Source organism: Brasilonema angustatum (genome assembly GCF_059505445.1).
Window position 1 is genome coordinate 1 of the sequence record NZ_JCACKO010000023.1, and the last position, 57,671, is coordinate 57,671.

The window sequence follows — 57,671 nt, forward strand, 5'->3', positions numbered from 1 at the left end:
GGCCCCGTGCCGAACGGTTCCGCTAGCCCCTAAGGGGGCCGGAGCTAACGCTAACGCCAGTCGCCTCTGTCGGGAAACCCTTCTGCAGCGCTGGTCTCACCAGACACCTAGTAGGTCAGGAAATTCTCGTGCGTAGTGCTGGCTCCTCGTGGCGACTGACGCCTCTATTGTTCTGAGGTAAGTGTCCTACATAACCTAACCATCTGTCGCATTATTTTTTTAAATCAGTATTACCCATTATGGCAGCAGGGGAAGCTTAACCGAGCAGTTCTTCAACTCCGGAGAAAAAAAGGAAATCTTATACCGGAAACCCACTAAGCATTTAGTTAATAAACAGTTAGCTCTAAATTCTGAACTTTACTGCTCAATCCGGAAAATTTACAAAAAAGTTTGTCTTTTAGACATTTCATTTATGTACTGTTAGCAATTTAATACTTATTACAAGGAGGGTTTTATTCAGAATTTTGTCTTTTTAAGACTGAGGGGTTAAACCCCACACCCTTTTATTCCACTTATTAAGATATACATTTATGTTGTTGGCTCCTAAAAATGCCTACAAGTACTGATAAGTCAAGCATTTATTAGACAAATAAGTTGTTATTTAGCACCTTTTGTTGATATTTTTTTAAAAATCTGAGTTACATTTATACCATAAATTAGACTTTTTATTTAATTAAAATATTTAATTATATTTAATACTATAAATTAATTGTCAATTTTACTGTTCTAACAAAAATACTTGAATATTTTGTATCTTCTCTAACATTCCTATATCAGCCAGATTGATAAAATTAACAAAAATTGTCGAAACAGGAAGGTAGTTTGAACCTTGGATTATCTTTTCAACGTAAGGTCAGCGATTTTCCCGAAAAGAAGTTGCTTTTACACCCAAAACATAACTATCAGTTTTGAGCAGCACAGCAATTTGCAAAGAGCCGCACCACCTGTTACTGTGTCAACTTTATTACAAAGGCAGGTGAAACACTGAAACCTGCATTCTATCGGGATCTATATTGAGGCAGACTAAAACTGTAGGGAAGATATCGAATAAATGCGGGAAGGGAGTAACTCGCTTACAATTATCTTGCTCTACCCAGTACTACCTAAATTCGTAAGAACCCCACGAAAATTACCTTTGTTTGAAAGATACATCATCCATTAGCCGTAGGCACTAGCTAGTTGTTGAACTGAAACAATCCCTTCAAAGCAGGCATTCTCCTTGAAACCATGCCTTCTTTGTCGGAACTAATTTTCTACTGTGTCGGTTCAAGCCTCTAGAGGAAAGGTGCGCTTACGAAATGGTTGGCAGTTTATCCTGCGTATATGCTCTATATGATACCTACGATTAAGTGACAGAAATTTTCGGTTTTTTCCTAAGGGAATTCTACATATAGAGTGCAAGCTCGGATTTATTGCTTGAAAACACGGATGAATTACCAACCATGACTACCATCAACACTCATACTTAACGCATAATAGATGATCTAAGGGAAACACATTACCCTAATGTGGGTGTATACTACTTACTTTCCATTGACTGACAATTTTGTAAACGTGCTATTCAACTGTTTGTAATATGAGTAACGACGTAGATCTGATCAAACGTCTCGGCCCCAGTGCAATGGATCAGATCATGCTATATCTAGCTTTTAGCGCTATGCGCACAAGTGGGCATAGGCATGGGGCATTTTTAGATGCAGCAGCAACGGCTGCAAAGTGTGCAATTTACATGACCTATCTGGAACAGGGACAAAACCTGCGAATGACAGGGCATTTACACCACCTTGAGCCGAAGCGAGTCAAAATCATTGTTGAGGAAGTTAGACAAGCGCTAACTGAGGGTAAATTACTGAAGATGCTCGGTTCTCAAGAACCGGGCTATCTGATTCAGTTACCTTATGTATGGATGGAAAAACATCCTTGGCGACCAGGGCGATCGCGGGTTCCAGGGACAAATCTGACATCAGAAGAGAAAAAACACATTGAGCAAAAACTGCCGTCTAATCTGCCAGATGCTCAGTTAATCACCTCTTTTGAATTTTTGGAGTTAATCGAATTCCTGCACAAGCGCTCTCAGGAAGATTTGCCTCCAGAACATCGTATGGAACTGAGTGAAGCATTGGCGGAACACATCAAGCGCCGTCTGCTCTATTCTGGTACGGTGACACGCATTGATTCACCTTGGGGAATGCCTTTCTATGCTCTGACTCGTCCTTTTTATGCTCCAGTTGATGAGCAAGAGCGGACTTACATCATGGTCGAAGATACTGCTCGGTATTTTCGGATGATGAGAGATTGGGCAGAACGCAGACCAAACACCATGCGTGTTTTGGAAGAACTGGATATCCCACCAGAGCGATTTGAGAGAGCGATGGAAGAATTGGATGAAATTATACGTGCCTGGGCAGATAAATATCACCAAGACGGAGGAGTTCCGATGATTCTACAAATGGTGTTTGGCAAGAAAGAAGACTAAAAGCCTGTTAACAGTTAACAGTTAGCAGTATTAAAGTTGATTGATAGCTGATAACTGACTGATAACTGATAACTGTTAGTAGAGCTTATTTGCTACTGGGATTTGCCGGGGTTTGAGATGGTTGAGATGGGATTGGATTAGACTCAAAAGTTGGTCTGAAATCCGTAGGTTGCCGATTTGACGGGATAAAAGAAGGCAAAAAGCCGCTAACTTTGTCGCTGGCGTCGATACAAGTCTCCATTGCTTGAGTCGGGGTAAAATCTACTTCAGTACGCAAACCGACTACACATTGAGCAAAACGTACAGGTAACAAGCTACGACCACAATAATTTAAAACTTCCTGACCAACACCCTCACGAGTGTAGCGGCTGATACCAACAACACAACTCCCTAACTCTTCAGGACGCCGTGCTTGCCGACAAGTTGCTAGGGCTTCAGATGCTGCAATTTGTGTTTGTCGTCCAATTCCAGTCACACAGGCAGACAAGTCCCCAGGACGTACTGCTTCAGCACAAGCTTGTGACGCTACTTGTGCAGCTACACCCACACTCAAAAGTCGTCCAGCACATAAACGAAAATCATTTGTGTATGTGGTAGTGACAGCCAACGCTGATGAAGTCATTGCAAAGCATCCAGCCACAGCAAACATTGGTGTGGCTAGCACTACAGTAACTCTAAAAATAACTGCTTTTAAGGCGTCTGCGCTTCTTTCAAGACGCTGTGCAGTATGTCCAGATCTTTGCCCAAGCGTGTGGGTATCTTTGCTTTTTCTCTTGCCTAACATTATTTTTCGTTCTCCAAACACCCAAAGGTATGCTACCTCATGATAAAAGCCCACTTTGATGCTTGCAATACAGAGCAGGGAAGATGAGGGAGGGAGAGAGTGAGGGAACCAGATACAATTTCCTATCTTTCCTCCTTCCATTCTCATTGCCTTGATTTCGCAATCTTATTTAGGACTGCTATATAATTGTATGTCTGGGTAAAGTTAAGCAAGATTAAATTTAGGAAACTCATGTCCCGATACAGAGGACCACGCCTTAGGGTTGTACGTCGCTTAGGCGACTTACCAGGATTAACTCGTAAAAGCGCTAGACGCGCCTACCCGCCAGGTCAACATGGTCAGAACCGCAAAAAACGTTCTGAATACGCCATCCGGTTGGAGGAAAAGCAAAAGCTCCGTTTTAACTACGGTGTGACTGAAAAGCAATTGCTACGCTACGTACGCAAAGCGAGACGCGTTACCGGTTCTACCGGACAAGTGCTGCTGCAATTGCTGGAAATGCGCTTGGATAATACTATTTTCCGCATGGGTATGGCTCCCACTATTCCGGCGGCTCGCCAACTGGTGAATCACGGTCATGTTACAGTTAATGGTCGCGTTGTCAATATTGCCAGTTACCAATGCCGTGCCGGAGAGCAAATTGCCGTCAGAAACCGGGAAGCATCACGGAAGTTGGTGGAAGCTAACCTACAATACCCTGGTTTGGCAAACTTACCCAACCATCTGGAGTTTGACAAAAACAAGTTGCTTGGCAAAGTCAACAGCGTTATTGAACGCGAGTGGGTGGCGCTACAAATTAACGAACTGCTTGTGGTGGAATACTACTCACGTCAAGCTTAAGTCAAGAGTCAACACTCAACAGTCAACAGTCCAAAGTCAAGAGTTAAAAACTCTATGAGTTTGGACTACCGACTGGTGGACTAACCACCAATTTGTGACATGGTACGGGTGTAGATACCAGTCGCCGTACCTGAATAACGTTGCTTAAAGTTAATTTCTGGCTTAATTGCCAACAAGTCCCTAACCTGAGCCCGCAATTCGGCAGTGCTGATACCTCCACGCAGAGCAGTTTTTAAGTCAATTTGATCAGCTTCATTTAATAAACAGGGACGTAACCAACCATCGGCGGAAAGACGCATCCGGTTGCAGCGATCGCAAAAACACTCCGACATCTGACTGATAAATCCCAGTGTCCCTTTCGCTCCCGGAATTTGAAACACATCAGCAGGACCATTACCACGAACTTGGGATTCTGTCAATCCCCAACGTTGGCGGATGCATTGGCGTAACTCTTCTGAAGATATCCAACTGCGATCGCCAAACAACTGCGAATTACCAATTGGCATAAACTCAATAAATCGCACGTGCCATTGTTTATCAATCGTCAACGCCGCAAGATCCAGAACTTCGTGGTCGTTGACACCAGGAATGACCACCACATTTAGCTTCAACGGGTCAAATCCTAGGCGATAAGCTGCATGAATCCCCTGCCAAACTTGTTCCCAGCGTGGACGACCGCGATTATTTATAATTTGGTCAAAGGTGTCGGAATCAAGGGAATCTAGGCTAATATTGACTCTTCGCAAACCAGCATCGTACAGGTTTTGCGCCATTGGAGCGAGTAAAAAGCCGTTTGTTGTCATTGAGAGGTCTTGAGTTTGGGGGAGAGAGGCGATCGCTCTCACCAATTCCACCACACGGGGACGCAGTAAAGGTTCTCCCCCAGTCAAACGAAACCTAGTAAATCCAACGGGGATAAACACTTCTTGAATAAGGGTCAGCAGTTCCTTATCAGTCAACAACTGCTGCTTGAGGATGTAATCAAGCTCCGCTCCCTCTGGCATACAGTATTGACAGCGGAAGTTACAGCGGTCTATTAAACTTATGCGGAGGTAATCTACCTGGTTCATGGTTTTATAGAATTATTTTATCGTCTACTTTCACAAGATGATGTTTTTGTCAAGCTATACAAGCTTGCTTTACGAATTTTATTTATATTCTTTTAAGGTAGCGTGTACTAAATATATTTGCGAAATAGCAATCTCAAATCATTAATTGGATAGAGGAGATTTTCGGCTCAACATTGGGATACGATTATCTATGCCGATAGGAATTCCTCTAGAGTCGCCTTCGTCAGGTTTTGCAGACCGTCCCAAACTAGGAGGTATAAAAGGTTTCCTGTCACCTTGCAGCTTAAGTTGACCTGCTTGTTGGGAACTGATGAATTTGGGTGTGATGCTTTGCTGTGGTTTTACCTGTGCTTGTGCTTGTACTGGTGTCCAATCACGACTAGTAATAGTTGTGACACCAAGAAGTCCAGCCAACAAGAGGACGAAAGATTTTTTATTCATTGCTGTTAACACTCCAAATTGAAATATTTGATACCAAGTTGCGACTCAAAACCTCACCCTCGCTTTTAGCTGCGCTAAAATCTTTCCCTCTCCTTACTAAGGAGAGGGATGCCCGACAGGGCAGGGTGAGGTAAGACCAGTGCGCATAAGGAGGATCTCCCTCCGTAGGCATCTGGCGTGCGTGTCCGGAGGACATACCCAGAGGCTGATACGTATGCGTGTAATATGAACTACCATTACTTGCTCTCATCCTTTGCTTAAGAACCAAAAAACCTCATCTCCACTCACCTTGCAAGGTAAAAGCCGCCCAATAGTAAGGGTTTCGCCAATCTTTTTGCCTCCACAGTTTAAGTTGTGCCTCACGCAGAGCAATTGTGGGAGATGTCTTTTGCTGCAACATCGCTGTGTAAAATAGGGGCATTAATTTTGATGTTGCAGTGTCATTAACTTGCCACAAAGACACCACAGCACGTTTTGCTCCTGCATACATTAATCCTCTTGTCAAGCCCACTAATCCTTCACCTTGGACATCTTTACCTAAACCTGTTTCGCAAGCACTCAGCACAACTAAATCTGCACCTAAGTCCAAGTTAAAAATGTCACCCAGGCGTAGAGTACCTGGAATATTAGGTTTGCCTTGTTTGTCTATTTGAGAAAGTATAATTCCCGATTTTTCTGGGTTGATAGGGTCAGCAAAGCCGTGGGTTGCAAAGAGTATGAATCGATATTGTTTGAGTTGTTTGCTAGTTGCGAAGTTGTAGTTAGCATCAAAATCAAAAGCGTACACACTTTCCAAAGGCGAGACAAGTTTTAAGATTTGTTCGGCTTCTGTGCGCGTACCCGGTAGCCGTCCCCATCCTGTACGTTTAAGATTTCTCGCGGTTTGTTTGAGGCTGGACTGTTCGAGATTGATTTCAGGACCGAGGGAAGGGGGTTTACCTGTGAATCGCTCGTCATCAGCTGCAAATATGGGGTCAGCAAGGACGGCTAGGGTTTTGGGTGCGACTTGGTGTTTGTTTAAGTCGTTTCGGTGGATGGCGATCGCCGTGACGGAAGGTAGATTTACAATCTCGTGGTTGACTAGCAGAGGCTGATATAGAACCTCTCCCCCAGCCCCTCCCCTACTAGGGGAGGGGGGTTTATCTTGCTCCCTCTTCCCTGGTAGGGAAGAGGGTTGGGGAGTTAGGTCAGTTAATGCTGCAAAGGGAATTTCTTGCAATCCACCATCCGCAACAATCACCAAGCGCTTTTTCCCCAACTTCTGTGCAACGGGTGCAAGGATAAGCTTGCTGAGTTCAGTTGCAGCTTGGGTGATTTCTTGAAAATCTTTGGCTTTTTGTTCAGCGGGTAACTTCTGGCAGTTTAAACCTGGGTTTTGACATTTTCTCAATAGTTCCTGGAATGTGGCTGCTGATTTTTCTATCACTTCGCGTCCAGGGAGTTCATAAGTATTGAGAGAATTGGGAGTCACCGCCCAAAGATAACTGCGTTCTTTACCCAAGGAATATTGTAATAGCAGGGTGTCTTTATCGAGTTGTTGCTGAATTTGGGGTAACTTGAGGATGTCCCGTTCGGGGTCGGGATACTTCAGTTCAGCATATTTAGGGCTAGTCGTGCGGATTTTGGTTTCTAGTTCTTTTTGTTGAGTCAGGAGGTCTTCGACTTCTTTTTTGAGCTTTGCTTCTGCTGGTTGAGTTTCTGGTTTTTTAGGTAGGTCTTGTAGTCGTTTTGCTCTAGCATCAATTAACTGCTGCAAGCGCTTTTCTTCTGCCAAGAGTTTTGGATCAGCGCCTTTGCGGATATTAGCATGAGCTTCAGTTAAAAGTTCGATCAAACCACGAGCGCGGGAGCGTTCGCTGATGTGCAGTGCAAGAGCATCATATCCTTTTGATGGATTCTTTTTGTGCAACTGCATCAACAGGTCGATGTAGAATTTGTAATAATTTTGCACTGAGGCGAAGTAGGAAGTTCGTAAGTCTTGGTTGTCAATTTTCGTGCGTAAATCTTCGATAATTTTGATTGTTGCTTCGATTTGTTTGCGGGATTGTTCTAAGTTGCCTCGGTAGCGTTCTAGGTAAGCTAGGTTAAAATGGGTTTTAGCTTCTCCATCCCTGTCGCCCACCGCGCGAACCAGTGGAAGTCCTTGGTTGCAGAATTCAAGTGCTTTTTGTTTTTCTCCTAAATCGTCGTAAACTAGCCCGATATTATTGAGTGTTGCGGCTTCTTTACTCCTGTCGCCCACCGCGCGAACCAGATGGGCATTATGAACTGCATGGTGGAGTCATTGTTAAAATGCCGCAACCATTAGGAGGACATGAAGAAATCACAGGTTTTTTATCGATACAACTAGGTGTCCAATGTTATCAATTAGGTCTTCCTTACCTCATCCCCAAAACAGCATTGGTAAAACCACTAGAAAGTGAATCAGCTTATTCACCAAATGTAGTGTTAATAAACCGTGAAAATCTGATCAACGAAGAATTATGGAAACACGAATCGACTGTTACTCAAGCTGCATCTATTCCTTTAGTGGTTGAAGTCGTTAGTACTAACTGGCGTGATGATTATCTCAAAAAATATGCTGATTATGAAGAAATGGGAATTCCTGAATATTGGATTGTTGATTATGCAGCTAATGGTGGCAGAGAATTTATTGGCAAGCCTAAGCAACCGACTATCTTGATTTGCTCTTTGGACGAGGGTGAGTATCAAATTAGCAAGTTTCGAGGCGATGAGCGCATACACTCACCAACATTCCCACAATTGAATTTGACAGTTCAACAAATTTTTGAAGCTGGGAAATGATCAAGCAAGAACTCACCAACTCACGAGTCGTTTTAGTTGAAACTTTGGCACGGTCTTCTTGTGCAACTTAACCAAAACAGCAATTAAAATTGACATATCCCTATTCTGGTTGCTAAAGTGTCTGACTCTCTGCCGTTGCGCGAAAAGTATCTCGCCCTCATCGACGAAATTATCCAAACCACCCTCAAGGGCAAGATTAGCTCTCAAGAGCAGGTTTATCAAATGTTGATCAAAGGTGTGACTGCTGATACGGGGGAAGTTTTTGAACTGGCTTTGAGCGATCGCCTCAATTCCACTCAGCAACAGGTAGACACGGAAAAAGATGAACTCAAGCAAGCCAAAGCAACCCGCAGTCTCAGGGCAATCAAAACCATTCAAAGTCAATGGCAACGCGCTCAACAACAAAATAAAACTACAGAAGCCATTGTCTCAGCATTTAGAGAAGTGACGACTGCGGAAGTGGGAAGTCGTCTGGCTGCATTCTTACGTACTCTTGACTTCAACCGCAAGAATGCACTGAATTTGCAACAAATGCAGCAAGTGTCAAAGTCTTTACAACAATTTGCCCAAGCTGATTCGGATTTTCAGGAAATTTCAGATGGTATAAACCGTGGCATTGTTGGTTGGCAGCGACTGCAAGACCACTTAGTCAGTTGGATGTACGAGCAAAGCCGGGAATCACTGGGATTTGGTGGTGTACCAGGAGAACGTGGTCCTTGGGCAACTTGGGCAAAGCAAGTGAATAGTGAGTTTCCCAAAACACTTTTTAGCTACTTGGCTTTAGAGAAGTCTGCAATTGAATTTGCACAACAGCATAGCAGTGTCAGCCTGAGCAATTGGGTGGAGATGGCAGTTATTTTGCAGTACTTGCAACGGGGATTAATCAACTGGTTTGACCAACAGCCTTACAATGTCAAAGCAGGCTCTAAGTTGTCGATTTCGACTTTCTTGACATTTGCAGTGATTTGGAGTCAACTGGCAAGTGGCTTTGGTAGTACTGCATCAATATACAGCGCTGGTTGTTCTCAAGTCATGGTGCAAATTCTGCGAACCTTTGCACAGCGTTCATACTTTCCTTTGTACGGCGGAATTTTTGCTTCTTTTTCTGGGAAGTACTTACGAGATGCGCTGAATTATTTGGATGAACCGTTGCGTCAAGTAGAAGGAACTCAAGAAAAAGCACGGATTTTGACACTTTTAGGCTCTTCTCAACGAGCATTCGGGCAATATAAGCGTTCTGTGCAATTTCATCAACAAGCTTTGGAGATAGCACGCAGTGCAGGCGATCGCGCTTGTGAAATTGCCAATCTCAACCACCTCAGCCGTACCCACGTTGCCCAAAAAATGTATGCTGAAGCAATTGACTTTAGCCAACGCGCCTTAATACTGAGTCGGCAAACAGGCGATCGCACTGGCGAAGCAAATGCCCTTGTAAACTTGGGATACAGCGAAGTTATGCAAGCCCAGCAACTGGAACAATTAGAACCAGAAGTTTATGAGACAGCAATTAACTACTTGCAACAAGGTTTAACACTCTCAGAACGACTGGGCGATGTTCAAAGTAAGGCTCTGTGTTTTAGTAGTTTGGGTGTAGCTTATTTAATTATCGAACAACCTCAAACAGCGATTAAATATTTTGAAGACGGCTTTCAAGCAGCACAAATTTCTGGTGATTTGTATCTTCAAGGTTTGAACTTATCGAATTTAGGCGAAGCTTATTATTATTTACCCGACCAAGAAAAAGCAATTTATGCTGGTTGTTTGGGAATGTATTTATTAAACCAAATCGCTTCAAATGAATGGCAAAAATCTGCAGTTTGGCTGACAATTTTACAAGGACAAATAGGGGAAGAATCATTCCGAAATTTATTGCAGAAAAATCGTTCTAAAATAATTGCTGTCATTGGTGTAGATGGGTATGATTACATCCCACAACTGTTGGAAGAATATAGGAATCCTAAAAACTGATTTTTGAAGAAGACGGAAGTCACAAGTCAGAACAAAGAAAAATTCTTGCTCCCTACTCCCTACTCCCTGACTACTTCTTCACCAGCATATTCGCACACAAAATACCAGACGCTGCTACAGCAGGTACACCAATTCCTGGCGTAGTGCTATCACCAACGCGATATAATCCTCGTATTGGTGTGTGTGGTCCTGGAAACATGCCCTGTCCCGCTTGAATAGCCGGACCATAAGTTCCCTGATATCTTCGTAGATAATAAGCATGGGTTAAAGGTGTGCCAATAAGTTCTAACACAACACGCTCCCTAATATCTGGAATAATTTGCTCTAAAGCACGATATAAAGTTTGCGCTTTCTCTCGCTTTTTGTGTTCATATTTGTCGTTCCGTTCCCATCCCGCATATGGTTCTAGGGTGTAAGCGTGAACCACATAATGTCCCTCTGGGGCAAGTGTTGCATCCCACACACTAGGAATTGATATCATGCAAGTATTTCCCGGTACTGTGATATCCTTATTACTGTCGTGAACGACAACATGATGTCCGATCAAATTTTCTAAACCATCTGCACGAATACCTAAATGTAAATGCATAAAACTATCAACTACTGGTGTATTCAATGCAGCTTTGCGAAAAGACGAGGGCAAATCATCGGGACGTAATAACTTAGTGTAAGTGTCCCATATACTGGCATTAGAAATAACAATGGGTGCTTTGAGGATTTCACCTTTTGTCAACTGGACACCAATGACTTTGCTATTCTCAACTAAAATTTGCTCTACATGATGTCCCAAAAGTAATTGACCGCCCCAACGTTCTAACCCTCGCACCAAAGCCTTGACAATAGCCGCACTCCCACCCACAGGATACTCAACCCCAGCGCGGGAACGTTCACCTAACATAAAAGCTACCTCTGGAGCAATCGTGCCATGTGCTTTTAAACCAGATAGTAAAAAGCATTCTAGGTCGATAAGCCGCCGTACCCACGGCTCTTGTACTGTTGCATCCATCACATTACCCACAGATGCTTGTACAAGAGACAAATGAGGTAGCATCTTTAACAAAGAGGGTAAGTAACGTCCGAGCAACACAGGAATCACTTGCCAATCTCCTCGTAAAGCTAGTGTAGGAATACCTTTCATCGCGTCGTACAATGGCAATAAGCGTTCCTCAAAGCGCTTGAATTCCTTCGCTCCTTGGGGCGTAATTTTCGCAATTTCTTCACGGTAATGGAACTGATTGCTATAAACAGGTAAACTCGCTTCAGGAAAATGGTAGAGTCCAAGGGGGTCGTAAGGTACAGATTCTAAAGATTCGCCCAAAACGTCAAGAACTTGTTTGACGGGATTCAAACTTCCGGCACTTGTCAGACCACAATAGAATGAGGGACCGGAATCAAATTCAAATCCCCGTCGTCTGAAGGTATGGGCAGCACCCCCAGGTATTGTATGGCTTTCACAGACAATTACCCGCTTACCGTAACGAGCAAGTAATGCAGCAGTAGTTAACCCGCCAATACCACTACCGATAACAATGACATCACTATCCTGCATTTTTCTTATTTGTCAGCTGCTTTGTAAAGTCCAGGGTCAAGAGTTCAAAATTTAGAGTAACTTATTTTAACTAATGACTAATGACTAATGACTGAACCTTTGATTGAACTAAAAGGCGTTTCTAAATCCTTTGGTAGCAATAAGGTTTTAGATAACGTAGATTTGACAATTTACCGAGGCGAAGCACTAGGAATTATAGGTCCTAGTGGTACTGGAAAATCAACAATTTTACGGGTAATTGCTGGATTAATTGCTCTTGATTCTGGAGACGTTTTTATTAAAGGGGTGCACCGAGAAGGATTGATTGAAGATGGGACAGATCCAGTTGGTATTGGTATGGTGTTTCAGCAAGCAGCGTTGTTCGATTCTTTAACGGTGGAGGAAAATGTGGGTTTTTCACTTTATCAATACTCAAAACTGCGGCATTCTCGGATTCGAGAACTTGTTCATGAAAAATTGGAGATGGTGGGGTTATCAGAAGTAGGCGATCACTATCCAGCTGAACTCTCTGGAGGTATGCGAAAACGAGTCAGCTTTGCTCGTGCGATTATGTCTAACCCCGATAATCCCAAATCGGCTCCAGAAGTTTTACTGTACGATGAACCAACAGCCGGACTTGATCCCATTGCTTCCACTGTGATAGAAGATTTGATTCGGCAGTTGCAATGTATACAGGGAATTTGTAATACTTACGCTATTGTTACTCATCAACAAAGCACTATTCGTCGCACGGCTGACAAAGTGGTGTTTCTCTACCAAGGTAAAGTGCAATGGCAGGGTAGTGTCAGTGAAATAGACACTACAGATGATCCTTTGATTCGACAATTTATTAGTGGAAATGTTTCTGGACCAATTCACGTTGCTGGTTAGGGTAATTTTGGATTTGGGATTTTAGATCGAAAAAAACCTACAACCTCAAATCTAAAATCTAAAATCCATAGGTGAGGAAAAATAAAATGCGAGGTTTATTGACAAGCCGCTTCGCCTCTGGGCGAACTTTTCGAGAAGGTTCTGTTGGGTTGTTGCTTTTATTGGGACTGGGAGTGTTTGGGTTAATTATATTATGGCTAAGTAAATTCACTTTTGGTCGTAATTCATACAAAGCTATTGTGGAATTTGCAAATGCGGGCGGTATGCAAAAAGGAGCACCTGTTCGGTACAGAGGTGTAAAAGTAGGCACTATTTCTGCCATTCGACCAGGAGCAAATAACGTTGAGGTCGAAATTGAAATTACCAAACCCAAGCTGATTATTCCTAGCAATGTCGCAGTTGATGCTAATCAGTCTGGATTGATTGGCGAAAGCGTTCTTGACATCACACCAAAAACAGAGCTACCTCCTGGAGCTGTAGTAGGCAAACCCTTAGAAAAAAATTGTAACCCTCAAATTATTGTCTGTAATAATTCTCGATTAAAAGGTCAAATTGGAATCAGTACAGATGAACTGATTCGTTCAAGCACTCAGTTAGCAACTGTATACAGTGACCAGAAATTCTACGGTAATGTGAATAGAGCTGTAGAAAATACTGCTCTTGCTGCTGCAAATATTGCTGAGTTAAGTCGTAACTTCACAGTTTTAAGCAAAAACCTTCAACAACAACTAAACTCCTTTTCGGCGACGACTAATACAGTTCAAAAAGCAACAACTCAACTGAGTGCATCCAGTACCAAAACTCTAAGTCAATTCGGTAATACTGCAGACCAATTTAGTTCCACTGCTAAAGAACTTCGTTTAACAAACACTCAAGTTAGTAAGCTGATTAATAATCTTGATAATCTAGTTACTAGCAACCGCTCTTCACTTGTTGCAGCCTTAAACAATATCACCGAAACTAGCAATCAGTTACGTAAAACAGTTAGCAGTTTTTCACCTGCTGTTAATCGTGTAACTCAAGGAGAATTAATCAAAAATTTAGAAACTTTGTCTGCAAATGCTGCACAAGCTTCTGCTAATTTGCGCCAAATCTCCAACAGCCTTAACAACCCTAATAACGTGGTGGTTCTGCAACAAACTTTAGATTCTGCACGAGTCACATTTGAAAACACCCAAAAGATCACATCTGATTTAGATGAATTGACTGGAGATCCAGCTTTTCGGAAAAATTTACGACAACTTGTTAATGGTTTAAGTAGCTTGGTTTCCTCCACGCAGCAGATACAAGAGCACACGCAAATTGCCAGTACTCTAGACTCAGTCAAAGCTGTTGTTAACAATTCTAATGTGGCAATTTCCGTACCCGAGACAAACCAAGAGCAGACGTCATTTAGTCTGCCATTGACAGCTACCAAAAGTGCTGAGAAAACGTTTCAACCTACCACTATTACTGTGGCGAATCCCACACCAAGTAATCGTCCACAGCAGATGATGTTCGATCTCTCACCTGGTGCGACCAAAAGTGCTGAGAAAACGTTTCAACCTACTACCATTACTGTGGCGAATCCCACCCCAAGTACTCGTCAACAGCAGATGATGTTCAATCTCTCACCTGGTGCAACTAAAAGTGCTGAGAAAACGTTTCAACCTACTACCATTACTGTGACTTCTTCCACTCCAAACACTGAACAACAATCATCTGATACTAAAAGTGCTAGTAAGCAGCCTCAACGTACTAGTGATCAGGTGACTCCCTCTTTAGCTCAAGAAAACCTTTTGAGGAAACTGAGGGAACATCGTGAGCAGGGGAAATTAGGTGAGTAGAGAATACGACAGAGCAAACGCATCTAAGTTACCCGCCTTATAACAAGAGCGCTAAACGGAGTACCGTTATAGCGTGGGGCGAGGGCGCGAAGAAGCTAAAGCTTTTCCCAGAACTTGGAAGCTTAGCAGCATGACACCAACAAAAGCTATCACGGACGCGATTACCAGTCTGGCGGACGCAGAGAACCGCTTTGGGTTCGTCCGCATTGAGTCCGAGGGGTTTTTCTCGGAGTGGTGCGAAAAATTACCAGCCCTAACCGAAGCTGACAAAGCGAACCTCGATGTCCTACGACGCAGGTATCTTTACCACCGGGCTAGCGGTAATTTGCTAAAGGGGACGGTTATGCTGTTGCTGGTTTCCCCGTTACTGGCGCTTGCTGGGTTTTACGATCCGCCGTTCCGCATCAAGGCAGAAGAATCAGTGAATGTCGTAGTGGATGATGGTGAGGAGATTTTGCGCGGACGGATTGATGTGAAGTCTGCCGGACAGAAGATTCTGTCCGGCGAGCTTCACGTGCTGGTGCTGCAAGATCGCTTTTGGGTGATGGTGCTGGAATCTAAAAAAACCACGCTGTCGGTGTGGTCGGCATTACCGCAAGCCCTGGCGTATCTGATGGCGAACCTAAACCCCAATCTACCCGTATTTGGTATGGTGACGAATGGCGATGATATTTTGTTTGTCAAGGTGGAACAGGCGGATACGCCACAGTACGATTTGTCACGGGTTTTCGCGCCGTTTACTTCTGTTAGAGAACTGTACAGCGTTTTGCAAAGCCTCAAGCGGTTTGGTCAGGCAGTTACCTGTGTGTAATTACCCACAGTGCTATGAGTCATCTCAAAAGAGCGAAAACGCTTATTCCAATTCTTGCCAGCCAATCACGGGAAAATCTCACAACCAAACATAAAAATGTATTTCCCCTACACCCCTTTTTCAAGCCAGTACTAATTCCAATCTTCTTCTTCTTTTTTGCCCCGACTTTTGTAAATACCCCCACGACTGTGTAAGGCGCGTGTTTTCTCAAAAAGTTCTTCTTCGCTCAGATTCCACTGCAACAAAATCTTATCCAAATCGCTTTGAATATCTCTTGCCCCAGGAAAACTGGAATAGCGAATTCGCAATCTAGCTAATTCTGCTAAATTATAATCAGTCGCCTCACCAACCAGTAAGTTTTCAATGATGGGGCGATCGCGATTGTACAACGGGTGCTGTTGGTCTTTATTTGCTTTACTCATCTTGATTTTAGGTTGTCAATTCGGACTCGTAAGTGAAGCGCTGTTTATTGTGACATAAACTACCGCTAACCGCCAACGAATGACTACTAATAATTATCCGTCTCTTCGCTTGTATTGACGCTCCTGACGGGTAACACGCCTAAACTCTTACGGCTCTCACTACTGTCACTCGACTTAAAATAAAGATACATTATCCATAAGAAAGTACACAAAAATTCAGGTGAGGGTGAATCTTAGATAGTGATGAGTGCGAATTGTGTGCTGAGTGACGAGAACCGAGTGCTAAATACAATTTCCTAGCACCCGCCATTCATATTCCTCAGAACTACCGTCAGGCTTCATTCTCTATACTACTGAAATCACCATTAGCCCAAGCAGCAAGGGAGCAAAAACCCAATATGTTTGAACACTTCACATCCGAAGCCATTAAAGTCATTATGCTAGCCCAGGAAGAGGCGCGTCGCCTGGGACACAATTTCGTAGGAACGGAGCAAATTCTCCTAGGGCTGATTGGAGAAGGATCAGGGGTTGCTGCCAAAGTGCTGACCGACTTGGGCGTTACCCTCAAAGATGCACGTCGCGAAGTCGAAAGAATTATAGGTCGGGGTTCTGGTTTTGTACCCCCGGAAATTCCTTTTACTCCCAAGGTGAAAAGTTTGTTTGAGCAAGGCTTTAAGGAAGCTCGCAGCTTGGGAAATAATTATATAGGTACTGAACACTTACTCTTGGGATTAACTGAAGCTGGTGAAGGTGTCGCCGCTAAAGTCCTGCAAAATTTGGGGCTTGATTTGTCGCAAATCCGCACTGCAGTTATTCGTCAGTTGGGTGAGGCGACATCTGTTTCCGGTTCCCGTGGCGGCGGTTCAAGACGTACCCAAAATTTAACTTTAGAGGAATTTGGTAGAAATCTTACCAAACAAGCGCAAGAAGGCAATCTCGATCCTGTTGTCGGTCGCGAAAAGGAAATTGAGCGTGCAGTCCAAATTTTGGGACGCCGCACTAAGAACAATCCTGTGCTGATTGGGGAACCAGGAGTTGGTAAAACAGCGATCGCCGAAGGTCTTGCCCAACGCATTGTAAACCAAGATGTTCCCGACATTCTACAAGACAAGCAAGTCATCAGCCTCGACATGGGGTCAGTGGTGGCTGGTACTCGCTTCCGTGGCGATTTTGAAGAACGCCTCAAGAAAATCATGGATGAAATCCGCACAGCTGGTAATATCATCCTGGTAATAGATGAAGTTCACACTTTGGTTGGTGCTGGCGGCACAGAAGGTGGTATGGATGCAGCTAACATCCTGAAGCCCGCATTGGCACGAGGTGAACTCCAGTGTATTGGCGCAACCACTCTTGATGAGTACCGTCAACACATAGAGCGCGATGCAGCCCTAGAGCGTCGTTTCCAACCGATTATGATCGGTGAACCATCGGTTGAAGAAACTATCCAGATATTATACGGGTTGCGCTCTGCTTACGAGCAGCATCACAAAGTCCAAATCTCTGATGCAGCAGTCGTTGCTGCAGCTAACTTGTCAGACCGCTACATTAGCGATCGCTTCTTACCTGATAAAGCTATTGACTTGATTGATGAAGCAGGTTCTCGTGTTCGCCTACGGAACTCTCTCAAGTCTGCTGATCGCGAACTCAAGCGCGAATTGGCGCTAGTGAATAAGCAAAAGCAGGAATCTGTCAAAACTCAGGACTTTGATAAAGCTGGTAAACTGCGCGATCAAGAGTTGGAACTTGAAACCAAATTGCGTGATTCACAAGAAGACAAATCTGTCAATAGCCCAATTGTTGATGAGGAAGATATTGCTCAGATTGTCGCTTCTTGGACTGGCGTTCCAGTCAACAAGTTGACTGAATCTGAATCAGAGATGCTGTTGCATTTAGAAGACACTCTTCACCAGCGTCTCATCGGTCAAGAGCAAGCAGTAACCGCAGTTTCTAAATCCATCCGTCGCGCTAGAGTTGGGTTAAAAAATCCTAACCGACCGATAGCAAGCTTTATCTTCTCTGGTCCCACAGGAGTAGGTAAGACAGAATTGGCGAAAGCATTGGCTTCTTACTTCTTTGGTGCTGAAGATGCGATGATTCGTGTGGATATGTCCGAATTCATGGAACGCCACACCGTTTCTAAGCTGATTGGTTCACCTCCTGGTTTCGTTGGATACGACGAAGGTGGACAACTCACTGAAGCAGTACGTCGCAAACCTTATACGGTAGTGCTATTCGACGAAATCGAAAAAGCGCATCCCGATGTCTTCAATATGCTGCTGCAAATCTTGGATGACGGTCGTCTCACCGATGCTAAAGGTCGGACAGTGGACTTCAAGAACACACTGATTATCATGACTTCTAACATCGGTTCTAAAGTGATTGAAAAAGGTGGTGGTGGTTTGGGCTTCCAGTTTAGCGAAGATGAAGCTGAGGCTACTTACAACCGGATTAAAATGCTGGTGAATGAAGAACTCAAATCATACTTCCGCCCAGAATTCCTCAACCGTCTTGATGAGATTATTGTCTTTACTCAACTTAAGAAAGATGAAATCAAGCAAATTGCTGATATAATGTTGCGCGAAGTCGCAATCCGCTTGACTGAGAAGGGAATAACTCTGGAAGTGAGTGATCGCTTCAAAGATCGTGTGTTGCAAGAAGGCTACAACCCCAGCTACGGCGCAAGACCGTTACGTCGGGCAATTATGCGCCTCTTAGAAGATTCTCTGGCTGAAGCGATCCTCTCAGGTGAGATTGGAGAAGGTGACACAGCTATTGTGGATGTGGACGATGACGGTCAAGTCAAAGTCAACAAGTCCGAGAAGCGAGAGTTGTTACTGGCAAATCTTGGCTAAGATTCGGTATAATGTCGCTTTTTGACTGATGGCACTTTTTAATAGTAGGGTGGGCATGGGTAGTGTCCACCCTACTGTTGTCAAGGTGACTTTTTTGCAGTAGCTAAAAGTTGAGCGGTGGAGAGATGATGATGCGGTAGGTCGTATTTTGGAGAGTCTTTCTTTTCAAAAATGATACCAATTAAAAAAAATACGACAGATGGAATGCTAAAAGCAATTACCAGTAAGTCTTTTACAATCACGCCAGTTCGCTCAAGTCGGGAGACAGGCTCACGCGACTGGCTCCAAAATCTAAAATCTAAAATCCAAAATGGTATGACTATTCTAAATTATAAACTGCGAGCCAACAAGCATTGTACCGATACCAACATCAGTAAAGATTTCCAGTAGCAGTGCGTGTGGAATACGACCATCAATGATATGAGCTGCACGAACTCCTTGAGCGAGCGATCGCACACAACAATTGACTTTGGGAATCATCCCACCACTGACAACACCTGTTGTAATTAACTCGCGGGCTTGTTGAATGTCTACTCTTTGAATCAGGGTAGAAGGATCTTTATAATCCTTGAGAATTCCCCTCGTATCCGTTAGCAAAATCAACTTTTCCGCCCCTATAGCTGCTGCTATTTCTCCTGCAACAGTATCTGCATTAATATTGTAAGGTTGTCCTGTCTCGTCTGCTGCGACGCTAGACACAACAGGAATATAGCCATTATTAACTAGTGTCTCCAAAATTTTGGTATCGACAGAGCAAACTTCTCCCACAAAACCTATGCCTTCTTCACCTTGAGGTCTAGCCTTGATTAAGTTACCATCTTTGCCGCACATTCCCACTGCTGAACCACCAGCTTTGCTAATCAAGGTAACTATTTCTTTATTAACTCGACCAACTAACACCATTTCCACAACATCCATTGTGGGAGCATCAGTCACTCGCAAACCATTTTTAAATTGGGCTTCGATTCCCAGTTTACTCAGCCAACTATTAATTTCTGGTCCACCCCCATGCACCACAATTGGTCGTAAACCAACACAAGATAGGAATACGATGTCACGGATGACTTTATCTTTAAGATTACTATCTTTCATTGCCGCGCCACCGTATTTAACGACAATAGTTCGACCACTAAATTGTTGAATGTAGGGTAGTGCTTCGCTTAGCACTTCTACCCGGCTGGCGGCATCTTGCTTTATCATGTGCTCAGTTTCGCTGACCATTATGGGAAGCTATTGTATAGATATCGCGGTTTTAGTTTCGGTCAATAAAATCCTAATATTGTAGTTAAAGTATTATCTACCTACAAAATAGAAATTTTTATCTTTACTAAAAATTGTTATCATTATTAATAGTAGACAATACTCCAGGTTTAAGAACGCTAGGAATTTGCTCTATAATTTTTGTGGCAATTTCTTCTGGGGTTTCTCCTTCGTTTACGGTAATTCGCAAATCTGCTTGTCGGTAAAGATGTTGTCTTTGTTCCAGGAGAAATTGCAGCTTTGCTTTGCGATCAACATTTTGCAGCAGTGGTCTTGTTGTATCTTCTGCTAATCGATCGCAAATTATTTCCACTGATGCATCCAGCCAGACAATTAAACCGTGGTGTAGGTAACTCCAGTTTTGTTGTTGTACAACAATACCTCCACCTGTTGCGATGACAAGCTTGGTGAAAGCACAAACTTGTGACAGTACCTGAGTTTCTAATTGGCGAAACGTTGGTTCTCCAAGTTCTGCAAATAATTGAGTTATCGATTTTCCACCAGCAGCCTTCTCTACACAAGCGTCAATATCAACGAATCCGTAGCCCAAATTCTGTGCCAAGAAGCGTCCTATAGTCGTCTTGCCAACGCCCATAATGCCAATTAGGTACAGATTAACCCCTTTTAACAAGTCAATAGTCATGATTGTTTGTAGTTGCCCTTCAGCATTAAGACTAACTACTTCTGACTTTACTTTAAATCTATTTTTAGCTTCTGTAAATTCTTTGTCTAGTTTATTCAAACCAGACACCATAACTACCGTTATTTATTTCAAGTTAGCGAAGAAAACACTATAACTATCTTTTATCTTAATTCACATTATATAAATAATAAACTTATATTAATTGAGTAACATTTGTTAGGGAATTTGCCTATTGTTACTTACGTATTTTTGGGCTTATATGCAAATTTAAGAAATCTTGATTGAAACTTTATTGTGATTATGTCGGTCAACATATACGAGCTTGACTACCACTGAATTGCACATTTTTGTGTACAAAAATACACTATTTTTCTCAAGCACTACATCGGTGTCACACTAATGAGTTGCAGTAAGCTGTAGTCAGCAAACCAGTGTTTTCGATCAAGGTGTAAAAGATGACAATTTCTCATGACAAATACAAAAAATATCTGCCAACTAAGCCGTTGAGGTACAAAGCCATTGCATATTTTATCGAGAACAACCTGATTAAATAACTGTGCCATAAGTGTGGTCGTTTGAGGTTTCAACCATGATTCGGATTCGAGATGTTGTGCAAAAAGCTTTAGCAACCGGCTATTTGACCGTTGAGGCAGAAAATCAACTGCGACAGCTGCTGACAACCCGCTATGATCTTGAAGATTTAAATGCTTTCATGAGCTTGCAGGAAGCTGCTATGACCGGAAAAGTTAAGCAGGAGTCACGTGGGGGATGTGGAATTTAATAGGGAGTATTCTATTGTACTCAACGACGGGGGCGCTTGTCGGGATCTTCAATATCCTCATCGAGAAATCCCCAATCATCATCCTGAGCTTGATTGGTTTGAGCTTGATTGGTCGTTGGTGGTTGATAAGGGGGGATAATAACTCGATAATCAGCATCGTAAACTGATTCAGTTTTCCCCACTCCAGAATTTTTCGGTTCGCGGTAGCTGTAGGAGTAAACTGAATCTGACTTGTTACTGCTTGATGGTTCTTGCTGACGTTCGTAAGTCTTAGAGTCCCTAACCTGTGTGTTTTGAGAATTGGGTGTAGGTGCTTGTTCTTTTTTTTCTTCGAAGTCCCAATCATCTGTGCTGTCATCTGTTTCCCAGTCATTAAGTGGATCACTAGTTCGTGTTGACTCAGTTTTACGATCTGATGATGAGGGAGAAGGACGGGGTGCTGGTTCTTCCTTAGGAGTTTGACTCTTTGCTGTCGAAGTTGCGGCTGTTCTCACCGGAGTTTGAGGTTGTTGTCCCGCAAAATAGTTAGAAAAGTTAAATAAGCTTGTGACGAATACAGTGGTAAAAGCACCCGCTGCAGTACTGAATAAAATCCAAATCGCCAGTGGTAATGCTTTAGATTTCATTCCCAAAAAGACCAGTGGGAGGACAGGTGACAGGTTTTGCACCAGTAAAAGCGTTAGTCCTCCTAACACCGTTAATAACAAAAATAAACGAAATACAGCCATAGTTGTTTAGTCATTAGTCATTAGGAGGCAGTGCGGTGAGTCCAGCACTGCGGGAGGGTTTCCCTCGTGCCGGCTCTGGCGTATGCGCAAAGCGCACGCCCAGAGGTCTAAAGCGCAGCGAGACCGCGGGGGTCTTCCCCGTAAGGGTGGACAGGTTTCACAGGCTACAGGAGCCAGTGCGTTGCGGTGAATCCAGCGCTGCAGGAGGGTTTCCCTCCGTAGGCGACGGGCGTTCCCGAAGGGAGCCAGTACTTGATGAGGGTTTCCCGACAGAGGTATCTGGCGTTTGGGTTCCCCCGCTAGTAGACGCCCACCAGAAGGCTTCCCGCTTGGCGTCACCTGCCGTTCATTAGTCAAAAAGTTTTTGAGTGTTGACTTTTGACTTTATCTTTATTACCCCATATTCCCTATTTTGACTAATCTTGACGACCTTGCCATCTTTGAATAGGTATACAATCAACATCTAGTTGATCCAATGCACGGGCTACCACAAAATCAACTAAATCCTCAATGGTTTTGGGATTGTGATACCAGGCAGGAATGGCAGGAACAATTCTAGCTCCGGCTTCGGCTAAAGTCGTTAAGTTACGAAGGTGAATTAAGCTAAAGGGAGTTTCACGAGGAACGAGAATCAATTTTCGTCCCTCTTTGAGTTGGACATCCGCCGCCCGTTCGAGTAAATCGGAACTTAAGCCCGCTGCTAGCTTGGCTACTGTAGCCATACTGCATGGCATCACAATCATTCCTAGGGTGCGAAAGGAACCACTAGCAATGTTTGCCCCAACATTACCCCAAGAATGACAACATAGTTTGCCGCTCCCTTCGACTCCAGCTTGCTGTCGCCAAAATTGCTCTTGTTGAGTGGCTTCTGCTGGCATACGAATATTCTGCTCAGATTGCCATACCATGTAAGTTGATTTGGAAGCAACTAGTTCAATTGCATACTCAGCTTCTAGCAGAAATTTAAGAGCACGAACAGCGTAAATCAGACCAGATGCACCTGATACGCCTAAAATCAGTGGTTTTGTATTAATTGACACGTATTTTTATAAAGGGACTTACCGGAGATTGGGGATTAGAGATGTTGTCATTTCTTAATTGTTAGTTGTTAGTTATTAATTATTAGTTAACCTTTGTAATAACCTACTAACAACTAACTCATATGTCGAGCGCGCAAATCAACACACTATTGGACAAAATATCAAAAACCTAGAACACAAAATTTTTGGAATTTTGTAAAATGTGTGCCCATAACGCTTAGGGCATATTTTGAATTCCGCAAAGCGGTGCTCGTCCCTTTATTCCTCGTCAGGATACAGTTCTAAGTCATCAGGATATTGATCCTCATGTGATAAGTAAAGATTTGTATCTTCTCCATTTGAGAGGTTGACATCCTTACCAAAAACTGGCAAACCATCGCTGCCAACAGTGACTAAATCGATTTGCTGGCGATAATAATCAACACTCTTAACCTGTACGGCTACGCGATCGCCTAATCTATAGGATGCACGATTTTTGCGACCAAACAACGCCTGCTGTCTGGCGCGATACTCATACCAATCGTCTTTGAGAGAACTGACGTGGACAAGTCCTTCTACCCGTAGAGGTACGCGAGGATTGCTAACTGAGTTTGACACAGTTGGTGGAACTTCAATTTCTACAAAGAACCCGTAGGACTGGACACCTGTGATCACACCAGTGAAAACTTCGCTGATACGCTGTTTCATCAGTGAGGCTCTTTGCAATCCTGCTAAATCGGCTTCTGCTTCTTGAACTTCTTTTTCTCTATCGTTGAGCTGAATAATCACCCTTGTCAAATCGCTTTGGAGTTCTTGTTGCAATTCTGGCGGTAGGACATTCCAGTTAATTTCACTCTCGCTATTTGAGTGGCGTAGGTTGACACGCTCTTTGACACGGGTGGTGCGGCGATCGCGTCCGTGTTCAAGTAATGTATAAAATACCCTTTGCATCAGTAAATCCGGGTAACGTCGCAAGGGAGCAGTGAAATGAACGTACTCTGGTAATGACAATCCAAAGTGAGGTCCTTTGGTTGTACTATACGTAGCTGGCTTGAGTGTGTCTTGCAACAAATAGGTCAGAACTTGCTCGGATGCTGATTCTGCAAAAACTCTGGTCAACTGTTGATAGTCGAGGGGTTGAACATCTATTTCTGGATCTAATGACAGCTCGACGCCCAAGTTAATTGCTAATTTCAACATTTCTTGGACATCTTCGGCATCAGGTGCGCTTTGAACTCGCCAAATAGCTGGGATACCTAAAGCATTAAAGTGGGTTGCTATAAGTTGGTTAACGAGTAGCACAAACTCAGTTAACAATGAGTGCACAGGTAAATCATTCACCATCACACACCCCATAGCACCTTCATCATAGTATGGGTTTTGGTTTGGTGGCAGATTTAACTGCAAGCACCCACGGTTCGACCGTACTTCTTTTAACAAGTATCGCAAACTATCGAGTTGTTGCACCATCTCTACAAAGGACGATGAGATTTTGGTAGACTCCTTTGTGAGAATTGCCTCTACTTGTTCTTCACTCACTGAGGCGTCTACTTTGACAACGCTGGGTTGTACTTCCCACTCCAGTACTTGTCCTGATTTTGAATCAATTGTTATTAAGAATGAAATGGCTAAGCGATCGCTTTTGGGTAATAGAGCACAGCGTTCGGCAACAGCTTCTGGCAACATTGACAGTACCAATTCTCCCAGATAAACTGAGCGACCGCGCTTGAGTGCTTCTCGGTCTAGGGCTTCGTCTGGTTGAATATAATGGGAAAGATCTGCAATATGAAAGCCTAAGCGCCAATGTTCTTCGCTTGTTTTTTCCAAGGTGAAAGCATTTTCGAGCATCGTTGAGTCATTACTGTTGCCAATAATGCTCAAAGTCAATTGCTGACGTAAATCGAGGCGATTCTTTAAATCAGCTTTTAGCAGCTTTTTCGGTAATTTTGAGGCTGCTTCCTGTACGGATTCTGGAAAAGTACGAGAAAGGTCATGCTTACAGGTGACTAAATCGATGTCCGCCGCCGCTTCAGCATCACTGCCAAGAATTTGTACAACCCGACCAAGTGGAGGATATTGTGCTAGTGGGTAACGTAAGACCTCGACATGAGCCAGATGGTCAATTGCTTGTTCCAAGTTAGCGCTGTTTAGTTGCAGTTTGAGTTCAAACAGTAACCTATCATCCAAAGGTACCGCACGAAATCCACTTTCTACTTGCTTAATCCGCGCTAGTAAAGTGTGATTGGAGCGTTCTAAGATTAATTTAACCTCTCCTTCTGGGGAGCGACGACGACTACCTTCTTTGAGAACTCTAACCAAAACGCGATCGCCATTCCACGCGTTACTGAGATGACTTTCGCGGATATAAATATCTTCTGAACCTTCCACATCTTGAATTGCAAAGCAAAAGCCTTTACTGGAACAACGGAGTTTTGCTTCAATCAGCCCTTCTTCTGTGACTCGACGATACTTGCCACGTTCTTTGACTAAAACCCCAATTTTTTCCAGTATCTCTAAAGCAATATGAAGTTTTTGTAAACTAACTTCATCTTCGCAACCAAGTTTCTTTTCTAAGAGTTTACGAGCCACCAATTTATCATCAGTGAAATTGGCGAGAAGTGTAGCGATTGAAAATTCCATGCAGTGAACCGGCCTTTGGTCAAAAGATCATTTTTTTTTTCTGGTTTTTTGCTCGTGTACCCTCACGACTACAAACACCCTTTGGCAAACGAATTGCCCAATCATAGAGGGCACTGCACGAACATTTCAGAGTGTTGATGTGTCCAAGCTCCTTGTCCAAGACTATCTTCCAAAGTACGCCCGTTTGAGATTTTGCCCCCTCGCTAATAACGTAACGGGTTTTTGAGTGACGTACGTTGCACAATTCTCCACGCTGCCCAAAAGCTCTCTTTAGGGGAACTACAGGTGTTCGATTGTCTTGTGTGAAGGTACTTCTACGCCATGTAACTCTGATTTTTAACTAGGAGAAACTGCCGATATATCTAATTGACCCATATGTAGGATCGGAAACAATTAGCTCAGCAGTCCATAATAGGTGAGGATGAACCATTACTTCATTATTGTAGATATATAGCGCACTTACAGGAAATACTTCCACATCACTAATTAGGTAATTAGTATAGCAACAACCATGCAATCGCTCTTCCTCAACAAGCAGTCAGGAAAAATTTACCTGAACCAGTAATAAGGCTCACATCTTACCGCGAAGCGTTCGTTAGAGATGAATTGCGAGTGAGTTGACGACAGTCCTCCGACCAAGTAGTCAATGGCGAGGGAAGAGAACACGTAGGAAACAAACAAACTTTTTGTTTTTATGGTCATGTCTTAAATATTTTTGTTACCATGAATCCAGAAACACGGTAATATACCAAGACCCTCCGGGTTCGCCAGTTTGGCGGGACGGAAACCGACACCGCCAACTGGACTCACCATGTATAGGGCAGTTAAAGTTAGAATCTATCCTACTGATGAGCAAGAATCTTATTTAGCTCAGTGTTTCGGTAACACTCGCTGGTTGTGGAATTATATGCTTAATGCCACAACCACAGCATACAAAGAAACGGGCAAAGGTCTTTCTAAGGCTGCGATGGACAAGTTGTTGCCAGGATTAAAGAAGGAATACGAATGGTTAGGACTTGCCTACAGTCAAGTATTGCAACGAGTGACCTTCAATCTTTCAAGTGCGTTTGTCAATTTCTTTGAGGGACGTGCTAAATACCCCAACTTCAAACCCAAGCATGGTAAGCAATCGATCCAGTATCCCCAAAATGTAAAATTAATGCCAAACGATTCTGTTATTAAATTTCCTGGTAATTTGGGGATGCTCAAAGCCGTGTTTCATAAAGACCTTCCACATGCAAAATTCACAACTGTAACTATATCGAAAAATGCTGATGGTAGATACTACGCTTCTATTCTGTTTAATCAAGAGGACAACCCAGTAGTTGCGGTTAATGAAGCTATTGGGGTTGACCTAGGATTAAAGAACTTCGCAGTAACTTCCAATGGGTCAAAATATGATCTCCCTAAGAAGCAACTGGCTTCCTTAGAGAAGAATAGAAAGCGTAAACAGAAGAAGCTATCTAGAAAAACAGCCTTGACTTCAAAGGCGCGTCGTAAGGCAAAGCGTTTAGTTGTAAGGATTTCTAGCAAAATAGCTAGAGTTAGAGAGGATTTTCTACACAAGCTATCTCGCAAAATAGCATACGAAAACCAAGTGATTTGTGTGGAAGACTTGGCAGTTAAGAACATGGTAAAGAATCCTAACTTGGCAAAATCTATTACTGACCAAGGGTGGGGAATGTTTTTAACCATGCTGAAATACAAGGCTGAAAGATTTGGGCATACTTATCAACAGATAGGTCGCTTCTTCCCATCTTCTCAACTATGTAGTGAGACTCTACTACCAGTCCCAATGTTGCAAAATGGCTATGATTCTTTGGGTGTCAGGTTTGTAGACTGTCCACACTGCCACCAAAAACATGATAGAGACATCAATGCTGCCATAAATATTAGAAACGAAGGTTTGCGATTATGGGCGTTAGGAACTAGCGCTTCTGCCCTTGGAGGGGATATAAGACCAAAATCTTCTGGACGAAAAAAATCCACGAAGGCAGAGGCAATCCCCAATGAATTGGGAAGCCCACACAACCCGTTAGGGTAGTGTAGGTAGTTCACTCCAAAAGCTCATGCTACAATCAGAACACGGATGAAATGAGTCGTCGGTCATCGGTTATCAGTGAGCCGTTGGATCAAACTCGTAACTGATAGCACGTAGCTGTTCAAGCTTTAGACTTGGCAAAATAAAATTGGAGTTTAGTCGATAACGGGACGAGAGTCAAAGCTTGGACTGATAGATAATAGTAAACTGTTTGTTTGACAGATTTTAGATTGGTAGCAGTATTATGTTGGCTCAATTTCAGAGCAAATATCCCCAGGGCAGTCTTATTTCTGAATTAGTACAAATTTATCACGGTAAGTATATTGTCCGGGTAAGCATACAAATTGATGGTGTCACACGTGCCACTGGAATGGCTGCAGCAGAAACAGTGGAGGAAGCAGAAGACCAAGCCAGGAACAGAGCACTTGTCGTTTTGGGAATGAGTCATTCGCCAGATTCGGTTGTCATTTCCCCAGAACCTATCAAACCGGTTCAGCCAACTCTGACAACAACCAGATTTAATGAGTCTGCCTATCCCGCTACTGTCAAGACTTTTCCTCAAACAGAAGCAACCCCAACATCACCAGTTATCTCATCCGTTGTCAGTAAAAAGGATATTAAAAATGAGGAGATAATTGAGCGGTTTCCTACAACTGACAACCAGGAAACTCAGTTATTGGAGACCCCGTTCCAAAATTTGGAGATGATGTTTGGTAATCAAACAGAAAATGATATGATGCCGGAGACTTCTGCGAGTAATGTGACACCCTTTCCATCACGTAATTACAGCACCTCAGCAGAGGATGTGCCAACTCAGACACCCACAGGGAAGAAAAAGAAGAAGAGCGAACCTGTGGATCAGTCCGACGATATCGCAAAAATTGGTGTTGAAATGCAGCGCCTAGGTTGGACAACAGAACAGGGGCGAGATTATTTGATAAAAGCTTACGGCAAGCGATCGCGTCATTTACTAACTGACGAAGAATTGCACGATTTCCTCAGATATCTAGAATCTCAACCCACGCCCCCAGATCCATTAGCAGGATTTTGAAACAGTGAACAGTGAACAGTTATCAGTTATCAGTGAGCCAGCGCTGCAGGAGGGTTTCCCTCCGTAGGCGACTGGCGTTAGCGCAGCGGAACCGGAGGTTCTCCCCGAAGGGTTATCAGTAAATCACTGATATAGCTGTTGCCAGGTGTTTGAGGACAGAAACTGAACATAAAACTCAGACACTGAGAGAGTTTCAAGCCTGTTCCCTGTTAAGCGTTCCCTGTTAAGCGTTCCCTGACTACACCATAGCCATTGGACGGCTACCAGCAGCGTGACGGTCAATCACTTGGTCGATTAATCCATAATCCTTTGATTCCTCAGGCGACATAAAGAAGTCCCTTTCTGTATCCTCAGCAATTTTGTCATATGGCTGACCTGTGTGTTCGGCTAAATATTCATTTAGCTTGCGCTTGTGGTAAAGGATTTCGCGCGCCTGAATTTCGATATCAGTCGCTTGTCCTTGAGCGCCACCCAAAGGTTGGTGAATCATAATCCGAGAATGAGGTAAACTCATCCGCTTACCCTTAGTCCCAGCGCTGAGGAGAAAAGCGCCCATACTCGCCGCCAATCCGGTACAAATTGTACAGACATTCGGGCGGATGTGCTTCATAGTATCGAATATCCCCATACCCGCCGTTACCGAACCTCCTGGAGAGTTTATGTACATATAAATGTCTTTCTCCGAGTCTTCTGCATCCAAGAACAGCAGCTGGGCAACAATCAAGTTAGCTACGTTGCTATCAATCGGCTGTCCCAAAAAAAGGATGCGCTCACGTAACAGCCGTGAGTAAATATCAAAGGCGCGTTCGCCACGACCTGATTGCTCAATAACGATAGGAATCATGCAGACTGCTTGTTACTAATTTACATACATTTTATCGATTGCAACGGCTGATTGTTTTCAAAGAACCACAAACCGAACTTTTAAAACGAACCAAGTTTTTAGAACTTACACACTGTACAAAGAGAAAATAATGTGGATTAACTCAAGTGCAACCTGAATGACGTTTTTCTTTAAAACAATTTACAAAATACTCACAAAGTCCTCATATTTCCTATGTATGTTGGAAATGACAATTCTCATTGAGCCGAAATTATGCGTCTTAAAAAAGTTCAAACCGAAGATTTGACTCAATTCACATAATCATTTTTTGACAATGCGCAAGTCCTAGAGATCAAATGTGGATTGGTTCCACCTTTGTTTGAGCGCACAATACCAGACATTGGTCAATGCGTAAGCTCTAGTTTTTATACAGAAGGTTTCAGTTTGTGACTTTTTCATAACATTGTCACCATTTTTACAGCCTTTTCCGGAATCTAACTACTTCTTGCGGTAGATAGATAATATCAGGAGTCATCTTATTACATAAATTCTATTTGAGATGTCACCCACCAAAAGTTAGAGGAAGTCGCCATGCTAGAAAAATTTGTGCAAGCCGCCATCATTACCTTTTTACTCCACCTACTGGCAGGTCTTAGCCCAACAACTATCAAAACACAAGCGACACCATCTTTAAGTACGCTGTCAGCACCAATCGCCAGAACTCTGTCCAACAATCTTGAATAAGATGAATAATTATTATTTCGTCTAAGATGAGAAAACTGTTAGCTTCTAAGGTTATAAAGGTATATTACTGCGGAGTGGTTTAAGGCTGGTAAGTGAATGTCTCTCAAACACAAGCTAAACTGAGCAAAGAAGGCTGTCATCAAGAATCCTATCATGACTAATCGTCTAGCTCAAGCTAAAAGCCTCTACCTCCGCAAACACGCCGAAAACCCTATTGATTGGTGGTCTTGGTGCGACGAAGCACTCGCCACGGCAAAGGCACAGAATAAACCGATATTTCTTTCGATTGGTTACTCCAGTTGCCACTGGTGTACTGTTATGGAAGGTGAAGCTTTTTCTAACCTAGCTATAGCCGAGTACATGAACGCCAACTTTCTTCCGATAAAAGTAGATAGAGAAGAAAGACCAGATATTGACAGCATCTATATGCAAGCTTTGCAGATGATGAGTGGTCAAGGCGGTTGGCCTTTAAACGTTTTTCTCACCCCAGATGATTTAATACCATTCTACGCTGGTACTTACTTCCCAGTTGAACCACGCTACGGTCGTCCTGGGTTTTTGCAAGTCCTGCAAGCAATTCGTCGTTACTACGACACAGAAAAACAAGATTTAAGTGAACGCAAAGCAGCTATTGTTGAGTCACTTCTGACCTCTGCTGTGTTACAGTCAGATGGGATCATAGAATCTCAAGATAAAGAATTGTTGCACAAAGGTTGGGAAACCTCAACAGGCATTATTACACCCAATCAATACGGTAACAGCTTCCCGATGATTCCCTACGCCGAACTCGCATTGAGGGGAAGTCGGTTTGATTATGAATCGCAGTATGATGGCAATAAAGTTTGTACCCAGCGAGGACTAGACCTGGCATTGGGTGGAATTTATGATCATGTCGGTGGTGGATTTCATCGCTACACGGTTGACCACACTTGGACAGTACCGCACTTTGAAAAAATGCTCTACGACAACGGACAGATTGTAGAGTATTTGGCGAACTTGTGGAGCGCAGGTGTAGAACAAGCAGCTTTTAAAAGGGCAATCGCCACAACTGTCCAATGGCTGAAACGCGAAATGACAGCGCCATCTGGATACTTCTATGCAGCGCAAGACGCAGATAGTTTCACCACTCCCACAGAAGTAGAACCAGAAGAAGGCGCGTTTTACGTCTGGAGTTACAGCGAATTGCAACAACTGTTGACTCCGGAAGAATTAACAGAATTACAACAACAGTTTACAGTCACGCCTGACGGTAACTTTGAAAGTCAGAATGTCTTGCAAAGGCGTAACGCTGGAAAACTGAGTGAAACCCTCGAAAGCACACTCGCAAAACTGTTTGCAGTTCGCTACGGTGCTGCACCTGAGTCCGTGGAAACTTTCCCACCCGCACGCAATAACCAGGAAGCGAAAACAGAAAACTGGAAAGGACGCATTCCCGCAGTCACAGATACAAAGATGATTGTCGCCTGGAATAGCTTGATGATTTCCGGTTTAGCAAGGGCGTATGCAGTCTTCCAACAACCAGAGTATCTGGAACTTGCAGCGAAAGCGGCGAACTTTATCTTGGATAATCAGTTTGTCGATGGGCGTTTTTACCGATTGAATTATGAGGGACAAGTTACTGTCTTAGCTCAATCTGAAGATTACGCCTTTTTTATCAAAGCACTACTGGATTTACACAGCAGTTCTGGTGAGCAAAAAAACTGGTTGGAAAGAGCGATCCCAATCCAAGAAGAATTCCACGAATATCTCTGGAGTGTAGAACTCGGCGGATACCACAACACATCAAGCGATGCTAGTCAAGACTTGATTGTGCGAGAGCGCAGTTATATGGATAACGCGACACCTTCGGCAAATGGAGTGGCGATCACCAACCTTGTTCGTCTTGCTCTTGTCACCGACAATCTTCATTATTTGGATTTAGCCGAGCAAGGCTTAAAAGCATTTAGAAGCGTCATGAGCCAAGCTCCCCAAGCTTGTCCCAGTTTGTTTGCAGCGTTAGATTGGTATCGTAACTGTACTTTAGTCCGCACCACCGCAGAGCAGATACAGTCTCTTAACTCCATGTATTTACCGAGTACAGCGTTTGTTGCGGTGTCGAAATTACCTGAGAGTAGTGTCGGGTTAGTTTGCCAAGGTTTGAAGTGTCTAGCACCAGCGGAAAGTTTGGAGAAGTTGTTGCAGCAAGTGCAGCAGAGTCAGGTGAGAGGGTGAAGAACCCCTCCCCTTACTAAGGGGTGGGGTACTTTGGCGTAGCTAAAAGCGGGGTGAGGTTCTCCGCGATGTGTTTTCTCGTTCCCTGGCAAAGCCTTACTCTCACCTTCTCCTGTAGAGCAGCGATAGCTTCGCTGCTGCGCTCCGCGCAGATCGCCTCCTCACGGGTTTGAGCCAATGCCACACAATCAGCCAACTCTGGCACTGATGCCATAAAATACCCCGACTCAACCCGTTCAACCAGAACATGAAGGGACATTTTCTTCAAACTTGCAATGGCTTGAAAATTCATAGACGGCGATACCAGCTTACCTTTCACTATGATAATGCCTCCGCCACCCTTATTATAAACTCGCTCAGGCTACATCATTCAACGGAAGTTTAGGTATTTGATTGTAAACTTCTGCATTCTCTTCAAGAGCTTGACGTAAATCGTATTGTGTTTGTAAATTCAACCAAAACTGAGCGCTGTTACCAAAATAGCGAGATAAACGTAAAGCTGTATCTGCTGTAATACTGCGTTTTCCAGATAAAATTTCACTAACTCGTGTCTGAGATACACCGATATCTTTGCTCAATCGATAAGGGGTGATACTGAGTGGCTCTAAAAATTCTAGTTGCAAGATTTCGCCAGGGTGGATATTTGGCAGACGGTTGTTGTTCATAATTATTGACCTGCGGAGCGTGCTCATCTACCATTTCAACTTCCAAAGCATTGTTCTCATACCAAATCCGGATCTAATACCCCCTTTATTATTTAGTCCGCGTAGGCGGTGAGTCCAGCGCTGCGGGAGGGTTTCCCTCCGCAGGCGACTGGCGTATGCGCAAAGCGCACGCCCAGAGGTCTTCCCCGAAGGGACTTTGTTTGTGTAGCCGCGATTTCTAATCGCTTTGTTTGTGTAGCCGCGATTTCTAATCGCCTGGGTTAAAAGGGGGTTATAAAAGCGGATTTGTTCTCATCTGTCCAAACAAAGCAGATTCGTCATTGATCGTTATAGCAATAAGTAACGCATCATGATGACAACGTTAAAATAAACCCATCAATACCTGATACCATACAAGCCATGTCCCTCGCCAAAGAAATAGACTTTCCTCAAGATATCCCAGAAGATGTTATCCTTCCTCCATGTGATTTATATAGTGACGAACCTCCCTTAGAAACAGAACTACATTTCGAGCAAATAATTCTACTTTTTAAATGCTTGGAATGGTTGTGGCGAGACAGGACTGATTTTTACGCTGCTGGCAATCTGACTATTTATTACAGCCTCAGCAAACGCAAATCAGAAGACTTCCGAGGGCCAGATTTTTTCGTCGTGCTAGACACAGAACGCAAAACCCGCAAAAGTTGGGCAGTCTGGGAAGAAAAAGGTAAATATCCTAATGTTATTCTAGACATGCTTTCGGAATCAACTGCTAATACTGACAAAGAACTTAAGAAAAAACTTTATCAAGATACCTTCCGTACTCCCGATTATTTTTGGTTTGATCCATACACACTAGAGTTTGCTGGATTCCATTTAGTGGATGGCAAGTATCAACCCTTAGAAGCAAATCATCAAGGGCATTTGTGGAGTCAGCAACTAGATTTATATCTAGGAATTCATCAAGGTTTATTGCGATTTTTTACAGCATCAGGACAGTTAGTTCCAACACCAGAAGAAGAGGCTGAGTCTGAACGTCAACAAAAAGAATTAGCACTCAGTAAAGCTGAAAGATTAGCCGCTAAATTGCGATAATTAAACATTGACCCTAATACAATTTAGAGCATTTTCAGTTAACAGTTATCAGTTATCAGAAATATACGTAGGGTGGGCAATACTCACTATATCTGGGTTATATCTAAATTTTGGTGAGCATTGCCCACCTTAGAGATACTTAAATTTTTTCAAAAATCAAACCGGATTGCTATAGTTCTCAGTTATCGGGTAAGCTAATGCACCTTTCAAGCATAGTCTTAGCAGGCGGAAAAAGTTCTCGCATGGGACGGGATAAAGCATTGATTCCCATTCAAGGCGTACCCCTGTTGCAATTGGTTTGTCGAATTGCTGAAAGTTGTGCTGATACAGTGTATGTAGTAACACCCTGGCAAGAACGCTATCAACATTTGTTACCATCTACAGTTCAGTTTATCAAAGAAGTGCCTTTGTCTGGTGAAACTGGCAATCAATCGTTACCTCACGGACCAATTATTGGATTTGCTCAAGCACTGGAGTATGTACAAACAGATTGGGTGCTGCTGCTGGCTTGCGATTTACCTAAGTTGCGCGTTGAGGTGTTGCAAGAATGGGCGGCTGTATTGGATAGTGTGGAAGGTGAAGCAATCGCTGCTCTAGTTCCTCAAGCTAAAGGATGGGAACCACTGTGCGGTTTTTATCGCCGTCGCTGTTTACCTAGTTTGGTGGAGTATATCAATCAAGGGGGGCGATCGTTTCAGGAATGGCTGAAGTGTCATCCCGTGCAAGCATTACCTTTACCAGATCCAGAAATGCTTTTTAACTGTAATACACAAGACGATTTATTTCGATTCCAATCTCAGGTACAATAAGGGATTACAATTGCAATCTTGTGCAGGAGTAGGTGTAGCTTAGCTACATCCTAGGTAGGTCAACATTGAAAAACGTAAAATAGAGTCTTTGCGATTACGTAATGACATTTCACGTTTAATTAGGTTGAGCGACTTAATATCTGTGTTACTTATAACTTACTTCCTCTAGCCTGTGTTGGCGACGATGAAACATACCTTATCAGTACTTGTCGAAGATGAAGCGGGAGTTCTTTCCCGTATTTCTAGCTTATTTGCCCGTCGCGGCTTTAACATAGAAAGCCTTGCCGTTGGTCCTGCTGAGCAATCAGGAATTTCTCGGATTACAATGGTAGTCCCTGGTGATGACCGCGTGATTGAACAACTCATTAAGCAACTATATAAACTGATCAACGTTTTGAAAGTGCAGAACGTTACGGAAATTCCTTGCGTGGAACGAGAATTGATGTTGCTTAAAGTGAATGCAACCAGCAGCAGTCGTTCAGAAATTGTCGGAATAGCTCAGATTTTTCGGGCGAGAGTCGTAGATGTGGCAGAAGATTCTGTTACTCTCGAAGTTGTGGGAGATCCAGGTAAAATGGTGGCAATTGTACAAGTGCTGCAAAAATTTGGCTTAAAAGAAATCGCTCGCACCGGCAAAATTGCTTTAACTCGTGAGTCTGGTGTAAATACTGAGTTGCTGAAGTCTTTGGAAGCAAAGGTTTCCTGAGAAGCCGAATCGCCCGTTTTGCGTCACCCTCACGCTTGTTCTGGCGTGTGTAAGGGTTTGAACACCTACAACGCGCTTGTGCCTCAAGTCGGGGAACCCGGACGCCAGATACCTACGGAGGGAGACCCTCATCAAGTACTGGCTCCCCACGGCACTGGCTCCCCTTACACCCCTATACCCCTTGCCCAAACCCTTGATTTCTCGTTTCCATGCGTAAGTCTTAGTTACTTCAGATAAATCAACAAATTCAATCCCGGAATTGTGCGAGACAGAGTCCACAAAAGTAGCGTGATGTAGAGTATACCCAAAATCCACTGATACCAAGCAAGTGTGGTGATGATGCCTGGGAGGTGTTCATCTCGCAAACGAATGTCATTGAAGCCCAATTTTAGTAAGTTGTTAAGGCTAAAGTCGTAATAGTTAAGCCAATTCCAGCGGCGATCGCACAACAAAGGCAAATATCGCTCACGAAACATTTCATACCTAGGTATGACTGGCAAACGTCCAATCAGTAATCGTAACTGCCGCAAAGTTCCATCTTCTTTGAAGTAGGAAATGTCCATTAAGTTATGGTAGCGTCCTTGTTGGTAAAGTCGGAATAATAAAGTTATTGGCAAGGGGACAATAATAACGAAAAGACACCCTAGTGTGAGCCAAGGTTGTTCTGCACTCCAAAAGATGGCTAAGATCCCAAATAGTGAAAGTAGAGTGAAACTACTTAGCATCCAAATAGTTTCGTAAGCTGTGGGAAGAATTGGTGCTGGAAGCAAGCGACGGAAACGATCAAGAAGCCAAAATAGGAATCCAAAGTAGGCGATCGCAATCAACCCCACACCAATTACCAGCCAAAAATCTGTACCATACCCAGAAAGCAGCAGCAGTAAACTCAACATCAACCAATTCCATGCTTGCAGTAACCACTTAAATGGTGAAAGGGGTTCATCAACTATTAACAGTGAACTGACTCGCGTGTATGTGTCATAATCCATATCAGCTAAAGTGAGTAACTCAGTTTTGTGATGAAATAGTTGTTGAAAACGCTGGGTGGCGATCGCTGTTGCTTGAGTTTCCGAAAAACCCAGATTCATCAAACGTTCTTGGGAAGCAGTGTTTATGTTCGTACCTATCAGACGATGGCTTAAATCCTCTAATTGCAAACGCTGCTTTTTATACTCCCACTCATTAGCATCACTGATTTGCTGTAACTGACGGAAATTTTCTCCTAAATTCCGCAAGACGCTTTGATTCCCTTGTAATCCAGATATCACAAGCTTTTTACCAATTTGACCTGGATTGCCTAAAATCTTTGCTTGGTTAGAGTTAAAAATCAGACTGGAGACATTCACATAAGCACTCTTTGCAAATCCAGCATCACTAAAATCTGCAGAGTTGATAATACTAGCACCTTGCAGATTGATATCTTTGTTAAATTGTGTGTTTACAAAAGTGACAGCTTGCTCAAATGTTGTTTCTACAAAAAAGAGAAACTGTCTGAACATAGCTTTATTAAACTGTGCTTGATCGGAAAAACGTGCATTAGAAAAATCAGTATTTCCTTGCCATTGTACACGACTAAATTTAGTCAATTGCTTAAAATCTACCTGGGTAAAATTGGCTATATCCTCAAAAGTGCTGTCTTGGAAATTTGTACTTTGCTGAAATTTCGCTTGCTTAAAATTAGCTTTATCAAAAAATATACTGCCTTGAAACTGGCTTTCTTTCTTAAAAGTTGCACTACCAAAGTTAACTGCACGACTGAATCTTGTTTCAGTCCAATTTACCTGTTGATTAAAAATAGCACCTTGAGCATCTACAGGCTGAAGGAAAAATGTATTCGCAAACTGCACAGTTCCGTCGAAGCTAGTTTCCAGCAGTGTCAACGAACCACGAAAAACACTGATTTCACTTGATAAAGGTAACTGAGTTGCTAAAAGCGACTTACAATCTTTAGAACTAGGAAAAGCCAAGGCAAGTGACTGCAAACAAATTTCGCGTAGACGTTCTAATTGTTCTTGTTCGGTTGAGATCAAAATGGGGGCGAGTGCTTGAGTATACAAAGGCGTTCTCAAACTCAAATTACTACCAATAAAATCTCCCTGAATCAGAGAACGACTTAAGTCTAAACCCAAAGGTTTTGAGCCTGCTTTTTGCAATTCCTTTCGCAAAATTTGATAAAAACTATCTCGGAAGCTAGCATTTTCTGGTCGTAAATCTATCACCATCTTCTGTAAATCTACCACAACACTACCTTCACGAAGAATGGGTGTATCCAGTCGTTCTTGCAACAATTCTGGAGTTAAAGGAGTACGTTCTATTTGTTCAGGTGCACCCCATGCGGGTAGAGGTTGTAACAACAACAGTAGCGCACATAGACTCATCAACCAGCCAGCCGTTTTCAGCCAATCTACCCAAATAACCTCGTTACCAGGCTGCAGCCTGGTAATGCATTCAAAGAGGCTCCGCCTCGTCATAATATAAAAATGGAGATAAAAATGGAGGTAGAACCTCCTAGTTTTTACTCCCTGGTAGAACCAGAGAACAAGGAAAACGCTCCTGCACCACCACAGATTCTTTCGGAGGGAAACCCTCCTCCGAACTGCTAGCTGTCTGACCAAAATAATTTTCGTATCATTTATCTTCTACTAATAAGATAATTTTACCTGTTACAGACCCCGTTTCGAGCAAATGGTGAGCTTTCGCTGCTTTTTCTAGCGAAAAAGTATGATTAACTTGGATTTGCAATTTGCCTGCATCAATCCATTTTGCGCACTGTTCTAAAATTTCTGCTTGATGTTGCTGCGCTTCTACAATTCCTTGCAACATTGGTATTAGCATGAATTCTAAACCAATGCGGAGATTACGTTGTCTGGCAGATTTCCAAACGGTATTGGCATCTGGTTCTAGTATTGTGACTATGTCACCATAAACTCGCACTGCTGGAAAAGTTTTGTGCAAAGTCTCTGAGCCTACGGTGTCAAAAGCTAAGTCTACACCTTCCCCATTTGTCCAATCGAGTGCGGCTTGCACAAAGTCTCTCTGTTTGTAAAAAATAACATGGTCTGCACCGAGCTTGTGAACAAAATCTGCTTTCTCCTGAGTACTTACAGTCGTGCAGACATTAGCACCTTTGAGCTTTGCCAATTGAATTGCTACATGCCCGACGCCGCCAGCACCTGCATGAATCAGTACCCGTTCTCCAGGTTCCAAGCGTCCCCGTTCGTATAAAGCTTCCCAGGCGGTAATCAGCACCAATGGTGCTGCTGCTGCTTCTGCAAAGGATATAGAAGCGGGTTTACGAGCAACAAATCGCTCATCAACAGTTGTATACTCAGCATAATTGCCTTGGTGTGCGCCCAAGCCACCATGACAAAAATAGACTTCATCGCCTACGCGAAACTTTTGAACGCCAGCACCCACAGCCTCAACAACACCAGCACCATCACATCCTAAAATAGCAGGCATTCTATCGGGATAGAAAGTGCCACGTTTACGAAGTTTGGTGTCAATGGGGTTAATGCCTGCTGCTCGTAAGTGTACCAGAAGTTCAGTTTCTCCTAAACGAACGCCAGGGTTTTGCACATCCTGTAGTTGCAGAACTTCGGGATCGCCAGCTGCTGTCATTAAAACTGCTTTCATGACTTCTTCCTCTGTGTTAAAGGTAGTTGCACTTGACAATTTACCGCAAAGGGGAGGGCATTATGAGCAATTCAAAATTCAAAATATGTCCTACGAGTACGCTTGCTTGAAAAACTGTACAAATATATACTATTATTTTTTCTTACGTAGATAACTTGCTGTAGAGTAAGGACAATTCATCCTTTAACATCTTTTGCAAAATTCCCGCAACCAATGCGGTGGAGATAGATAGCGGACTCCTTGAGCATCTCTATATTTCCGAGAATAAAACATCTTCGTAAACCTCTGCCAGGGAACAGGAAAAATTTACACTGGTTAACTCTAAATCTTGATTTCTTCTATAGCTGTAAAGCACCCATCTTCCTTCAGAATTGCGTCGAAAACAATCAACACGCTGGCGTGTTTGACTGATTAATACATATTCTTGCAATGTTTCTAATTCTTGATAGTCACTAAATTTATCGCCCCGGTCAAAAGCTTCTGTCGATGGTGATAAAACTTCTATAATTAAGCTGGGATAGCGTTTGAAATATTCAAATTTTGTATCTCGTTGGTCACAAGTGACCATGATATCAGGATAGTAGAAAATATTCAGTGTTTCGATGCGGGCTTTCATGTCAGCGACGTAAACACGACACCCTGTTCCTCGGATATGATTTCTTAGCAGGGTAACTAAGTTAGCTGTAATTGTTACATGAGCATCACTTGCACCAGACATTGCATAAATCTGCCCTTGAATATATTCATGTTTAATCGGGCTAGATTTTTCGGTTTCTAGGTACTGTTCTGGGGAAAGATAGGGATGAGATTGACTAAGAGTCATTGAATAACTCCAATTGTATGGCTGTGGTTTCTCGTTGCTGGGGTTAGAAACTGTAACTTAATTTATACACATTTCTTTTCAGAACTAGTCAATTTTGAGTAGGTATTGCTGAAAAGGTGCTAAAATATTACCTATAGTAACGGTTAACTACCGTGCCGTCAGAGGATAACCCTTCCAGCATAGACTGGCGTTTGATAAACGTGCCGCAGGCGAAGTGCAAGCTCCATAGACAAGCGAGTGCGGTCTTGGGGTTTGCCCAAGTGAAGCAACTCGCGTAGAGGGTCGTTAGTAGCGCCTCAAAAGAAGTTTTTTTATAACTTCGACACATATAGCGGTCAGTTAGACCGTTTTAGCCTGTGGACTGGATAATGCCGACATTGCCAGAATGAAGCAGGAAGTAAGCGTCAAGCTACACATGAGTAGATTTGTCTAGTTGTGAGTAGTTATGAATAGGTCTTATGTAACGGTTGTTTCGTTTCTATTTTAAGTTGGTACTTTGATTTATTTTCTGCTTAGTGGGACTTGAGAAATTTTGGACATAAAAAGTACCTGAAACCCTTGCTGGGCAAGGAGAATACGTCAAGCAGGAAAAAACATCTCAACTTCAGTTAAATCAACAAACAGTGACTAATCGATGTAAAACCTCTACCCAATCTATGTTTGAGGCTATTTGAGCCTAGTTTTTTACAAAGTCCCATTAAAGCGAAACGGTGTAAGGGTGTAAGGGAGTCAGTACTTGATGAGGGTCTCCCTCCGTAGGTATCTGGTGAGACCAGCGCTGCAGGAGGGTTTCCCGACCTAGGCGACTGGCGTTAGCGTTTGCGCAGCGCCCAGGGGCTAGCGGAACCGTTCGGCACGGGGCCGTGCCCGTTAGGCGCAGCCGTGGCGTTAGCCATAGGGCTCAGGTTCTTCCCGAAGGGCGTGAAAAAGGTGTTTGTTTCATTCATCACGGGTGGTGCGCCGCCTGTGTGTCGCTATCAGAAAACGGGCTTGGCACTGTGCCCTTACTGGAAGCCTAGGATGTTGGTGAATGGGGAGAGTTGAACCCTGGTGGATCCATACCAAAAAAACAAAAGCCATGAAACTGAATGTTCCACGGCTTTTGCTGTAGTGTGAGGAGCTAAACTTTTTATCATCATAATGGTCACTGACGAGTATAAACACGCTCGTAACGATTTTGGTAACAAGAATTTTTCCGCCAGTATTCACAAGACATCTCGCCTGTGGTAAATTAACACCCTTGCGTATCATCCTCACATTAGGTGACTTTGTGTTTACATTGGATAAAAAATAAATAACCGTGGAAGCTGAGATGAGTCCACGGCTATGAATGTGGTGTGAGGAGACTTAACTTAAAATCATCATAGATCTATTCGAGTTTTGGTAAGGCGCTCGTAACAGTTTTGGTAACGAGATTATTATCAAGCCGCACAAATCACTTGCTCAAGCTTTTCCCAGACAATCAAAGGACTTCACATCAAAGCCCCACCACAGCTCGAACCAGTACCGGCTGTACAGCCATAACAATAAGCTGCTGTCTGTACCTGATCTATCAAGTCCAAAGAACCAGCTTGTAATAACTTGGCGACTGTCAGGTTTTCCCCATCGCGAGTTTTTGCAGGTAAATTCATCATTTGGTTGAAGTCGCAGTCATACACATAGCCCAGATAATCAATTGATATCTCATCCCGACACATCAAATGTTCAACTGTACCAGTATTGAAGTGAGACTCTAAAAACTGCAAATAAGGAGCGTATAATTTCTTTCTTTCTAAATACAGTTTTGTTCTTCCAACTGGTAAGTTGGTAATCGTAAATAGGTTGTTAAAAGTAATACCAAAGTGTTCTTGCAAATATTGCTTATAATCTCTTTCCAGCTTTGTTTGATTTGGAGTTAAGGAAAATTTCTCATCTTTGGGTAATTGTGGATTATAAACTAAATCTACGATTAAATCTGGCTTTTTACCATAACCTTGTTGATTCAGCAATTGCAGTGCTTTGATGGAATCATCATACACACCCGCACCGCGCATTTTCTCCACATTATCTGATAAATAGCAGGGCAGAGAAGCAACAACCCGAACTTTATGTTTGGCAAAGTATTCTGGCAAATCAGCAAAGCCATCTTCAAAAAAGATAGTCAAATTAGACCGGACAATCACCTGTTTACCTATTGTTCTTGCTGCTTCTAGCAATGGTTTGAAACCATAATTCATTTCCGGTGCGCCACCAGTCAAATCAACAATTTGAATTTGAGGAAATCTCTGAATAATCTCAATCAATTGTTGGCAAGTTTCTGGAGAAAGTTCTTCTGTGCGTTTTGGTCCTGCTTCTACATGACAATGGTTACAAGCGAGGTTGCAGCGCTTACCTAAGTTAATTTGTAAAACAGTGATTTCTTTTTTTGTTAAAGGTTTAGATAGCTTCTTTTTAAATGGTGTTAAGGCTGTATCTACTGGTTTTGTCTGCATGGTTGACAACTATCCTCCTATCATTCCTCAAATATTCACTTTTCTCTATCTGTGCAACAATCCATAAGCGATCGCGCTAATAATTGCGGCAGTAGGTAAAGTTAATATCCACGAAAGTAAAATCTGATAAAAAACACCTACGTTCGCTTTTTTTGAGATAAGTCCAACACCAAATATTGAACCAACTGAAACATGAGTTGTAGAAACGGGAAGCCCAAACCAACTGGCAGCAATTACCAGTATTCCTGTTACTATATTGGCAGATAATCCCTGAGTATGATTCATTTCTGTAATTTTTTTACTCATGGTTTCTGCAACTTTCCTGGCGTTCAGTAAACCCCCAACCGCCATTGCAATTGCTACAGCTAACATTCCTCCTTGAATCGAAAGACTCTTAATCATTAAGATCAGTGAAACTATCTTAGGAGTATCATTTAAGCCTCTAGCAAAACTTACGACGCCAGCACTGATAAAATGACAAGTATCAATAACTTGACGGTTGCTTTTTAAAGAACTCTCTGTCGTGGTAGGGTTGACGACTAAACGACTCGTAGTCTTGAGAAATAAACTATAAATCACGCCTCCCAAAGGGATAGCAATAACTGGACTTAGCAATAAAGGCAGAACAAACGAATTTCCCAAAGCTGCAAAATTCACTTTTAGACCAATTGCTACTAACCCAGCACCAACCAAAGCACCTGTTAAACCATGAGTCGTTGAGATCGGAAATCCAGTTATTGTCGCTATGATAACTGTTAAACCAGCCGCGATCGCTACTGCTAAATGAAAGTCTGCAGCATTGGCGATCGCATCTGGAACCAGTCCTTTTCCCGAAAAGTTTTTAATTAGTGTTTCTGCTAGGAAAACTGAGGCTACTGAACCAGCAAAAGTTGTGATAGTCGCCCACAATATTGCTGTTTTGTAGCTTGTTGTTTTACTACCAAATAGTGTGGCGACTCCTTTAAAGTTGTCATTTGCACCGTTTGAGTAAGCTAAAAAAAGCGTAGCCAGAAGTAGAGCAATTAAAAACATTTTTGTTTCTAAATACTAACAGCACCCACCACCAGTATAATGCCAAGTAGAATCAGTAATTATTACGGTTTTTGGCATTTTTGCGGCAAGTTTGACTGCAGTCTTATCACACACTGAGGCTGGAATTCCACGCTGAAGAATATGACCTGCATCATCATCAAAAAATGATTCTGATCCAGCATAAATAGCGGTTTTTCCTGTAAACACACAAGCGCCATCTTCAGGAATGATAACCTTGAAAGCCACAGAATCTAGACTTTCTAAAAGAAGATTCTCTTCTAACTCATAAGTTTGGGTATCTAACAAGCGGTAGGGGCGACGGGCGCGAATTTCTACTTGCCCAAAACCTACATTTATAATACACTGAATGTACTCTTCATAAGTGAGTGCGCCTGATAAACACATTGCTCGCAGCTGCTCATCTTTTTGCAGATGTTGTGGAATGGGACGAGTTGCAATTGGATCACTCATCTGCAATTTTCCCCCTGGTTTTAACACCCGGTATGCTTCTTGCAAAGCACGTGTTAAATCCTCTGGTTCAAAGATATTGAACAGGCAATTTTGGGCTACGATATCAACAGAATTATCAGGAACAGGTAATCTAAAGGCATCGCCTTCGCGAATTTCTACAAAGCTGGCGTCAAACCAAGGATTTTCTTGAGCAGCAATTTCCAAGTTACGTGCAGCAGCTTGACGCATTTCTGCTACTGGATCAACAGCAATCACAGCACCAGGACGTTGAGAAAAGTAGGCAAATTGCAAAGCTTCTAAACCACCACCAACTCCAACATACAGTACTGTGGGTTGATTTCCAAGTTCGGTGGGATGAACAGTCGTCCCGCAACCATAGTTCATTTGCTGCATTTTGCAAGGAATTTTCAACCCTGGTAATTGCAAGGGTGTGCTTTGCACACAACAAAGTCCGACTTGCGGTGTTTGGGCGACTTCACTGTAAAACTGCGCCGCTGTTTCAAGATAACTCATTGCACTCGCTGATGTTGACTACCGTCTTTAAGTGTAGCGGGAACTAAATCGGTAATTTCATATCAATTGGGTAATTTAATTATCAAACAAATGCAGTAAGTAGAACGGCGCAAAAAAACCGAAGTATGTAACGGAAAGTAAAGTTGCCCAAAAAGCTCTTCTCTTCTGCCTTCTGCCCTCTGCCTCCTGCCTTGTCATAACGACAATTTTCAACACCGACCTACTTATGGGGCGTTCAGATTATTCTGGCAGTGCGTAACCAACTCCACGCACAGTTTGAATGAGACGCTTTTCCTGATTCGCCTCCAATTTCAGCCGCAAGTCGCGAATGTAAAACTTATTGATGCTGTAAACCAGGTAGCATCCAGTTTAATATCACTAAATCTGGATGAGACTCTCGTGCAGTCGTTATAACCCTTTCACAACACAACAATCAAAATTAGGTTAAACTTTTTTCAAAAACTTGATTTATTTACGCCACCAAAAGAGCGATGATCTTTTGTACTATATGAAGCTAACAGATTAGAAAAGTTCTTAAAATAAATCTTGCTATGTACAAAACCGCAGATGTTGCGGTTCTAAAAAATAGATATTAATGAATTCATCACCTAAATTCTGCCTTTGCTGCAAAATATGTTAGAAGCTATCGGACGGAAAGTTGATTTTGAACCAGCAATGAATGAGGTGAAAGTAGAAGGAGCAAAGAGAAATGAAAACAAGTATTTATTAATCTTGTGTGGAATGTATTTGAAGCAATTCCAGAAGCAGAGACTGTTAAATCGGAAATTGAGAGTAACACCAATTTAAATCAAGTCTGTATTCATGTTGACAATGGCACTGAACCTATTTTTCCAGAGATTTTAACCGACCTAACCCAGCAATTTTACTCTACAAAATATTTTGAGACCGGGTTAGGACTTGCTATTACCAAATACATTCTAGAAGTTCATAGTGGAGAGCTTTTGATGAAATAAAATCTTGCGGAAGGTACTACACTCAGTGTGTAATTGCCTATAGTGACTGCATGATATTACTACCAGACGTACTATTAGCAATAGGCGGTTACATCTTCACCACATTCATCAGCAAGATAACACAAAGCTTTGAAACGTAAGGTCACCAGTTCTTCATAAAGAGGATTTAACTTACACATAGGTGGAATGTGAAATAGCTTGCGACCAAATAGTTTAATGTCACGTTCAAAAGGACATTGAGCAGGAATTAGCTTGCAGAGTGAATGAGCTAATTTGGCGTTATGAATTTCTATCGAATCAAACCATTGACGAACAGGTTGCAGAAGGTCGTGTTGTGGGCGGACTTGAGTAAAGCTAGTCATAAGATTTACCATCACTTGATAATTGCAAAGTTGGTCTTATTTGTTGGGTTTGAACCCTTTCCTATATATCTATAGGGAGCAGTTGTCTGTCTTATGCAGTTGTTTTTTGTTCTCTTGTTTGGGAACACTCATTACTACAAACTCCAGTTCTAGTGTTCCGGACGATTTCCCCGACATTTTTGTTGCACATAGAATTTTTCGTACTGAAGGGGTTTGACATCCTCAGCTACACAGGTAAAACGTGCCTTTTCTATTCCAAATTCTTGGTTTTCTCTCAGTCCACGTAGGTGGTGAGACACCAAGCACTTCAAAGTCCTTGTTTCCCTCCGGAAGAAACAAGGACTCCTAATGATCCTGAAGCAGGGGGCGCGAATGACCAATGATTTCTTTAGGACTTACGCAAAAATAACGCAATTATCGTCATTGCAACCAAAACGGAGCGATCAGCAATGCTAGCGCTCCCTGCTGGAGCATCGCAAAGCCTTATTTTTCATCACGAGTGCGTAAGTCCTATTCTTGATAGTACAAGTCCCCTAACCCGTCCGTGGAATCAATTCTTTAATCCGTCTTGAAAAGCTTTGATGCCTGCAGCAAGCCGCAAAACGTCTACGGAGGAAACTTCCCTCCAGGTTCGCCAGTCCCCCAATCTCCTGCACAGGCTACGCTAACGTGACGGAAACCGGAGCCACTGCGGTGGACGGGTCTCCCCGCATAAAGGAGCCAGCGCCGGGGTGAGGCAGCGCGGACGCCACATACCTACGGAGGGAAACCCTCCTGCAGCAGTGGCTCGTCTTGGGGGTTTCCCCCATGAGCGACCTCCGTTAGGGTCTCCCGACTTGAGGCGTCTGGCGTCAAGTGGCATCCAAGACGGGGGCTGGACTCACCGCTCAAACTTTTCGCAAAATCCAAAATTCCCAAGAAAGCGGATCAGTCCGTGCGGTCAATTCCATTATCCAAAATTGTCTGACAGCTTTCGATCCGCCAGTAGCTTGTACCGTAAACTGGGTAAAACCACATCTGTGAAGCGGCGATCAATGGAGCGGTAGAAGTTGTATCTACCAACTGCGAGGATGACTACATTAATAAGCTAGACTACTTAGCGATCTGCACTGCGCGCAGATCGCTAAGCTATCGCCCGTATGTTGCCGAGGGGTAACTTTTGCCAAACCCATGGTTCTTGGTTTTTACGCGGGAGATTTATTTTTATGGATCTGCCATTAGCTGTGAAAATCTGGGCAACCCTCCGGGAATGCCCGTCGCCTGGCTGTCGGGAAAACGCCACATGCTACCCGAAGCCTTCTAGTGGGCGTCTACAAACCGGGAAACCCATCTAACGCAGTGGCTCCCCTACCAAAAGCGCTGGTCTCGCCCTTGCTGAGTGACGTGACGTGCGCGTCTGGTTGGGTGGATTTTTCAGTGGTGATACCCTCACCAAGCACAGGATCTATTCGTTAGATGCTGGCGATTTTTGATACGCTTGCCCAGACTTACCTACGGTAAAAATGAAGGGGAGTTTATCAGCCAAGTGCTTACTAGTGATTTATTGATTCCAGCCCTCGAATGAGTTCTCGAATCACATCTGTTGCAGGTCTTCCTGTTTCATCACAATACTTTTGAAGTTTTTCAGCTTCGGCTGATGCCAGATTTAAGGTCATTCGCTTGACCGCCCATTTTTTCTTGAATATCATTTCTTGTGTCATTTGTCAGCTCAATAATTATTACTACGAATTTAAGTTGAAGCAGTAGTTATGCACCTAATAAAACCGGAAATTAAGTCAAATAAATAAATAGACGCTGATTGTCTTACTTGATTTAATACTAACTCTTTATCGCCAAGTATCTTCCTTTTGAAGGAATTTATCTTAAGAAATTATGTATTGCCCTATACTCTAAAGGTAGTTTTTAGCTGAATTTTATTATGCTATTAGCTAAATTTTATCATGCAAATATAGGAGAAAGTATGCAAAAAGCTAAATCTGTCATATTGTCAGGAAATGAAAACGGTAACTCTACCATTTCTTTGTGAGGCTGCGGCAAATTTTGTTGACTTCTTCTTTCTTTCTTTCTTTGTGTCCTACCCTACGAGAAGCCGCTCCGCGTCTATGCGATTCGTTTCTTATATCATTGGGTGCATCTATGTCACTTTACGGGCAGGTTATCATACAGAATTGGTATTACGGTAAAACTAGTAATCATCCCACCTCCAAACAATAAGTAGCTCAACCTAATTAAACGTGAAATATCATTGCGTTAGCGCAGCGGGCAAGGGACGGCATACGGAATGCAGTGTAGACGCGTTTGCGCAGCGCCCCCTTAGGGGCTAGCGGCTTCCCGATAGCCCTCCGGGGAGAACCTGAGCCCTATGGCTAACGCCACGGCTGCGCCTAACGGGCACGGCCCCGTGCCGAACGGTTCCGCTAGCCCCTAAAAGGGGCGCTGCGCAAACGCTTTAGACCTCTGGGCGTGCGCAAAGCGCATACGCCAGAGCCGGCACGAGGGAAACCCTACCAAGAGCGCTGGTCTCACCGTAAGGCGTGGCGTCAGCCATAGGGTAGCGAAGCAATCGCAAGAATCGTATCTTATGTTTTTTTATGTTGACCTACTTAATTGCAACTAATACCAAATCCAGGTCAATAACACCTCATTTCCCCTATAATCACAAAATGTCATAAAATGTATAAACATATACTTTTTAAGTATATGTTTTACTCATAGAACTTTTATCTACTTTCCATAGTGAGTCAGATTTTTGACTATAAACTTTATATAGTTTAAATTTATATTTTTTTTCGATTCCTTGACGCAAAGTGCTTGAAGGATTCAGTAAAAATACATGACTATAACCATTGGGAATTTTAGGAATATTTTTGTCCTTCATCAACAAAAATCGTACCTTTGGCTCTACAAGATAACTCAGAGAAAAGACGTTTCCAGGGAGTATCCCCAAAGAATCACTTATCAAAAGCGGACGAGAAGCCTGATTGATGATTTTGGCGATTTCTGGATTCCCAGAACTGACACCCTTACTCAACCAAGTTTCTGCTTGGGAACTGACAGCACAAGAAAGCACACCACAGACAATAACGACTACAAATATTATTTGCCAAATCCTCCGGAGTGCAAGAATCCCATCATAAAGCTGATAAGCAAACAGGTAAGCTACTGCTAGTTGAATGCCCAAATAAGAAGGTATTAAATACTCATATACTGCTGTCCGCGTTCCTCCAAAAAATAAATCTGGAAGCATTAAAGGTAGTGCTGGAACAGCAATCAATAACACGAGAAATAACCAGATTCTTGGGTGAGTTGTACGACAAAGAAAAGAAATGGAATATCCCACTATAATCAAACAAATATAGGTCGTTGAATAGCTGAAGGGATTCTCTAAGCCAAAGTTGAAATCAAAAAATATATGGCTTAACTTAAGTAGCCAAGATTGGATTAAAGTAAATGGTGACAATTTACCTGTTGTTTCTGCTATTCCACGATGAAATTGCAACAGGTTGGTCAGAATAACTAAAATCCAAGGTGTAAAAGCTAAAAAGCCCAAAAGTGACGCTGTTGTATAAAGTCTGGCTGTTTTAGTCCAGCGAAATCCTGTCATTGTCATGACATAAATTCCATGAGCAACCGCTACAAATCCACTAAGCAAAGATGTATAAAAACTGAGGGCTAAAGCAAGTGTGTAAATTCCCCATGTGACAGTGCGATCGCTCACTTGTCGTTTTGATTCTAATCGTAAAGCTCTCAGCAAAGAAGCGTTAGAGATTAATATTGTGACAACCCAAAGAATATATTCTTGTGCTTCTTGAGCGTAGATGAGATGAATTGGGGAGATCGCTACGAGTGCGATCGCCAAAAAAGGTACAGAAAAAGGTACGTTAAATAATTCTCGACACAGCCAATAAACACAGGGAAATACCAACAAGCTAATAATGACAGATAAACTTCTGATAGCTGTCACCGAAGTGCCAAAGATTTGTGCCCACAATCGTGCTATGACATAATAAAGCGGAGGATGCTGAGGGTCTTCTGTTGCTAAAGACTTGAGTGTATCACCTAAATTTTTTTCAGGATTAATACGCTGGAACGAGAGCAACGCTTCTTTGTTAACGACACGACCATTAAAAATTTGCTGTCTGATTTCTGTCTTTGTATATCCAGAAATTCGCAATGAGGTGTAAGTTTCATCGTGTCCGTAAACTTTGCCATCAATATTGAAGAAGCGAAAAAACACACCCACCACCAACACCACGATAAAGAGAAACCGCAACCAATTTGGAGCGAGTTTGATATGGCGCATAATTTGGTTTCTGTTTTATAAGGAACCGCAGAGGACACACAAGGCAGAAAACTAAGAAAATTGAGCGAAGACAGCGCACGCTGAGTCCTGCGGACACGCGTAAGGGACGCGAACACAACTCAATTAAGATTGCTATAGCTGGATGAAGTTGTGCATGATTTAGCAATGAACACTTTACTATTATCTAGCCTGGAGAGAATTTAGCAAAGTTTTGTTGAACTGATTCATGCTTGAGAACTGTAAATTTGGTAACTGAAATAGTGATGGATCTATATATTAATGTGCTTGCGATCCAAATAACCAACGGTTACAGGTAAAATTTCCTCTGTGAACGTTTAGCCATAGCATACTATGCCAGTCATGCGCACTTTTTCTGGTACTTCTTGGGAATCACAGGTAGGTTACTGTCGAGCAATAAGAGTTGCAAACCATATTTATGTTTCTGGTACAGCACCAGTCGATGAAGCGGGAGAAGTATTTGCTCCTGGCGATGCATACGCGCAAGCAAAGCGTTGTTTTGAAATTATCCAGAAAGCTTTGCAAGACTTGGGAGCAGACGTAAGCCATGTTGTGCGGACGCGAATGTTTGTCACCGATATTAGCCGTTGGGCTGAATTTGGACAAGCGCATCAAGAATTCTTTATAAAATTTCCGCCAGCTTCAACAATGGTGGAAGTGAAATCCTTAATAAATCCAGCGATGCTAATAGAGATAGAGGTGGATGCCGTTTATGTGGATGATAGGTCAATACGGTTCAGTTAAGACATTTATTCGTTGAGACAGCAGGGGAGATGGGGAGATGGGGAGCAGGGGAGATGAAGAGTTAACGTCCATTACCATTAGTTCTTTCGCCTCTGCTCCTCTGCTCCTCTGCTCCTCTGCTCCTCTGCCCCCCTGCCTGCCTCAACAGATTAATTTCCTTAACTGAACTGTATTGGATGATAGGTGTTGAAAACCTCAACTACTGATTATTTGGAGTATACAAACAAAGCCTGCAGAAGCAGGCTTGTCTGGTAGTTGAGATAAAAAGCTCTATTGAGAAACTAGAAAACAACCTCAATTAGCATGACTCGCACTACTGTAGCGAATTCTTGTTCCTGCCCATAGCAACTTCTCTCGCAGTGTCTGATAATACGAGTTGTTCTCCCGTAAAATTATAAACTTAGCCCGACAATCTGCCATCCGCACATCAACACGGTGTCCAGGCCAAATTGAAGTGGCTAACACCCCATCAGTCCACAACTTGGTACTTAAATCGTAATCACCTAAGGGCCAAATACTGACGACAGAACCAGGGGGTAACACGAGAGGACGACTAGAAAGACTCATTGGACAGATAGGAGTGATGGTAATTGCTTCCATACCATCATGTATAATCGGACCATTTGCAGAAACGGTGTAACCCGTAGAACCAGTGGGAGTAGAAATAACTAACCCGTCCCCTTGGTATTGATCAACGACCTCACCATCAATTTCCATCTCTAGAATTGAGGTAATCATCCGGTCAGCGGAAGCGGGTTTAACACACATTTCATTTAAAGCCAGGTAGCGTTCAGACACTGGTTCCAAATTTGTCCTATTCCCCTCAAAGACCGAAGCTTGCAACATCATCCGCCGCTGCACAGCGTAACGGTCTTCTAAGAGTCGATCCCAAACTCGTTCGGTGTCTTGAAATTCGTCTACAGATTCGGTTAAAAACCCCAGATGACCTCCCACGTTCACTGCTAGTATTGGGATGCCAGCTGGGGCTAGATGTCTTGCACCAGTTAAAACAGTACCATCACCGCCAAGTACCACTGCCAAGTCAATTGGTTGTGCTGCTGAAGCCAAAAATACCGGATATGGGTTATCTTTCGGTCCACTTGGCCCCATCAAAACCTGGCATTGGCGATGTTCTAGTTGCTTTGCACAGATTTCTGCCCAGCGCTTACTTTGGGAATCTCGTGCTTTATAAGCAATAATGACCTGTTTGAGCTCCACAGAATTACCACTTGAGGAGATTAAACTGCTCCATATCGACAGTGTCGCGGTTACGATAAATGGCAAGCACGATCGCTAAACCTACCGCTGCTTCAGCTGCCGCTACGGTAATGACAAATACGGTAAATACCTGACCCTTTATTGCTACTGAGTCTAGGAAGTTGGAAAACGCCATTAAGTTGAGATTAACGGCATTGAGCAGCAACTCAATCGACATCAGCACTCTGACAGCATTACGGCTAGTAATTAAGCCATAGATACCGATGCAGAACAAAGCTGCTGCAAGTAGTAAAAAGTATTGGATCTGCATGAACGTTGGTGTCCCCCCATTGTCAGTTAACAATTATCAGTTATCACTTCGCGCGTTTATTAATAACCCTAGTGGGAACGGCCACGCCTTACGGCTATCGGGGAAGACCTCCGGTCTCGCTGCTATAGCCGAATGGCGTGCCGCAGGTATAGATCGCCAGTTACCTGCGCCAGGGAAACCCTCCCGCAGCACTGGTCTCATCACTGTTTACTGAATATTCCGGCTCGATTCACCGATTGATACCAATTCTCTGGGACGTTCTGGTAACGTCAAAACTTGCTGTTGTTCTGAAGAAATTGTCTGTTCAGGCAGATACTCACGACGTGCCAAAATGATCGCGCCTACCATTGCTATTAACAGCAAAATGGAAGCGAGTTCAAAAGGCAATAAAAAGTCAGTGAAGAAATGTTGACCGATTAAAACAATAGTGTTGCTTGGAGGTATGTCAGTAGACAGTGACCAAGGAGTTGCCAACACCATCGTACTTAAAAGTGCAAACAATCCCAAACTGACTACACCTGTGAGTGCTTTGCGTAACCAAGCACTAGGGAAGGGCGCAAAAGCTTGCCGCTTGTTTACCAGCATAATGGCAAACAAAATCAACACGTTCACTGCGCCAACATAAATTAGCAATTGCGCTGCTGCTACAAAGTCACCATTTAGCAATAGATATAGTCCAGCAATGCTAACAAATACGCCTCCTAGCATAAAGGCTGAATGCACGATGTTTTCAAACAACACCACACCTAATGCTGTCCCAATCAACATCACTGCCAGTATGCCAAATGAAACAACTTGTACTCCTTCCGCAAGATTCACTGTTTTTTGTCCTCACTTAAAACTCAACAATTAGGGGTGTAAGGGGAGCCAGTGCCCTAGTGGGAACGGCCACGCCTTACGGCTATCGGGGAAGACCTGAGCCCTAGTGGGAACGGCCACGGCTGCGCCTAACGGGCACGGCCCCGTGCCGAACGGTCTCGCTGCGCTAACGCAGTCGCCTAGGTCGGGAGAGCCGTCATTCGCGCTGTCTCACCGTGGGCGGGTTCCCCGACTTGAGGCATCTGGCGTGGTAAGGGTGTGGGGTGTAGGGGGAAGAAAATAAAACACTCTTACCTTTGTTTTTCCAAAGTCGTTGGAACCAACAAATAAATCATTCACTTACACCCCTAGTTACTCTCCCTCACACTCCTACACCTGCGTGTTTGGGTCCAGAGTCAAGAGTCAAAAACTATGCACTGTTGACTTTTGACTAATTACTTTTACTTTTCCTGCTCTACAAGGTCTTCTGGACGCGCACCAGGGCGAGGTGCATCAGCAGGTAAACCGTGGGGATCTGTAACGCCCTTGGGTAAATAAACAAGCTCACGCAAGGGTGTGACCATTGGATCTAGAGTCACCTTGTAGGGCAAACGACCAAGCGCCACGCTGTCATAGTTCAATTCATGGCGATCATAAGTAGAAAGTTCATAATCTTCTGTCATTGATAAACAGTTGGTGGGACAAAATTCCACGCAGTTACCACAAAAGATACAAACTCCAAAGTCGATGCTATAGTGTTTGAGCTTTTTCTTTTTGGTTGGCTTATCGAAATCCCAATCCACTACTGGCAGGTTGATCGGACAAACCCGAACACAAACTTCGCAGGCAATGCACTTATCAAACTCAAAGTGAATCCTACCGCGAAATCGTTCGCTAGGAATCAGTTTTTCGTAAGGGTACTGCACAGTGACTGGACGACGCCGCATATGATCAAAGGTAACAGACAGACCCTGACCTATATAGCGACCAGCTTGCACCGCTTCTTTGGCGTAATCACCAACTTGCTTGAGGAACTTCAACATATTGTGTCTCTCTCTTTTTAAGCTATCAGCCTCATTTGTCTTTTGTACGAATCGTCATTTGTGTAAATCTGGATAACTTGTGACTCGTGACAAATGACTAACCACCAAAGGCAAAGGGAAAGGCAAGTTTCAGGGCTGCAGTTAGTAGCAAGTTAACCAAACCAACAGGCAGCAAGAACTTCCATCCTAAATCTAGCAATTGGTCAATACGAACACGTGGTACTGTCCAGCGCAACAGAATTGCCAGAAAGACCAGGAAGTATGCTTTAAGTACAGTCATGGTGATTCCCAAGGAGGCGGTTACAACCTGCAATACGGGATCTGTTTCACTGATTCCCAAAGTGCTCGCTATCAGGTTAATGGGAATTGGAAAATCCCAACCACCCAGATACAACACTGATACTAGCAGGGCAGAAAGCACTAGGTTAACGTAGGAACTCAGGTAGAAAAGAGCGAATTTCATACCAGAGTATTCAGTCTGATAACCAGCAACCAGTTCTTCTTCCGCTTCAGGTAAGTCGAAGGGTAATCGTTCACATTCAGCAAGGGCTGCTATCCAAAAGATAATAAACCCCGCAGGTTGCCGCCATACGTTCCAGCCAAGAATGCCATAACCAGATTGCTGTTCCACGATGTCGATGGTGCTGAGGCTATTGGACATCATGGCGATCGCCAGCACCGCAAGTGCTAATGGAATCTCATAGCTAATTGACTGCGCTGCTGCCCGCAGCCCTCCCAAGAGAGAGTATTTGTTATTGGATGCATAACCAGCCATCAACAAGCCAATCGGCTGAATGCTAGACAAAGCAATCCACAAGAACACGCCCATCCCAACATCTGTAATTACCAGATTCTGTCCAAATGGCACAATCAGGTAGGACAGAAACACTGGCAACACTACGATAATTGGACCAAGGGTAAACAGTATGGCATCGGATTTAGCTGGTACCACATCTTCTTTGAAAACCAGCTTCATACCATCCGCTACTGGAGCCAGCAAACCTAAAGGACCAATATATTCAGGACCAATCCGCTGCTGTGCGGCGGCGGAAATTTTCCGCTCTAACCAAACGCAGGTTAGCACACCAACAGTAGCACCAATAATCATTAGTATCATCGGCACTGGCATCCAAATTGACTTGGCTGCACCAGCGCTTAGTCCCAAATCCATGAGGGATTTTATAAAAGTTCCTTGCAGATCAATTCCTGAATTCATGTCTTTTGCTTTTCAAGTCCTTTAGATCATTGTCCTTTACAACTATCCACACTTGTTAATAACTCTAAATTCGCCCATTAATATTTCTGCCTAAACCATGCAAAACTTAAGATTTTTTGCAATTCCCATGCCTAGTATATCGTTGGATGGTTTTTGCCCCTTTACCCACAGGAGAATTTCTACTTATGGTAAGGATTGGGATTTACGAAGAAAATCCCTAGTCGTGGGAGTATGGGAGTGTTAGGGCAGCGTTAAGGTTTGCGCAGCGCCCCTTTTAGGGGCTAGTGGACCGTAGGTCGCCGTAGGCTGGGAGTATGAGAGTGTGGGAAAACATTTTTCCTTCTTTTTTCTCTTTTTTCCTCTTTCCCTCCTGATCCCCTCAGCCCTCTATCGCTGGTCGATGGGAGTGTAAGAAACGTCGTGCTTACCGTCGTAAACCTGGGTAGGACGGAAAATCCGGTTTTCTTCTAGCTGTTCTTTCCAATGTGCTAACCAACCAGCTACACGGGCGATCGCAAATATTGGTGTAAACAAATCTGTAGGAATTCCCAACTTTCTGTAGACCAAACCTGAATAAAAGTCAACATTGGGATAAATTCCTTTGTGACCGAGTTTTTCCTCGACCACCCTTTCCATTTCTACGGCAATGTCATAATACTTGTCATGCCCAAACTTGGTAAACAGCTGTTCTGCCAAGTTCTGTAAAATGGTGGCGCGTGGGTCTTTCACTTTGTACACACGATGTCCAAAGCCCATAATCTTGGCTTTGCGTTCCAGACGACCTTCTATGTAGGGACGCACATTTTCTACAGAGCTAATTTCTTCCAACATCTCAATGACTTCTTCATTCGCCCCACCGTGTAGCGGTCCTCCTAACGTTCCCACCGCACTAGCTACCACTGCGTATGGATCAGTTAGAGTAGACGCTGTTACCCTTGCACTGAAGGTGGAAGCGTTCATTGTGTGTTCAGCGTGAAGTATCAAGCAGATATCAAAAATCCTCGCCGCCAATGGATCAGGTTCTTTCTCATTGAGCATGTACAGAAAATTGCCGGAATAGTCCAAGTCCGCATGGGGACGTATTGCATCGTTCCCATTTCGCATTAACTGGAACGCCGCCACCATTGTCGGAATCTTTGCTATGAGGCGAACGACAGCATCCCGAATGTAAGCTGGATTATTCAAGTCACGACGCGAATAAAACAAGCCTAATGCTGCAGCTGAGGCTTGCAGTGCATCCATCGGATGACCGCTTTCAGGAAAGCACTTCATCATGTCGCAAATGTGATACTTTATCCGCCTGTGAGAGTGAACTTCATCCTCAAATGCTGTAAGTTCTCTCGATGTGGGCAACTCATCCCAAATTAGCAGATAAGCAGTTTCCAAAAATGTACTTTTTTCTGCTAGTTCCTCAATCCGGATGCCACGATATTCTAGTATTCCCTTTTGCCCGTCAACATTGCTAATTCCGGATTGGGCGGCGGGAATGCCATCCAAACCAGGCTTATATTCGCACACCATCATGGCAACACCATCTGCTTTTTTTTTGAAAGATTTTTTCAGGCTAACTTACCAGAAATTGTTATCACCATAACAGTATCCGTTCTCCTAAAAGTTCTTTCAGAAACGTTACTCTACTGTTAGAGCAAGTACTTGGGTGGCGTCAACCAAAATATCTGACTACGACCCAGAGGGGAGCCTTTTTCTGGTAGTTTTACCCCAATCATACCCGCTTTTTTCAAAACTAACGTTGCTTTTGCTTGTCCCCATAAAAGAATTTCTGCCCAAGCGCTCAAATCTGGTTCATGTCCAACCAAAGCAAGTTGGGTT

48 protein-coding genes and 2 pseudogenes (1 of these 50 running past the window's edge) are annotated in these 57,671 nt (G+C 43.3%); 18 read left to right on the forward strand and 32 right to left on the reverse strand.

The genetic code is table 11. From position 1 onward, the window contains the following. The first annotated feature begins 1,576 nt into the window (after positions 1–1,576). Positions 1,577–2,476 carry a heterocyst differentiation master regulator HetR gene (gene hetR / locus AC5JM2_RS05780; protein WP_495833957.1) on the forward strand — a complete coding sequence of 300 codons (900 nt, stop codon included), beginning with the start codon at positions 1,577–1,579 and terminating at the stop codon, positions 2,474–2,476. Between the two features lie 85 nt (positions 2,477–2,561). Here the strand turns inward: hetR and AC5JM2_RS05785 are convergent, their stop codons facing one another. Next, the gene (locus AC5JM2_RS05785) at positions 2,562–3,260 is read right to left on the reverse strand and encodes a hypothetical protein (RefSeq protein WP_495833958.1); all 699 of its coding nucleotides are present in this window, start codon (positions 3,258–3,260) and stop codon (positions 2,562–2,564) included. Positions 3,261–3,491: 231 nt separating this feature from the next. Here AC5JM2_RS05785 and rpsD point away from each other — a divergent pair, with 231 nt between their 5' ends. Next, positions 3,492–4,100: a 30S ribosomal protein S4 gene (rpsD, locus tag AC5JM2_RS05790; protein WP_495833959.1), complete on the forward strand. Its 609-nt coding sequence runs from the start codon at positions 3,492–3,494 to the stop codon at positions 4,098–4,100. Between the two features lie 80 nt (positions 4,101–4,180). Here rpsD and moaA read toward each other — a convergent pair whose 3' ends face one another. The 3 genes from moaA to AC5JM2_RS05805 form a co-directional block, all read right to left on the reverse strand. Then, a complete protein-coding gene (gene moaA, locus AC5JM2_RS05795; protein WP_495833960.1) occupies positions 4,181–5,170 on the reverse strand; it encodes a GTP 3',8-cyclase MoaA in 990 nt (329 codons plus the stop codon). 141 nt (positions 5,171–5,311) lie between these two features. Further along, positions 5,312–5,611, reverse strand: coding sequence for a hypothetical protein (locus tag AC5JM2_RS05800; RefSeq protein WP_495833961.1), 300 nt, complete (start codon positions 5,609–5,611; stop codon positions 5,312–5,314). 274 nt (positions 5,612–5,885) lie between these two features. Further along, positions 5,886–7,853 (reverse strand): CHAT domain-containing protein, encoded by a 1,968-nt coding sequence (locus tag AC5JM2_RS05805; RefSeq protein ID WP_495833962.1) that lies wholly within the window; start codon positions 7,851–7,853, stop codon positions 5,886–5,888. Between AC5JM2_RS05805 and AC5JM2_RS05810 the strand changes: the two genes are divergently transcribed. Together AC5JM2_RS05810 and AC5JM2_RS05815 are read left to right on the forward strand one after the other, a co-directional pair. Next, entirely contained in the window at positions 7,823–8,416 is a 594-nt protein-coding gene (locus AC5JM2_RS05810; RefSeq protein WP_495833963.1) for a Uma2 family endonuclease, read from the forward strand. The genes AC5JM2_RS05805 and AC5JM2_RS05810 overlap by 31 nt on opposite strands. A gap of 117 nt (positions 8,417–8,533) precedes the next feature. Then, positions 8,534–10,384: a tetratricopeptide repeat protein gene (locus tag AC5JM2_RS05815; protein ID WP_495833964.1), complete on the forward strand. Its 1,851-nt coding sequence runs from the start codon at positions 8,534–8,536 to the stop codon at positions 10,382–10,384. A 70-nt stretch (positions 10,385–10,454) separates the two neighbouring features. On the opposite strand, the gene AC5JM2_RS05820 is transcribed toward AC5JM2_RS05815, so the two are convergent. Beyond that, complete coding sequence (locus AC5JM2_RS05820; RefSeq protein WP_495833965.1) at positions 10,455–11,933, reverse strand: phytoene desaturase family protein; 1,479 nt, start codon at positions 11,931–11,933, stop codon at positions 10,455–10,457. A gap of 87 nt (positions 11,934–12,020) precedes the next feature. Between AC5JM2_RS05820 and AC5JM2_RS05825 the strand changes: the two genes are divergently transcribed. From AC5JM2_RS05825 to AC5JM2_RS05835, 3 genes and pseudogenes are all read left to right on the forward strand, one after another. Continuing rightward, the gene (locus tag AC5JM2_RS05825; RefSeq protein WP_495833966.1) at positions 12,021–12,803 is read left to right on the forward strand and encodes an ABC transporter ATP-binding protein; all 783 of its coding nucleotides are present in this window, start codon (positions 12,021–12,023) and stop codon (positions 12,801–12,803) included. A gap of 86 nt (positions 12,804–12,889) precedes the next feature. Continuing rightward, a pseudogene (locus tag AC5JM2_RS05830) lies at positions 12,890–14,254 on the forward strand (MlaD family protein); the annotation flags it as partial. Between the two features lie 505 nt (positions 14,255–14,759). Then, positions 14,760–15,440 carry a type I restriction endonuclease subunit R gene (locus tag AC5JM2_RS05835; protein WP_495833967.1) on the forward strand — a complete coding sequence of 227 codons (681 nt, stop codon included), beginning with the start codon at positions 14,760–14,762 and terminating at the stop codon, positions 15,438–15,440. 131 nt (positions 15,441–15,571) lie between these two features. Here the strand turns inward: AC5JM2_RS05835 and AC5JM2_RS05840 are convergent, their stop codons facing one another. Next, positions 15,572–15,862: a DUF3288 family protein gene (locus tag AC5JM2_RS05840; protein ID WP_495833968.1), complete on the reverse strand. Its 291-nt coding sequence runs from the start codon at positions 15,860–15,862 to the stop codon at positions 15,572–15,574. A gap of 398 nt (positions 15,863–16,260) precedes the next feature. Here AC5JM2_RS05840 and AC5JM2_RS05845 point away from each other — a divergent pair, with 398 nt between their 5' ends. Further along, a complete protein-coding gene (locus tag AC5JM2_RS05845) occupies positions 16,261–18,714 on the forward strand; it encodes an ATP-dependent Clp protease ATP-binding subunit (RefSeq protein ID WP_495833969.1) in 2,454 nt (817 codons plus the stop codon). A gap of 324 nt (positions 18,715–19,038) precedes the next feature. On the opposite strand, the gene argB is transcribed toward AC5JM2_RS05845, so the two are convergent. The 3 genes from argB to AC5JM2_RS05860 form a co-directional block, all read right to left on the reverse strand. Beyond that, positions 19,039–19,935 (reverse strand): acetylglutamate kinase, encoded by an 897-nt coding sequence (argB, locus tag AC5JM2_RS05850; RefSeq protein WP_495833970.1) that lies wholly within the window; start codon positions 19,933–19,935, stop codon positions 19,039–19,041. A 106-nt stretch (positions 19,936–20,041) separates the two neighbouring features. Beyond that, a complete protein-coding gene (locus AC5JM2_RS05855) occupies positions 20,042–20,617 on the reverse strand; it encodes a shikimate kinase (RefSeq protein WP_495834001.1) in 576 nt (191 codons plus the stop codon). 380 nt (positions 20,618–20,997) lie between these two features. After that, positions 20,998–21,180, reverse strand: a complete 183-nt coding sequence (locus AC5JM2_RS05860; protein WP_495833971.1) for a hypothetical protein — start codon at positions 21,178–21,180, stop codon at positions 20,998–21,000. 26 nt (positions 21,181–21,206) lie between these two features. On the opposite strand from AC5JM2_RS05860, the gene AC5JM2_RS05865 reads away from it, so the two are divergent. Beyond that, the gene (locus AC5JM2_RS05865) at positions 21,207–21,398 is read left to right on the forward strand and encodes a hypothetical protein (RefSeq protein ID WP_495833972.1); all 192 of its coding nucleotides are present in this window, start codon (positions 21,207–21,209) and stop codon (positions 21,396–21,398) included. A gap of 20 nt (positions 21,399–21,418) precedes the next feature. Here AC5JM2_RS05865 and AC5JM2_RS05870 read toward each other — a convergent pair whose 3' ends face one another. The 3 genes from AC5JM2_RS05870 to AC5JM2_RS05880 form a co-directional block, all read right to left on the reverse strand. Then, on the reverse strand, positions 21,419–22,126 hold the full coding sequence (locus AC5JM2_RS05870; protein ID WP_495833973.1) for a LapA family protein: 708 nt from the start codon (positions 22,124–22,126) through the stop codon (positions 21,419–21,421). A 416-nt stretch (positions 22,127–22,542) separates the two neighbouring features. Next, positions 22,543–23,166, reverse strand: coding sequence for a flavin prenyltransferase UbiX (locus AC5JM2_RS05875; protein WP_495833974.1), 624 nt, complete (start codon positions 23,164–23,166; stop codon positions 22,543–22,545). Between the two features lie 258 nt (positions 23,167–23,424). After that, entirely contained in the window at positions 23,425–25,785 is a 2,361-nt protein-coding gene (locus tag AC5JM2_RS05880; protein ID WP_495833975.1) for a ribonuclease R family protein, read from the reverse strand. Between the two features lie 811 nt (positions 25,786–26,596). On the opposite strand from AC5JM2_RS05880, the gene AC5JM2_RS05885 reads away from it, so the two are divergent. Further along, on the forward strand, positions 26,597–27,829 hold the full coding sequence (locus AC5JM2_RS05885; protein ID WP_495833976.1) for an RNA-guided endonuclease InsQ/TnpB family protein: 1,233 nt from the start codon (positions 26,597–26,599) through the stop codon (positions 27,827–27,829). A gap of 241 nt (positions 27,830–28,070) precedes the next feature. Beyond that, positions 28,071–28,877, forward strand: coding sequence for a slr1353 family protein (locus tag AC5JM2_RS05890; protein ID WP_495833977.1), 807 nt, complete (start codon positions 28,071–28,073; stop codon positions 28,875–28,877). 238 nt (positions 28,878–29,115) lie between these two features. Here AC5JM2_RS05890 and clpP read toward each other — a convergent pair whose 3' ends face one another. Then, on the reverse strand, positions 29,116–29,721 hold the full coding sequence (gene clpP / locus AC5JM2_RS05895; RefSeq protein ID WP_169263653.1) for an ATP-dependent Clp endopeptidase proteolytic subunit ClpP: 606 nt from the start codon (positions 29,719–29,721) through the stop codon (positions 29,116–29,118). A gap of 570 nt (positions 29,722–30,291) precedes the next feature. Here clpP and AC5JM2_RS05900 point away from each other — a divergent pair. Continuing rightward, complete coding sequence (locus AC5JM2_RS05900; protein WP_169263654.1) at positions 30,292–30,444, forward strand: QAALIT motif small membrane protein; 153 nt, start codon at positions 30,292–30,294, stop codon at positions 30,442–30,444. A gap of 153 nt (positions 30,445–30,597) precedes the next feature. Continuing rightward, a complete protein-coding gene (locus tag AC5JM2_RS05905; RefSeq protein WP_495833978.1) occupies positions 30,598–32,655 on the forward strand; it encodes a thioredoxin domain-containing protein in 2,058 nt (685 codons plus the stop codon). 16 nt (positions 32,656–32,671) lie between these two features. Here AC5JM2_RS05905 and AC5JM2_RS05910 read toward each other — a convergent pair whose 3' ends face one another. Further along, positions 32,672–32,914, reverse strand: a complete 243-nt coding sequence (locus AC5JM2_RS05910) for a type II toxin-antitoxin system HicB family antitoxin (protein ID WP_495833979.1) — start codon at positions 32,912–32,914, stop codon at positions 32,672–32,674. A gap of 97 nt (positions 32,915–33,011) precedes the next feature. Further along, positions 33,012–33,320, reverse strand: a complete 309-nt coding sequence (locus tag AC5JM2_RS05915; protein WP_495833980.1) for a HigA family addiction module antitoxin — start codon at positions 33,318–33,320, stop codon at positions 33,012–33,014. Positions 33,321–33,719: 399 nt separating this feature from the next. Between AC5JM2_RS05915 and AC5JM2_RS05920 the strand changes: the two genes are divergently transcribed. The 3 genes from AC5JM2_RS05920 (at position 33,720) to ilvN (ending at position 35,909) form a co-directional block, all read left to right on the forward strand. After that, on the forward strand, positions 33,720–34,394 hold the full coding sequence (locus tag AC5JM2_RS05920) for a Uma2 family endonuclease (RefSeq protein WP_495833981.1): 675 nt from the start codon (positions 33,720–33,722) through the stop codon (positions 34,392–34,394). Between the two features lie 197 nt (positions 34,395–34,591). After that, positions 34,592–35,203 (forward strand): molybdenum cofactor guanylyltransferase, encoded by a 612-nt coding sequence (locus AC5JM2_RS05925; RefSeq protein WP_495833982.1) that lies wholly within the window; start codon positions 34,592–34,594, stop codon positions 35,201–35,203. Positions 35,204–35,387: 184 nt separating this feature from the next. Further along, positions 35,388–35,909 (forward strand): acetolactate synthase small subunit, encoded by a 522-nt coding sequence (gene ilvN, locus AC5JM2_RS05930; protein ID WP_495833983.1) that lies wholly within the window; start codon positions 35,388–35,390, stop codon positions 35,907–35,909. Between the two features lie 224 nt (positions 35,910–36,133). Here the strand turns inward: ilvN and AC5JM2_RS05935 are convergent, their stop codons facing one another. From AC5JM2_RS05935 to AC5JM2_RS05965, 7 genes and pseudogenes are all read right to left on the reverse strand, one after another. Then, positions 36,134–38,287 carry a pentapeptide repeat-containing protein gene (locus AC5JM2_RS05935; protein WP_495834002.1) on the reverse strand — a complete coding sequence of 718 codons (2,154 nt, stop codon included), beginning with the start codon at positions 38,285–38,287 and terminating at the stop codon, positions 36,134–36,136. 250 nt (positions 38,288–38,537) lie between these two features. Continuing rightward, positions 38,538–39,545, reverse strand: a complete 1,008-nt coding sequence (locus AC5JM2_RS05940) for a zinc-dependent alcohol dehydrogenase family protein (protein ID WP_495833984.1) — start codon at positions 39,543–39,545, stop codon at positions 38,538–38,540. Positions 39,546–39,795: 250 nt separating this feature from the next. Next, positions 39,796–40,368, reverse strand: coding sequence for a Uma2 family endonuclease (locus AC5JM2_RS05945; protein WP_495833985.1), 573 nt, complete (start codon positions 40,366–40,368; stop codon positions 39,796–39,798). A 1,472-nt stretch (positions 40,369–41,840) separates the two neighbouring features. Beyond that, entirely contained in the window at positions 41,841–42,839 is a 999-nt protein-coding gene (gene arsS / locus AC5JM2_RS05950; protein WP_495833986.1) for an arsenosugar biosynthesis radical SAM (seleno)protein ArsS, read from the reverse strand. A gap of 45 nt (positions 42,840–42,884) precedes the next feature. Further along, on the reverse strand, positions 42,885–43,871 hold the full coding sequence (locus AC5JM2_RS05955; protein WP_495833987.1) for an inorganic phosphate transporter: 987 nt from the start codon (positions 43,869–43,871) through the stop codon (positions 42,885–42,887). A 15-nt stretch (positions 43,872–43,886) separates the two neighbouring features. Then, positions 43,887–44,855, reverse strand: a complete 969-nt coding sequence (gene arsM, locus AC5JM2_RS05960) for an arsenosugar biosynthesis arsenite methyltransferase ArsM (RefSeq protein WP_495833988.1) — start codon at positions 44,853–44,855, stop codon at positions 43,887–43,889. Positions 44,856–45,095: 240 nt separating this feature from the next. Continuing rightward, positions 45,096–45,203: pseudogene (locus AC5JM2_RS05965) on the reverse strand (winged helix-turn-helix domain-containing protein); the annotation flags it as partial. 377 nt (positions 45,204–45,580) lie between these two features. On the opposite strand from AC5JM2_RS05965, the gene AC5JM2_RS05970 reads away from it, so the two are divergent. Then, on the forward strand, positions 45,581–45,829 hold the full coding sequence (locus AC5JM2_RS05970; protein ID WP_495834003.1) for an ATP-binding protein: 249 nt from the start codon (positions 45,581–45,583) through the stop codon (positions 45,827–45,829). A 74-nt stretch (positions 45,830–45,903) separates the two neighbouring features. Here AC5JM2_RS05970 and AC5JM2_RS05975 read toward each other — a convergent pair whose 3' ends face one another. From AC5JM2_RS05975 to AC5JM2_RS05985, 3 genes are all read right to left on the reverse strand, one after another. Beyond that, the gene (locus AC5JM2_RS05975; protein ID WP_495833989.1) at positions 45,904–46,191 is read right to left on the reverse strand and encodes a Mo-dependent nitrogenase C-terminal domain-containing protein; all 288 of its coding nucleotides are present in this window, start codon (positions 46,189–46,191) and stop codon (positions 45,904–45,906) included. A 1,532-nt stretch (positions 46,192–47,723) separates the two neighbouring features. Beyond that, complete coding sequence (locus AC5JM2_RS05980) at positions 47,724–47,876, reverse strand: CopG family transcriptional regulator (protein WP_495834004.1); 153 nt, start codon at positions 47,874–47,876, stop codon at positions 47,724–47,726. Positions 47,877–48,883: 1,007 nt separating this feature from the next. Then, positions 48,884–50,494 carry a glycosyltransferase family 39 protein gene (locus tag AC5JM2_RS05985; RefSeq protein WP_495833990.1) on the reverse strand — a complete coding sequence of 537 codons (1,611 nt, stop codon included), beginning with the start codon at positions 50,492–50,494 and terminating at the stop codon, positions 48,884–48,886. A gap of 351 nt (positions 50,495–50,845) precedes the next feature. On the opposite strand from AC5JM2_RS05985, the gene AC5JM2_RS05990 reads away from it, so the two are divergent. Beyond that, a complete protein-coding gene (locus tag AC5JM2_RS05990; RefSeq protein WP_495833991.1) occupies positions 50,846–51,256 on the forward strand; it encodes a RidA family protein in 411 nt (136 codons plus the stop codon). 294 nt (positions 51,257–51,550) lie between these two features. Here the strand turns inward: AC5JM2_RS05990 and AC5JM2_RS05995 are convergent, their stop codons facing one another. The 7 genes from AC5JM2_RS05995 to sixA form a co-directional block, all read right to left on the reverse strand. After that, positions 51,551–52,474, reverse strand: a complete 924-nt coding sequence (locus tag AC5JM2_RS05995) for an NAD(+) kinase (RefSeq protein ID WP_495833992.1) — start codon at positions 52,472–52,474, stop codon at positions 51,551–51,553. 4 nt (positions 52,475–52,478) lie between these two features. Then, positions 52,479–52,784 carry an NADH-quinone oxidoreductase subunit NuoK gene (gene nuoK / locus AC5JM2_RS06000; RefSeq protein ID WP_210620457.1) on the reverse strand — a complete coding sequence of 102 codons (306 nt, stop codon included), beginning with the start codon at positions 52,782–52,784 and terminating at the stop codon, positions 52,479–52,481. A 207-nt stretch (positions 52,785–52,991) separates the two neighbouring features. Beyond that, positions 52,992–53,603 (reverse strand): NADH-quinone oxidoreductase subunit J, encoded by a 612-nt coding sequence (locus AC5JM2_RS06005; RefSeq protein WP_495833993.1) that lies wholly within the window; start codon positions 53,601–53,603, stop codon positions 52,992–52,994. Between the two features lie 440 nt (positions 53,604–54,043). Beyond that, complete coding sequence (gene ndhI / locus AC5JM2_RS06010) at positions 54,044–54,625, reverse strand: NAD(P)H-quinone oxidoreductase subunit I (protein WP_495833994.1); 582 nt, start codon at positions 54,623–54,625, stop codon at positions 54,044–54,046. A gap of 97 nt (positions 54,626–54,722) precedes the next feature. Further along, on the reverse strand, positions 54,723–55,841 hold the full coding sequence (nuoH, locus tag AC5JM2_RS06015) for an NADH-quinone oxidoreductase subunit NuoH (RefSeq protein WP_495833995.1): 1,119 nt from the start codon (positions 55,839–55,841) through the stop codon (positions 54,723–54,725). Positions 55,842–56,228: 387 nt separating this feature from the next. Next, positions 56,229–57,365: a citrate synthase gene (locus AC5JM2_RS06020; RefSeq protein ID WP_495833996.1), complete on the reverse strand. Its 1,137-nt coding sequence runs from the start codon at positions 57,363–57,365 to the stop codon at positions 56,229–56,231. Between the two features lie 116 nt (positions 57,366–57,481). Further along, positions 57,482–57,671, reverse strand: partial view of a phosphohistidine phosphatase SixA gene (gene sixA, locus AC5JM2_RS06025; RefSeq protein WP_495833997.1) — the 3' portion only. The gene runs 305 nt beyond the window's last position; only the last 190 of its 495 coding nucleotides appear in the window; its start codon lies beyond the right edge, outside the window; its stop codon occupies positions 57,482–57,484.

Coding starts and splice junctions, on each gene's coding strand:
- hetR (WP_495833957.1), top strand. CDS start 1,577: ATGAGTAACGACGTAGATCTGATCAAACGTCTCGGCCCCAGTGCAATG.
- AC5JM2_RS05785 (WP_495833958.1), bottom strand. CDS start 3,260: ATGTTAGGCAAGAGAAAAAGCAAAGATACCCACACGCTTGGGCAAAGA.
- rpsD (WP_495833959.1), top strand. CDS start 3,492: ATGTCCCGATACAGAGGACCACGCCTTAGGGTTGTACGTCGCTTAGGC.
- moaA (WP_495833960.1), bottom strand. CDS start 5,170: ATGAACCAGGTAGATTACCTCCGCATAAGTTTAATAGACCGCTGTAAC.
- AC5JM2_RS05800 (WP_495833961.1), bottom strand. CDS start 5,611: ATGAATAAAAAATCTTTCGTCCTCTTGTTGGCTGGACTTCTTGGTGTC.
- AC5JM2_RS05820 (WP_495833965.1), bottom strand. CDS start 11,933: ATGCAGGATAGTGATGTCATTGTTATCGGTAGTGGTATTGGCGGGTTA.
- AC5JM2_RS05825 (WP_495833966.1), top strand. CDS start 12,021: ATGACTGAACCTTTGATTGAACTAAAAGGCGTTTCTAAATCCTTTGGT.
- AC5JM2_RS05835 (WP_495833967.1), top strand. CDS start 14,760: ATGACACCAACAAAAGCTATCACGGACGCGATTACCAGTCTGGCGGAC.
- AC5JM2_RS05840 (WP_495833968.1), bottom strand. CDS start 15,862: ATGAGTAAAGCAAATAAAGACCAACAGCACCCGTTGTACAATCGCGAT.
- AC5JM2_RS05845 (WP_495833969.1), top strand. CDS start 16,261: ATGTTTGAACACTTCACATCCGAAGCCATTAAAGTCATTATGCTAGCC.
- argB (WP_495833970.1), bottom strand. CDS start 19,935: ATGGTCAGCGAAACTGAGCACATGATAAAGCAAGATGCCGCCAGCCGG.
- AC5JM2_RS05855 (WP_495834001.1), bottom strand. CDS start 20,617: ATGACTATTGACTTGTTAAAAGGGGTTAATCTGTACCTAATTGGCATT.
- AC5JM2_RS05860 (WP_495833971.1), bottom strand. CDS start 21,180: ATGGCACAGTTATTTAATCAGGTTGTTCTCGATAAAATATGCAATGGC.
- AC5JM2_RS05865 (WP_495833972.1), top strand. CDS start 21,207: ATGATTCGGATTCGAGATGTTGTGCAAAAAGCTTTAGCAACCGGCTAT.
- AC5JM2_RS05870 (WP_495833973.1), bottom strand. CDS start 22,126: ATGGCTGTATTTCGTTTATTTTTGTTATTAACGGTGTTAGGAGGACTA.
- AC5JM2_RS05880 (WP_495833975.1), bottom strand. CDS start 25,785: ATGGAATTTTCAATCGCTACACTTCTCGCCAATTTCACTGATGATAAA.
- AC5JM2_RS05885 (WP_495833976.1), top strand. CDS start 26,597: ATGTATAGGGCAGTTAAAGTTAGAATCTATCCTACTGATGAGCAAGAA.
- AC5JM2_RS05890 (WP_495833977.1), top strand. CDS start 28,071: ATGTTGGCTCAATTTCAGAGCAAATATCCCCAGGGCAGTCTTATTTCT.
- clpP (WP_169263653.1), bottom strand. CDS start 29,721: ATGATTCCTATCGTTATTGAGCAATCAGGTCGTGGCGAACGCGCCTTT.
- AC5JM2_RS05900 (WP_169263654.1), top strand. CDS start 30,292: ATGCTAGAAAAATTTGTGCAAGCCGCCATCATTACCTTTTTACTCCAC.
- AC5JM2_RS05905 (WP_495833978.1), top strand. CDS start 30,598: ATGACTAATCGTCTAGCTCAAGCTAAAAGCCTCTACCTCCGCAAACAC.
- AC5JM2_RS05910 (WP_495833979.1), bottom strand. CDS start 32,914: ATGTCCCTTCATGTTCTGGTTGAACGGGTTGAGTCGGGGTATTTTATG.
- AC5JM2_RS05915 (WP_495833980.1), bottom strand. CDS start 33,320: ATGAACAACAACCGTCTGCCAAATATCCACCCTGGCGAAATCTTGCAA.
- AC5JM2_RS05920 (WP_495833981.1), top strand. CDS start 33,720: ATGTCCCTCGCCAAAGAAATAGACTTTCCTCAAGATATCCCAGAAGAT.
- AC5JM2_RS05925 (WP_495833982.1), top strand. CDS start 34,592: ATGCACCTTTCAAGCATAGTCTTAGCAGGCGGAAAAAGTTCTCGCATG.
- ilvN (WP_495833983.1), top strand. CDS start 35,388: ATGAAACATACCTTATCAGTACTTGTCGAAGATGAAGCGGGAGTTCTT.
- AC5JM2_RS05935 (WP_495834002.1), bottom strand. CDS start 38,287: ATGAGTCTATGTGCGCTACTGTTGTTGTTACAACCTCTACCCGCATGG.
- AC5JM2_RS05940 (WP_495833984.1), bottom strand. CDS start 39,545: ATGAAAGCAGTTTTAATGACAGCAGCTGGCGATCCCGAAGTTCTGCAA.
- AC5JM2_RS05945 (WP_495833985.1), bottom strand. CDS start 40,368: ATGACTCTTAGTCAATCTCATCCCTATCTTTCCCCAGAACAGTACCTA.
- arsS (WP_495833986.1), bottom strand. CDS start 42,839: ATGCAGACAAAACCAGTAGATACAGCCTTAACACCATTTAAAAAGAAG.
- AC5JM2_RS05955 (WP_495833987.1), bottom strand. CDS start 43,871: ATGTTTTTAATTGCTCTACTTCTGGCTACGCTTTTTTTAGCTTACTCA.
- arsM (WP_495833988.1), bottom strand. CDS start 44,855: ATGAGTTATCTTGAAACAGCGGCGCAGTTTTACAGTGAAGTCGCCCAA.
- AC5JM2_RS05975 (WP_495833989.1), bottom strand. CDS start 46,191: ATGACTAGCTTTACTCAAGTCCGCCCACAACACGACCTTCTGCAACCT.
- AC5JM2_RS05985 (WP_495833990.1), bottom strand. CDS start 50,494: ATGCGCCATATCAAACTCGCTCCAAATTGGTTGCGGTTTCTCTTTATC.
- AC5JM2_RS05990 (WP_495833991.1), top strand. CDS start 50,846: ATGCCAGTCATGCGCACTTTTTCTGGTACTTCTTGGGAATCACAGGTA.
- nuoK (WP_210620457.1), bottom strand. CDS start 52,784: ATGCAGATCCAATACTTTTTACTACTTGCAGCAGCTTTGTTCTGCATC.
- ndhI (WP_495833994.1), bottom strand. CDS start 54,625: ATGTTGAAGTTCCTCAAGCAAGTTGGTGATTACGCCAAAGAAGCGGTG.
- nuoH (WP_495833995.1), bottom strand. CDS start 55,841: ATGAATTCAGGAATTGATCTGCAAGGAACTTTTATAAAATCCCTCATG.
- AC5JM2_RS06020 (WP_495833996.1), bottom strand. CDS start 57,365: ATGATGGTGTGCGAATATAAGCCTGGTTTGGATGGCATTCCCGCCGCC.